This is a genomic window from Aeromicrobium jepli (assembly GCF_047246605.1).
GTDB lineage: Bacteria > Actinomycetota > Actinomycetes > Propionibacteriales > Nocardioidaceae > Aeromicrobium.
Window position 1 is genome coordinate 1 of sequence record NZ_JBFOKO010000012.1, and the last position, 55542, is coordinate 55542.

General features: G+C 72.6%; 59 protein-coding genes (1 of these 59 only partly in view). 40 read left to right on the top strand and 19 right to left on the bottom strand.

The window, feature by feature from the left end; all coding sequences use genetic code 11:
- Nucleotides 1–91 precede the first annotated feature (91 nt).
- From AB3M81_RS16930 to AB3M81_RS16940, 3 genes are all read right to left on the bottom strand, one after another.
- Complete coding sequence (locus tag AB3M81_RS16930; protein WP_412905104.1) at nt 92–1351, bottom strand: HNH endonuclease signature motif containing protein; 1260 nt, start codon at nt 1349–1351, stop codon at nt 92–94.
- A gap of 97 nt (nt 1352–1448) precedes the next feature.
- A complete protein-coding gene (locus AB3M81_RS16935; RefSeq protein ID WP_412905105.1) occupies nt 1449–1892 on the bottom strand; it encodes a hypothetical protein in 444 nt (147 codons plus the stop codon).
- Nucleotides 1889–3592, bottom strand: coding sequence for an alpha/beta hydrolase (locus tag AB3M81_RS16940; protein WP_412905106.1), 1704 nt, complete (start codon nt 3590–3592; stop codon nt 1889–1891). Before AB3M81_RS16940 ends, AB3M81_RS16935 begins: the two co-directional genes overlap by 4 nt.
- Nucleotides 3593–3705: 113 nt before the next feature.
- Between AB3M81_RS16940 and AB3M81_RS16945 the strand changes: the two genes are divergently transcribed.
- From AB3M81_RS16945 to AB3M81_RS16965, 5 genes are read left to right on the top strand one after another with little or no spacing between them, the layout of a single operon-like run.
- On the top strand, nt 3706–4914 hold the full coding sequence (locus AB3M81_RS16945; RefSeq protein WP_412905107.1) for a cysteine desulfurase family protein: 1209 nt from the start codon (nt 3706–3708) through the stop codon (nt 4912–4914).
- Nucleotides 4911–6026 carry a tRNA 2-thiouridine(34) synthase MnmA gene (gene mnmA, locus AB3M81_RS16950; protein ID WP_412905108.1) on the top strand — a complete coding sequence of 372 codons (1116 nt, stop codon included), beginning with the start codon at nt 4911–4913 and terminating at the stop codon, nt 6024–6026. The genes AB3M81_RS16945 and mnmA overlap by 4 nt, the downstream gene beginning before the upstream one ends.
- Before the next feature lie 4 nt (nt 6027–6030).
- Nucleotides 6031–7113, top strand: coding sequence for an NAD(P)-binding domain-containing protein (locus AB3M81_RS16955; RefSeq protein WP_412905109.1), 1083 nt, complete (start codon nt 6031–6033; stop codon nt 7111–7113).
- Nucleotides 7114–7151: 38 nt separating this feature from the next.
- Nucleotides 7152–7688, top strand: coding sequence for a hypothetical protein (locus AB3M81_RS16960; protein ID WP_412905110.1), 537 nt, complete (start codon nt 7152–7154; stop codon nt 7686–7688).
- Entirely contained in the window at nt 7682–8038 is a 357-nt protein-coding gene (locus AB3M81_RS16965; protein WP_412905111.1) for a hypothetical protein, read from the top strand. Before AB3M81_RS16960 ends, AB3M81_RS16965 begins: the two co-directional genes overlap by 7 nt.
- Here AB3M81_RS16965 and AB3M81_RS16970 read toward each other — a convergent pair whose 3' ends face one another.
- Nucleotides 8039–8566: a GNAT family N-acetyltransferase gene (locus AB3M81_RS16970; RefSeq protein ID WP_412905112.1), complete on the bottom strand. Its 528-nt coding sequence runs from the start codon at nt 8564–8566 to the stop codon at nt 8039–8041.
- 42 nt (nt 8567–8608) lie between these two features.
- Here AB3M81_RS16970 and AB3M81_RS16975 point away from each other — a divergent pair, with 42 nt between their 5' ends.
- Nucleotides 8609–9541 (top strand): uroporphyrinogen decarboxylase/cobalamine-independent methonine synthase family protein, encoded by a 933-nt coding sequence (locus AB3M81_RS16975; protein ID WP_412905113.1) that lies wholly within the window; start codon nt 8609–8611, stop codon nt 9539–9541.
- A 66-nt stretch (nt 9542–9607) separates the two neighbouring features.
- On the opposite strand, the gene AB3M81_RS16980 is transcribed toward AB3M81_RS16975, so the two are convergent.
- Nucleotides 9608–10609: a DNA topoisomerase IB gene (locus AB3M81_RS16980; RefSeq protein ID WP_412905114.1), complete on the bottom strand. Its 1002-nt coding sequence runs from the start codon at nt 10607–10609 to the stop codon at nt 9608–9610.
- 92 nt (nt 10610–10701) lie between these two features.
- Here AB3M81_RS16980 and ligA point away from each other — a divergent pair, with 92 nt between their 5' ends.
- Complete coding sequence (gene ligA / locus AB3M81_RS16985; RefSeq protein WP_412905115.1) at nt 10702–12975, top strand: NAD-dependent DNA ligase LigA; 2274 nt, start codon at nt 10702–10704, stop codon at nt 12973–12975.
- Here the strand turns inward: ligA and AB3M81_RS16990 are convergent, their stop codons facing one another.
- On the bottom strand, nt 12976–13680 hold the full coding sequence (locus tag AB3M81_RS16990; protein ID WP_412905116.1) for a cutinase family protein: 705 nt from the start codon (nt 13678–13680) through the stop codon (nt 12976–12978).
- 66 nt (nt 13681–13746) lie between these two features.
- On the opposite strand from AB3M81_RS16990, the gene gatC reads away from it, so the two are divergent.
- The 5 genes from gatC (at nt 13747) to AB3M81_RS17015 (ending at nt 17958) form a co-directional block, all read left to right on the top strand.
- Complete coding sequence (gatC, locus tag AB3M81_RS16995; RefSeq protein WP_412905117.1) at nt 13747–14049, top strand: Asp-tRNA(Asn)/Glu-tRNA(Gln) amidotransferase subunit GatC; 303 nt, start codon at nt 13747–13749, stop codon at nt 14047–14049.
- Nucleotides 14046–15551 (top strand): Asp-tRNA(Asn)/Glu-tRNA(Gln) amidotransferase subunit GatA, encoded by a 1506-nt coding sequence (gene gatA, locus AB3M81_RS17000; RefSeq protein WP_412905118.1) that lies wholly within the window; start codon nt 14046–14048, stop codon nt 15549–15551. The genes gatC and gatA overlap by 4 nt, the downstream gene beginning before the upstream one ends.
- Nucleotides 15548–17050, top strand: coding sequence for an Asp-tRNA(Asn)/Glu-tRNA(Gln) amidotransferase subunit GatB (gatB, locus tag AB3M81_RS17005; protein ID WP_412905119.1), 1503 nt, complete (start codon nt 15548–15550; stop codon nt 17048–17050). The genes gatA and gatB overlap by 4 nt, the downstream gene beginning before the upstream one ends.
- An 85-nt stretch (nt 17051–17135) precedes the next feature.
- Entirely contained in the window at nt 17136–17429 is a 294-nt protein-coding gene (locus tag AB3M81_RS17010) for a DUF1540 domain-containing protein (protein WP_412905120.1), read from the top strand.
- A 46-nt stretch (nt 17430–17475) separates the two neighbouring features.
- Nucleotides 17476–17958, top strand: coding sequence for a pyridoxamine 5'-phosphate oxidase family protein (locus AB3M81_RS17015; protein WP_412905121.1), 483 nt, complete (start codon nt 17476–17478; stop codon nt 17956–17958).
- A gap of 7 nt (nt 17959–17965) precedes the next feature.
- Here the strand turns inward: AB3M81_RS17015 and AB3M81_RS17020 are convergent, their stop codons facing one another.
- Genes AB3M81_RS17020 through AB3M81_RS17035 form a run of 4 tightly spaced genes read right to left on the bottom strand, consistent with a single transcriptional unit; the run spans nt 17966 to nt 21278 of the window.
- Entirely contained in the window at nt 17966–18613 is a 648-nt protein-coding gene (locus AB3M81_RS17020) for a hypothetical protein (RefSeq protein ID WP_412905122.1), read from the bottom strand.
- Between the two features lie 46 nt (nt 18614–18659).
- Nucleotides 18660–20240, bottom strand: a complete 1581-nt coding sequence (locus tag AB3M81_RS17025; RefSeq protein WP_412905123.1) for a Na+/H+ antiporter — start codon at nt 20238–20240, stop codon at nt 18660–18662.
- Between the two features lie 49 nt (nt 20241–20289).
- The gene (locus AB3M81_RS17030) at nt 20290–20658 is read right to left on the bottom strand and encodes a hypothetical protein (protein WP_412905124.1); all 369 of its coding nucleotides are present in this window, start codon (nt 20656–20658) and stop codon (nt 20290–20292) included.
- 59 nt (nt 20659–20717) lie between these two features.
- Nucleotides 20718–21278, bottom strand: coding sequence for a hypothetical protein (locus AB3M81_RS17035; RefSeq protein ID WP_412905125.1), 561 nt, complete (start codon nt 21276–21278; stop codon nt 20718–20720).
- 139 nt (nt 21279–21417) lie between these two features.
- Between AB3M81_RS17035 and AB3M81_RS17040 the strand changes: the two genes are divergently transcribed.
- From AB3M81_RS17040 to ilvC, 9 genes are all read left to right on the top strand, one after another.
- Nucleotides 21418–22413, top strand: a complete 996-nt coding sequence (locus tag AB3M81_RS17040; protein ID WP_412905126.1) for a patatin-like phospholipase family protein — start codon at nt 21418–21420, stop codon at nt 22411–22413.
- Nucleotides 22414–22465: 52 nt separating this feature from the next.
- A complete protein-coding gene (locus AB3M81_RS17045) occupies nt 22466–23086 on the top strand; it encodes a SatD family protein (protein ID WP_412905164.1) in 621 nt (206 codons plus the stop codon).
- A complete protein-coding gene (locus AB3M81_RS17050; RefSeq protein WP_412905127.1) occupies nt 23086–23769 on the top strand; it encodes a hypothetical protein in 684 nt (227 codons plus the stop codon). The genes AB3M81_RS17045 and AB3M81_RS17050 overlap by 1 nt, the downstream gene beginning before the upstream one ends.
- A gap of 42 nt (nt 23770–23811) precedes the next feature.
- Entirely contained in the window at nt 23812–25506 is a 1695-nt protein-coding gene (ilvD, locus tag AB3M81_RS17055) for a dihydroxy-acid dehydratase (protein WP_412905128.1), read from the top strand.
- A gap of 171 nt (nt 25507–25677) precedes the next feature.
- Nucleotides 25678–27105 carry an SDR family NAD(P)-dependent oxidoreductase gene (locus AB3M81_RS17060; RefSeq protein ID WP_412905129.1) on the top strand — a complete coding sequence of 476 codons (1428 nt, stop codon included), beginning with the start codon at nt 25678–25680 and terminating at the stop codon, nt 27103–27105.
- A 294-nt stretch (nt 27106–27399) separates the two neighbouring features.
- Nucleotides 27400–27840: a GNAT family N-acetyltransferase gene (locus tag AB3M81_RS17065; protein ID WP_412905130.1), complete on the top strand. Its 441-nt coding sequence runs from the start codon at nt 27400–27402 to the stop codon at nt 27838–27840.
- A gap of 246 nt (nt 27841–28086) precedes the next feature.
- Nucleotides 28087–29862 (top strand): acetolactate synthase large subunit, encoded by a 1776-nt coding sequence (locus tag AB3M81_RS17070; RefSeq protein WP_412905131.1) that lies wholly within the window; start codon nt 28087–28089, stop codon nt 29860–29862.
- Nucleotides 29862–30392 (top strand): acetolactate synthase small subunit, encoded by a 531-nt coding sequence (ilvN, locus tag AB3M81_RS17075; protein WP_412905132.1) that lies wholly within the window; start codon nt 29862–29864, stop codon nt 30390–30392. The genes AB3M81_RS17070 and ilvN overlap by 1 nt, the downstream gene beginning before the upstream one ends.
- A gap of 72 nt (nt 30393–30464) precedes the next feature.
- Nucleotides 30465–31490, top strand: a complete 1026-nt coding sequence (gene ilvC, locus AB3M81_RS17080; RefSeq protein WP_412905133.1) for a ketol-acid reductoisomerase — start codon at nt 30465–30467, stop codon at nt 31488–31490.
- Nucleotides 31491–31554: 64 nt separating this feature from the next.
- On the opposite strand, the gene AB3M81_RS17085 is transcribed toward ilvC, so the two are convergent.
- From AB3M81_RS17085 to yczR, 3 genes are all read right to left on the bottom strand, one after another.
- Complete coding sequence (locus tag AB3M81_RS17085) at nt 31555–32487, bottom strand: universal stress protein (RefSeq protein ID WP_412905134.1); 933 nt, start codon at nt 32485–32487, stop codon at nt 31555–31557.
- Nucleotides 32484–33971, bottom strand: coding sequence for an APC family permease (locus AB3M81_RS17090; RefSeq protein WP_412905135.1), 1488 nt, complete (start codon nt 33969–33971; stop codon nt 32484–32486). Before AB3M81_RS17090 ends, AB3M81_RS17085 begins: the two co-directional genes overlap by 4 nt.
- 110 nt (nt 33972–34081) lie before the next feature.
- Complete coding sequence (gene yczR / locus AB3M81_RS17095) at nt 34082–35527, bottom strand: MocR-like transcription factor YczR (protein WP_412905136.1); 1446 nt, start codon at nt 35525–35527, stop codon at nt 34082–34084.
- Nucleotides 35528–35588: 61 nt separating this feature from the next.
- Here yczR and AB3M81_RS17100 point away from each other — a divergent pair, with 61 nt between their 5' ends.
- Together AB3M81_RS17100 and yczE are read left to right on the top strand one after the other, a co-directional pair.
- The gene (locus tag AB3M81_RS17100; RefSeq protein WP_412905137.1) at nt 35589–35717 is read left to right on the top strand and encodes a hypothetical protein; all 129 of its coding nucleotides are present in this window, start codon (nt 35589–35591) and stop codon (nt 35715–35717) included.
- Nucleotides 35714–36313 carry a membrane protein YczE gene (gene yczE, locus AB3M81_RS17105; RefSeq protein ID WP_412905138.1) on the top strand — a complete coding sequence of 200 codons (600 nt, stop codon included), beginning with the start codon at nt 35714–35716 and terminating at the stop codon, nt 36311–36313. The genes AB3M81_RS17100 and yczE overlap by 4 nt, the downstream gene beginning before the upstream one ends.
- 13 nt (nt 36314–36326) lie before the next feature.
- Here the strand turns inward: yczE and AB3M81_RS17110 are convergent, their stop codons facing one another.
- Nucleotides 36327–36761, bottom strand: coding sequence for an aromatic ring-opening dioxygenase LigA (locus AB3M81_RS17110; protein WP_412905139.1), 435 nt, complete (start codon nt 36759–36761; stop codon nt 36327–36329).
- A gap of 55 nt (nt 36762–36816) precedes the next feature.
- Complete coding sequence (locus AB3M81_RS17115) at nt 36817–37380, bottom strand: O-methyltransferase (protein WP_412905140.1); 564 nt, start codon at nt 37378–37380, stop codon at nt 36817–36819.
- 486 nt (nt 37381–37866) lie between these two features.
- On the opposite strand from AB3M81_RS17115, the gene AB3M81_RS17120 reads away from it, so the two are divergent.
- The 6 genes from AB3M81_RS17120 (at nt 37867) to AB3M81_RS17145 (ending at nt 43879) form a co-directional block, all read left to right on the top strand.
- Nucleotides 37867–38925, top strand: coding sequence for a 3-isopropylmalate dehydrogenase (locus AB3M81_RS17120; RefSeq protein ID WP_412905141.1), 1059 nt, complete (start codon nt 37867–37869; stop codon nt 38923–38925).
- Nucleotides 38926–38966: 41 nt separating this feature from the next.
- Nucleotides 38967–40061, top strand: coding sequence for a branched-chain amino acid aminotransferase (locus AB3M81_RS17125; RefSeq protein WP_412905142.1), 1095 nt, complete (start codon nt 38967–38969; stop codon nt 40059–40061).
- A gap of 120 nt (nt 40062–40181) precedes the next feature.
- On the top strand, nt 40182–40544 hold the full coding sequence (locus AB3M81_RS17130) for a YraN family protein (protein WP_412905143.1): 363 nt from the start codon (nt 40182–40184) through the stop codon (nt 40542–40544).
- Nucleotides 40544–42118, top strand: coding sequence for a YifB family Mg chelatase-like AAA ATPase (locus AB3M81_RS17135; RefSeq protein ID WP_412905144.1), 1575 nt, complete (start codon nt 40544–40546; stop codon nt 42116–42118). Before AB3M81_RS17130 ends, AB3M81_RS17135 begins: the two co-directional genes overlap by 1 nt.
- The gene (gene dprA / locus AB3M81_RS17140; RefSeq protein WP_412905145.1) at nt 42115–43230 is read left to right on the top strand and encodes a DNA-processing protein DprA; all 1116 of its coding nucleotides are present in this window, start codon (nt 42115–42117) and stop codon (nt 43228–43230) included. Before AB3M81_RS17135 ends, dprA begins: the two co-directional genes overlap by 4 nt.
- 4 nt (nt 43231–43234) lie before the next feature.
- Nucleotides 43235–43879 (top strand): class I SAM-dependent methyltransferase, encoded by a 645-nt coding sequence (locus tag AB3M81_RS17145; protein WP_412905146.1) that lies wholly within the window; start codon nt 43235–43237, stop codon nt 43877–43879.
- A 4-nt stretch (nt 43880–43883) separates the two neighbouring features.
- Here AB3M81_RS17145 and AB3M81_RS17150 read toward each other — a convergent pair whose 3' ends face one another.
- From AB3M81_RS17150 to AB3M81_RS17160, 3 genes are read right to left on the bottom strand one after another with little or no spacing between them, the layout of a single operon-like run.
- Complete coding sequence (locus AB3M81_RS17150) at nt 43884–44387, bottom strand: MogA/MoaB family molybdenum cofactor biosynthesis protein (protein WP_412905147.1); 504 nt, start codon at nt 44385–44387, stop codon at nt 43884–43886.
- Nucleotides 44380–44880 (bottom strand): cyclic pyranopterin monophosphate synthase MoaC, encoded by a 501-nt coding sequence (gene moaC, locus AB3M81_RS17155; RefSeq protein ID WP_412905148.1) that lies wholly within the window; start codon nt 44878–44880, stop codon nt 44380–44382. Before moaC ends, AB3M81_RS17150 begins: the two co-directional genes overlap by 8 nt.
- Nucleotides 44865–46100, bottom strand: coding sequence for a molybdopterin molybdotransferase MoeA (locus tag AB3M81_RS17160; RefSeq protein WP_412905149.1), 1236 nt, complete (start codon nt 46098–46100; stop codon nt 44865–44867). The genes moaC and AB3M81_RS17160 overlap by 16 nt, the downstream gene beginning before the upstream one ends.
- A gap of 45 nt (nt 46101–46145) precedes the next feature.
- Here AB3M81_RS17160 and AB3M81_RS17165 point away from each other — a divergent pair, with 45 nt between their 5' ends.
- From AB3M81_RS17165 to AB3M81_RS17185, 5 genes are read left to right on the top strand one after another with little or no spacing between them, the layout of a single operon-like run.
- Nucleotides 46146–46550, top strand: a complete 405-nt coding sequence (locus AB3M81_RS17165) for a TOBE domain-containing protein (RefSeq protein ID WP_412905150.1) — start codon at nt 46146–46148, stop codon at nt 46548–46550.
- Complete coding sequence (gene modA / locus AB3M81_RS17170) at nt 46547–47290, top strand: molybdate ABC transporter substrate-binding protein (protein ID WP_412905151.1); 744 nt, start codon at nt 46547–46549, stop codon at nt 47288–47290. The genes AB3M81_RS17165 and modA overlap by 4 nt, the downstream gene beginning before the upstream one ends.
- A complete protein-coding gene (locus AB3M81_RS17175) occupies nt 47287–48072 on the top strand; it encodes an ABC transporter permease (RefSeq protein WP_412905152.1) in 786 nt (261 codons plus the stop codon). Before modA ends, AB3M81_RS17175 begins: the two co-directional genes overlap by 4 nt.
- Nucleotides 48069–49103 (top strand): ABC transporter ATP-binding protein, encoded by a 1035-nt coding sequence (locus AB3M81_RS17180; protein ID WP_412905153.1) that lies wholly within the window; start codon nt 48069–48071, stop codon nt 49101–49103. The genes AB3M81_RS17175 and AB3M81_RS17180 overlap by 4 nt, the downstream gene beginning before the upstream one ends.
- A gap of 46 nt (nt 49104–49149) precedes the next feature.
- Nucleotides 49150–50070: a tyrosine recombinase XerC gene (locus tag AB3M81_RS17185; RefSeq protein WP_412905154.1), complete on the top strand. Its 921-nt coding sequence runs from the start codon at nt 49150–49152 to the stop codon at nt 50068–50070.
- Here AB3M81_RS17185 and AB3M81_RS17190 read toward each other — a convergent pair.
- A complete protein-coding gene (locus AB3M81_RS17190) occupies nt 50067–50939 on the bottom strand; it encodes a peptidoglycan DD-metalloendopeptidase family protein (RefSeq protein WP_412905155.1) in 873 nt (290 codons plus the stop codon). The genes AB3M81_RS17185 and AB3M81_RS17190 overlap by 4 nt on opposite strands.
- 294 nt (nt 50940–51233) lie before the next feature.
- Between AB3M81_RS17190 and rpsB the strand changes: the two genes are divergently transcribed.
- The 6 genes from rpsB to AB3M81_RS17220 form a co-directional block, all read left to right on the top strand.
- Nucleotides 51234–52127 carry a 30S ribosomal protein S2 gene (gene rpsB / locus AB3M81_RS17195; protein WP_412905156.1) on the top strand — a complete coding sequence of 298 codons (894 nt, stop codon included), beginning with the start codon at nt 51234–51236 and terminating at the stop codon, nt 52125–52127.
- 69 nt (nt 52128–52196) lie between these two features.
- Nucleotides 52197–53012 carry a translation elongation factor Ts gene (gene tsf / locus AB3M81_RS17200; RefSeq protein WP_412905157.1) on the top strand — a complete coding sequence of 272 codons (816 nt, stop codon included), beginning with the start codon at nt 52197–52199 and terminating at the stop codon, nt 53010–53012.
- Nucleotides 53013–53138: 126 nt separating this feature from the next.
- Nucleotides 53139–53843, top strand: coding sequence for a UMP kinase (gene pyrH / locus AB3M81_RS17205; protein ID WP_412905158.1), 705 nt, complete (start codon nt 53139–53141; stop codon nt 53841–53843).
- Between the two features lie 72 nt (nt 53844–53915).
- On the top strand, nt 53916–54437 hold the full coding sequence (gene frr / locus AB3M81_RS17210; RefSeq protein ID WP_412905165.1) for a ribosome recycling factor: 522 nt from the start codon (nt 53916–53918) through the stop codon (nt 54435–54437).
- Nucleotides 54427–55254, top strand: coding sequence for a phosphatidate cytidylyltransferase (locus AB3M81_RS17215; RefSeq protein WP_412905159.1), 828 nt, complete (start codon nt 54427–54429; stop codon nt 55252–55254). Before frr ends, AB3M81_RS17215 begins: the two co-directional genes overlap by 11 nt.
- 4 nt (nt 55255–55258) lie before the next feature.
- On the top strand, nt 55259–55542 hold the beginning of the coding sequence (locus AB3M81_RS17220) for a circularly permuted type 2 ATP-grasp protein (protein ID WP_412905160.1). The gene runs 2179 nt beyond the window's last position; only the first 284 of its 2463 coding nucleotides appear in the window; its start codon is at nt 55259–55261; its stop codon lies off the right edge, out of view.

Consider the following 55542-nt stretch of genomic DNA (forward strand, 5'->3'; position numbering starts at 1 on the left):
CGACCCCACACCGGCATCGGCGGCCTCACGCCCTCAGACCGCGTTCACAACCTCACGGGGAACTACAGCTAGCGAGACCGGTGTATCGAGATCACGCCGAGATGGGCAGGGGCCGATACCGCCGGTTCTGGACCCATTCGCCGCGGATCTTGAACTCGGGCACGGCCTCGGTGAACCGGATGGGTATGCCGACGTTGTGCACGTAGCGGTGATGGTGAGCGCACAAGAGCACGCCCGTCTCGGTGTTGGTCGGTCCGCCCTCTGACCACGGAATCGCGTGGTGGGCTTCGCACCATCCCGGTGGCCGGTCGCACCCGGGATACGCGCACCCTTGGTCGCGTTGGGCGAGGGCCAGGCGCTGGGCTTCGGTGTGGAGTCGCTGTGCTCGACCGATGTCGAGTGGTTGGGACTTGCCGTTCGTCACCGTCGGCAGGATCGCCGCGTCGCACGCCAGCTTGCGCAGCTCGCCCGCGCTGACCGGGGTGCCGAACTCGGTCGCACCCGCCCGGTCGGTCTCCCCGCGCAGCGTTGCCTCGTCCACCGTGACAACGAGCGTCGCGGCGACGCCGCCATGGTTCCCGTAGGCCTCGCGCGGCAGGTGCCGCACGACCTCGGCGAACGCCTCACCGGCCTTCTCGACGGACGTGAACGACCCGTGCGGCTCGCTTCGCTTGCGCGGCGCGGTCTTGGACTCGATCACCGCACGCAGCACGTCTGCGGTCAGCTGATCGGTCTTGCCGCCGAACGGCACCAGCCCGGTCTCCTCGTCGGGACGTCCGATCCAGAACTCCGAGAGTCGCCGTTGCGCGTTCTCGTCCCGCGTCAGGCGGTCGTTCTCGATCCGATCAGCACGGTCCACGTCCACTACCTCGATCGCGCGACGAGACTTGCGGCGGAGCTGCTCGGCCGACATCACCTGAGCCGCCTCGGTCAGGTCCGCCTCCACGCGGTCGCGCTGGTCGCGGGTCAGGTCGGCCGGCAGGTCGGCGAGGGCGCTGGTCACGATCGCGGCTTTCTGGGTCGACATGCCCGGCTTCGCCAACGCGTCCTTCACCCGAGGCGCGGCCTCGATGCGTTCGGCGAGGCGCACCTGCTGCGCGGCCTCGCGACGCGTCACGCCCGCCTCGCGGGCGACGAACCCGGTCATGTCGACCGCATCGGTGGTCTTGTGGGCCTGCTGCCGGTTCGCCTCGGCCAGCAGTGCCATCTTCAACGCGGCGGCCTCACGCTCGAGCGCCTGCACGGCGGCCGTCTCGCTCGCGAGATCTGCGGGGGAGAGGAGCGTGAGGTCACGAGCGCGCGCGTCAGCCAGGAACCGCTGTCCTGACTGGAGCCCACCGATGACGTTCACGAATCCCCCGATTCACCCGAACTGGTGCTCCCATCATATCCAATAGAGTGGGCCCCGAAGAAAGGCCCAATGAAATGTTCTCGTGATGTGAGACGTCTCAGCGGACGCAGCCGCCGGAGCCGCTGACGACCGCCCTGCCCGTCCGCTCGCTGATCTCCGCGCCCATGGTGAACGTGTCCTTCGCAAAGCGGACGCTCACGATCCGTCGCTCGCGATCACCGGGGGCGCGCTCGACCTCCCAGCCCTCGGCCGCGAAGTGGTCGGCGACCTCGCCCTGCAGCCGCTCGACCGACCCGTCGTCCGCCGTGAGGTGCACGACGTAGATGAGGTCGAGCCCTTCGTCGGTGCTCGGGTCGCACGACGCGAGCTCGTCCTGGACCACCTGGGGCGCGCTGCCCACCCGGCTCGCCAGGTCGTCGATGTGGGCACGCGCCTGCGCGGCACGCGCCTCCGCACGCTCCTGCACGGTCATGTCGTCCTCCTTGCCACAGCCTGCGACCAGCACACCGCAGGCGACGATCATCGCGATCAGCCGCCTCATTCGATGTCGATCCTCTCGCCGTCGTCGTTCCAGCCGTCCTGATAGGTGGCCACGCCGTGGCCCGTGTACACGTGCTCGTAGTGCGGCGAGCGGTACGTCTCGATCTCGCCGCCGCGGAACACCGCCAGCATGTTGTCCCACGCGTCGCTGCGCTGCTGGAAGACGCCCGAGTGGGAGGCGATCCCCGTGTTCGGCGTGCCGTCGACCTTGTCGCCCGTGTGCAGCCGGACGGTGCCGGCGAAGTCGTCCGGGTCGGCGCCGTGGCCGATGTCGCCCACCTGCACGCCCTGCGTGAGGCTGATGAAGTCGTCGGGCGCCGTCATGGAGTAGCGGTCGACGCCGGACTGCGACGACGGCAGGTCGCCCGCGTCGTGGACGTCGTGGCCCATGCCGGCGGACTCGATGTGCAGCACGCGGTCGGCCACCAGACCGCTCAGCTCCGACCGTCCGACCACGGCCCCACCGTACGAGTGACCGGCGACGGTGACCCGTGCGCCCGCCCCGTCGGAGCGTGAGATCTCCAGGTCGAGGTCCCTGGAGAAGTCCGCCAGCCGAGGTCCGAGGTCGAGGCTGTAGCTCGGATCGGGGGCGTCCGTGGCGATGCTGTCGGGCAGGTCGCCGCCCATCCAGCTGATCATCGTCAGTCCGCCGGAGGAGTCGCCGTTCTGGAAGCCGCGGGAGCGGGGCGCGAGGTCCTTGTCGTAGTTGGCCAGGTCGGCCGTGGTGCCGGGCACGAGGACGCCCACATTGTCGGTGCCGGCATCGATCGAGCCGTGCAGCTCGGCGATCGCCCCGTCGCCGGCGGGATCGAAGTACACGATGCTCCGGCCGTCGGACAGGATCGACTCGTAGAGGCAGATCCGCCTCTCGAGGTCCTCGATCGGTCCCTCGAGGTCGTCGTTGTTGCGGCCGAGGAAGTCCCAGTCGCCCTGGTTCTCCTCGTGCTGGTCGCGCAGCCCGGCCAGCTCGCGCCGCTCGTCCGCGAGCGCCGCGACGACATTCACGGTGTTGGCGTGCGCGCGGTTCGCGAAGGGGACGCCGGCCAGGTTGCCGACGATCGACGGATAGGTCATCGCGAGGATCGCGGCGTGCTCGGGGGAGAGACCCTCGAACAGGTCGCGGGCGTCGAGCCGCCGCTGCTCGTACACGGCGGCCACGCCGCCGGGAGCCGTCACGAACGCGCCGGTCAGCGAGCGCAGGGTGCCCGCGGGCCCGTCGCCCAGCGGGACGGTCGCCTGGAGGGCCGCGGCGACCGCGGGGTGGTCGATGACGAAGTCGCGCAGCTCCGCGGCGGTCATCACCGAGCCCTCGGGCACGTCGCGTCCGACCGAGCCCAGCGTCTGCAGCAGCGACGCCAGCTCGCGCCCGGTCAGGCCCGTGGCCTCGACGAATCCGGGGCCGAAGCGCTGGTCGCCGGCCTCGCGCACGAGGTCCGACGGCGACCACGCGTCCCGCGGGACGGTGACGGCCGCGTGCCCGTCGCCGTCATCGTCGAGCAGGATCGCCAGCGCCGCGAGGTCGTCCAGCATCGGCACCTGCTCGCGCAGCCATGTGGCCTTCGCGGGCAGCGGCGCGAGGCTCGGCAGCAGGATCGGGCTCGCGGCATCGGCGCGGCGGGCGCCGCTCTCGACCGCCTCGGCCAGGCGCTCGGCCTCGCTCCGGGCCGCGAGCAGCGCCGCGGCCTGCAGCTCGACCCGCATGCGTCCCCCCTCGACGATGTCCGGCCAATGTACGAAAGGCCCGTCAGGGCGGCAACCCTCGCGGTGGACGGGCCCGGCGGCGGGTTCGTGGCTCCCCACTACGCTGGAAGGCGATGTCCACGACCCCCGCTCGCGTCTACCTCGACCACGCGGCCACCACCACCATGTGGCCCGAGGCCGTCGAGGTCATGCACGACGAGATGCGGCGGACGGGCAACCCGTCGAGCCTGCACGAGTCGGGCCGCCGCGCCCGCCGCGTCGTCGAGGAGTCGCGCGAGCTCATCGCCGAGCGGCTCGGGGCACGCCCCAGCGAGGTCGTCTTCTGCTCCGGCGGCACCGAGGCCAACAACCTCGCCATCAAGGGCCTGTACTGGTCGCGCCGGTCGGCCGACCCGCACCGCGACCGGGTCCTGTTCAGCTCCATCGAGCACCATGCGCTGCTCGATCCCGTGACGTGGCTGGCCGCCCACGAGGGCGCACGCATCGACGTCACTCCCGTCGATCGTCAGGGCCGTGTGCGGCTGGACGCCCTGCGCGAGTCCATCGCGGCGAACCCCGACGACGTCACGGCCATCACCACGATGTGGGCCAACAACGAGATGGGCACGATCCAGCCCGTCCACGAGGTCGTCGCGCTCGCGCACGAGCACGGCATCCCGGTCCACTCCGACGCCGTACAGGCCGCGGGCTACCTGCCGCTCGACTTCGCCGCCAGCGGCCTCGACGCGATGACGGTCACGGCGCACAAGCTCGGCGGTCCCGTCGGCGTCGGCGCGCTCGTCATCCGTCGCGAGGTGGACGTCACGCCCCTGCTGCACGGCGGGGGACAGGAGCGCGACGTGCGGTCCGGCACGGTCGGCGTCGCGATGATCGCCGGCTTCGCCACGGCCCTCGACCTCACGGTCCAGCGCCAGGCCCAGGCCGTCGAGCGGATCGAGCGGCTGCGGACGCGCCTCGTCGACGGGGTCACCCGCCTGATCCCCGACGCCGTCGTCAACGGCGACCCCCGGCCCGGGCCGGAGCACCGCCTGCCCAACATCGCGCACGTGACGTTCCCCGGCTGCGAGGGCGACGCCCTGCTCATGCTGCTCGACGCGCAGGGGGTCGAGGTCTCCACCGGCTCGGCCTGCCAGGCCGGGGTGCCGCAGCCCAGCCACGTCCTGCTCGCGATGGGCTTCGACGAGGCCGCCGCGCGCGGGTCGCTGCGCTTCAGTCTTGGCCACTCCTCGACCGAGGCCGACGTCGACCGCCTGCTCGAGGTCCTGCCCGCCGTCCACGAGCGCGCCCGCGCCGCCGGCCTGGTGCGGAGCCGGTCGGCATGAGGCTCATCGCCGCCATGTCCGGCGGGGTCGACTCGGCCGTCGCCGCCGCCCGCGCCGTCGACGCCGGTCACGACGTCACGGGCGTCCACCTCGCGCTCAGCCGGAACCCGCGCTCGTACCGCACGGGTGCGCGCGGCTGCTGCTCGATCGAGGACGCCGGCGACGCCCGCCGCGCGGCGGACGCGATCGGCATCCCGTTCTTCGTGTGGGACATGAGCGACGAGTTCGCCGACGAGGTCGTGGACGACTTCATCGCCGAGTACACCGCGGGCCGCACCCCCAACCCCTGCCTGCGCTGCAACGAGAAGATCAAGTTCGCGGCGGTCCTCGAGCGGGCGGTGGCGCTCGGCTTCGACGGCGTCGTGACGGGCCACTACGCCCGCCTCGTGACCCGTGAGGGCCCGACGGGCGAGGTCGTCGAGCTGCACCGCGCCGTCGACCACGGCAAGGACCAGTCCTACGTGCTCGGCGTGCTCACTCAGGACCAGCTGCGCCGCTCGGTGTTCCCGCTCGGCGACGACCCGAAGTCGCTCGTCCGCGAGGAGGCGGAGCGCCGCGGGCTCCAGGTCGCCCACAAGCCCGACAGCCACGACATCTGCTTCATCGCCGACGGCGACAACGCCGGCTGGCTGGCCGACAAGCTCGGTCCGCAGCCCGGCCCGATCGTCGACGAGACCGGCGCCACCGTCGGCACTCACGACGGCGCCTACGCGTTCACCATCGGCCAGCGCCGTGGCCTGCGGCTCGGCGTACCGGCGCCCGACGGCAAGCCGCGCTTCGTGCTCGACATCGAGCCCGTGAGCCGGACCGTCACCGTCGGCCCGCGCGAGCACCTGGCGATCACGACGATCGAGGGCATCAAGCCGCTGTGGTGCGACGAGCCGCCCGCGGGCGAGCTGGCCTGCACCGTCCAGCTGCGCGCCCACGGCGACGAGCACCGCGCCACGCTCAGGGTCGAGGGCGACACCGTCCGCGTCGTGCTGCTCGACCCCGCCGTCGGCATCGCGCCCGGCCAGGCCTGCGTCGTCTACGACGGCACGCGGGTCGTCGGCTCGGCCACGATCGCCCGGACGGCCCGCGCCCCGGAGTCCGCGACCCCCGCCGCGCGGTGAGCCCGTGGACGAGCTGCGCCCCGACGTCCTCGACTGCGTCGTGATCGGCGCGGGTCAGGCGGGCCTGTCCACCTCGTTCCACCTGCAGCGGCGCGGCGTGCGCCACGTCGTGCTCGACTCCAACGATCGTGCCGGCGGCGCGTGGCAGCACCGCTGGGACGCGCTCACGATGAACGACGTGCACCGCGTCGCCGACCTGCCGGGCCAGCCGCTGCCGGACGCCGTGGGCGCCGAACGGGCCAACACGTTCGTGCCGGCGTACTTCGCCGACTACGAGGAGCGACACGAGCTGCCCGTCATGCGTCCCGTCGACGTGCGCTCCGTCCGCGACGAGGACGACCTGCTGCGGGTGGAGGCCGCCGACGGGCGCACCTGGCGGGCACGCACCCTCGTGAACGCGACGGGCACGTGGCGCCGGCCGTTCATCCCGCACTACCCGGGCATCCGCACGTTCGCCGGCGAGCAGCTGCACACCATCGACTACCCGGGGCCCGAGGCGTTCCGCGGGCGCCGCGTGCTCGTGGTCGGGGGAGGGGCGTCGGCCGTACAGTTCCTGGGCGCGCTGCGTCCCGTCACGGACACCCTGTGGGTGACGCGGCGCGAGCCGGTGTGGCGTGCCGGCGGCTTCGGCGAGGTCGAGGGCCGCGAGGCGGTCGCGCTCGTCGAGGAGCGGGTCCGCCGGGGCCTGCCGCCACGCAGCGTCGTCAGCGTCACGGGACTCATGCTGCGGCCCCAAGAGCAGGAGGCGGCCCGGCTCGGGGCGTACCACCGGCGGCCGATGTTCCAGCGGATCGAGCCCGACGGCGTCCGCTGGGCCGACGGCACGTTCGAGCGCGTCGACGTGATCCTGTGGGCCACGGGGTTCCGTCCCGACATCGACCACCTCGCGCCGCTGCGCCTGCGCTCGCCGTACGGCGGCATCCAGCTCGGGGACACCCCGGCGACCGCGACGACCTCGGTCGTGGACCCGCGCGTGCAGCTGGTGGGCTACGGGCCGTCGGCCTCCACGATCGGCGCGAATCGCGCGGGGCGGGTCGCCGCCCGGGCCGTGGCGCGACGCCTCCGTGAGGACCTCGTCATGGCCTGAGTGACGAGCGGGGGATCGCCCTTCTTACACTGTTCCCCGTGTTCGGACCCCTGATACGGCGCTCCACCGGCGCCTCGGCGTCGGTGCTGCTGGTCATGCTGGGGTCCTGTGCGGGCGGCGGTGACGGTGCGGCGACCGACGCCGCGGTCGTCGACCTCGCCGACTCCGGCGCCGGCCCCGAGCGACTCGTCGAGCAGCGCTGGGACGCCTACTGGGACGCCCGCGTGGCCTCCGAGAACTCCGGCCGCCTGGGCGAGGCGTTCACCGAGGTCGCCAGCGGCAAGGCGCTCGAGGCGCAGACGCGGCGCCTGCGCAACTACGCCCACCACGACCTCGTCCGGGTCGGTCAGCCCGAGTTCCGCGACGTCCGCGTCAGGGTCAGCGAGGACTCCGCGACCGTCCTGGCCTGCATGAACGCCGACGACTGGACCGCGATCGCCGAGGACCGCCCGTGGTCCGCCCGCAAGTACGGATGGGAGCTGACCGGAAGCGTGATGAAGCAGGTCGACGGCACGTGGCTCGTGGTCGACGAGATGTCGACCGAGGACGTCGCGGACATGGGAGCGACGTGCTGAGGCTGATCGGGGCCGCCGTCCTCGCGACGGCGTGCCTGGCCGCCGCGCCGTCGGCCACCGCCGACCATCGCGGCGCCGGATCGGCCCTCGACTACGAGCTGCACGCCGAGCACGCGCACGTCGACGCCGCCGACACGTGCTCCGCGCGCGGCTACTACGACGATCGCTGCGTCGGCGAGAGCGCGTGCTGGGTCAACGACCCGGCCGCGGTCCAGGATGTCGCGGAGCTGGCCGACCAGCCCCGCCGTCGCGGGGACCACGTGGTGTTCATCTCCTGCGTGACGGCGTCGGGCGACCAGTGGTCGCGCTGGTACTGGAGCTCGCAGGAGCCCAGCGCCGCCGAGCGCTGATCAGCCCAGCACGCGCTCCAGCACGAGGTCGTCCTCGGTGCGCCCGCCCACGACGAACCGGCGCTCGCCCACGACCTCGAATCCGTGCTTGGCGTAGAAGCGCTGGGCGCGCGCGTTGCGCCCGTTGACGCCGAGCCAGACGCTCTCCGCCCCGCCCTCGGCGGCGCGCTCGAGCACCGAGGTCATGAGGCGGCCGGCGACGTCCGTGCCGTGGACCGCCGGGTCGGTGTAGCACTTGCTCAGCTCGACGGTGGGGCGCCGGCGCACGAGGGCGGCGATGCCCGCGTCGTACGGCTCGGCGGCGAACGTCAGCGTGTAGCCGATCGGGCCCTCGCCGTCGTCGACCAGCAGCACCTCGGCGGTCGGATCGGCCAGGTACTGCTCGAACCGCTCGGCTGACAGGTGCTGCGCGATGAACGCGGCCATGTCGGCCTCGGGCATGTCCGGCGGGCAGGCCAGCGGGAACGTGCGGGCGGCGAGGTCGGCCAGGGCGGCCACGTCGGGGGCGGTGGCGGTGCGGACGGTCACGCGGATGATTCTCACAGGCGGGCGTGAGGGAGAATCGGCGCCATGCGCGCGACGGGGATCGGATCCATGCCGGGCGACGACCTCTCGGCGGTCTCGCGGTTCGTGATCGACACCTTCGGCGACGAGGGGATCGTCTTCGTGCCCGAGCTGCCCGACCGGGGCGCGCCCTCGGGGATGATCGGCCGCACGGCGGGACTGCTCCCGCTGCCGATCGACCTGCAGCCCGCCGGCTGGCGGCTCGCGCCGGGGGAGGGGATGGACCAGCGGCGCGCCCGCGCGGCCCTGCGCGCGGACCTCGACGTCCTGGAAGAGCTGCTGGCGGGGCAGGCCGTGCGCCTCAAGCAGCAGGTGGTCGGTCCGCTGACCCTGGCGGCCACGATCGAGCGGCCGCGTGGCGACAAGGTGCTCGCGGACCACGGGGCCCGGCGCGAGCTGGCCGAGGCGCTCGCCGAGGCCGTGTCCGAGCACGTGGCCGAGCTGGTCCGGCGGTTCCCCGGCGAGCTCGTGGTCCAGGTCGACGAGCCCGCGATCACCGCCGTCCTCGGCGGACGTGTCCCGACCGCGAGCGGCTTCGGCAAGCACCGCAGCGTGGACACGCCGCTCGCCGACGCGCTGCTCGCGCCGGTCGTGCGCGTGATCCGTGACGGGGGCGCGACGCCGGTCGTGCACAGCTGCGCGCCGGACGTGCCGGTGTCGCTGCTCGCCGGCGCCGGGTTCGCGGCGATCGCGTTCGACCTCGCGCTGGCCGAGCCCTCCGACGCGTGGGCGCAGGCGTTCGAGTCCGGGACGGACCTGTGGTTCGGCGCGACGGACGCGGCCCGCGTCGAGGAGTTCATGGGCCGGCTCGGCTTCGCGCCGGAGTCCTTCGCGGACCGCGGTGCGATCACGCCCGCGTGCGGCCTCGCCGGGCGCTCGCCGCGTGACGCGCGGACGGCGCTCGAGCGCGCCGCGAACGCCGCCGCCTCACTCACGTGAGCCCGACGCGCCTCGTCACACCCGCCCACCGACCGGCAGGGCGAGGAACGAGTCCGCGTGTCGGGGTCACTCCGCCTTGCGCAGCAGCTTGAGCGTCTCGCGCTCGATCGCGTGGCGGCGCTCGATCACGTCCACGACGTCCTCGAAGGACTGCCGCGGGATCACGGTGCCGCTCTCGTAGAGGCTCACCAGGCGCGGATCGACGTACGAGCTGCGGACCACGGTGGGCGTGTTGCCGAGCGCGAGCGCGACCTCGGTCATCGTGTTGCGCACCGCCCGCGCCCGCGATGCCTTCGTGTCGCCCGGCTCGTCCGACAGCGCCAGCAGCTCGGCCGCGAGGACGGTCGCCGCCCACGTCCGCAGGTCCTTGGCGCTGATCTCCAGGCCGGTCTGCTCCCGCAGGTAGTTGTTGACGTCGGAGGAGTCCAGTGGCGTGACGGACCGGCGGGACAGGTACTCCAGCAGGCGCGGTCCGCCGCTGCGCCGGCGCCGCATGCGGTTGAGCGCCTCCACGACCTCCATGTCGTCGAGGTCGACGCGGTGCTGCACGCCGGACTTGCCCACGAACGAGAACACGAGGATGTCGCCCTTCGCGCGGACGTGGCGCCGCTCGAGCGTCGTCAGCCCGAAGCTGCCCTGCCGGGCGTACACGTCGTTGCCGACGCGGAACGCGCCGGAGTCGAGCATGCGGACGGCCACGGCGGCGGCGTGCTCGCGGCTGCCCTTCGTGTCCGCGATGTGCTCGGCCACGAGGGCCCTCAGGTCGGGCAGCGACTCGGCGATCTGGCTGACCCGGTCGAACTTCTGCAGGTTCCGCTGGCGCACCCAGTCGAGGTGGTAGAGGTACTGGGTCCGGCCGGCCTCGTCGACGCCCGTGGCCTGGAGGTGACCGTTGGGCCAGGGGCAGATCCAGACGTCCTTCCACGCGGGCGGGATCACGAGCGCCTCGATGCGCTCGCGCTCCTCGCCGGTGATCACCCGACCGTCCTCGTCTAGGTACGTCCAGCCGCGTCCGGCCCTCCGGCGGGTCCACCCCCGGGAGCGGGTCGTGACGCGGCGCAGTCTCATGATCGGCAACCCTAGGCACCTGCGCGGCGGCGGCAACTCGACGGCTCGGCGGTCGTCGTGTCGGTGTCGGTGGGCGGCACTAGGCTCGCGCCATGGCGGAAGAACGCGACTCCGGACTGCCCCAGGACGACCCCGGCCTCGAGGCCGCGCGCGAGGAGGCGGCCGGCCTCACCGAGCGGATCGAGCAGGCCCGCGACGCGTACTACGGGCGGGACACGTCACTCGTCGACGACGCCACGTACGACGGCTGGATGCACCGCCTCGAGGAGCTCGAGCGGCTCCATCCCGAGCTGCAGGGGCAGGACTCGCCGACCCTCAACGTGGGCGGCGTCGTGTCCTCGGCGCTCGCCCCGATCCAGCACGCCGAGCGCATGCTCAGCCTCGACAACGTCTTCTCGCCCGAGGAGCTCGCGGCCTGGTGCGCCAAGACGCGCAAGGCCGCCGGGCGCGACGTCCGCTGGCTGACCGAGGCCAAGATCGACGGCCTCGCGATCAACCTGCGCTACGAGAACGGCGAGCTCACGTCGGCGGCCACGCGCGGTGACGGCCGCGTCGGCGAGGACGTCACGGTCAACGCGCTCAAGGTCGAGGGCATCCCGCAGCGGCTCGCGGGAGAGGGGCACCCGCCGATCGTCGAGGTCCGCGGTGAGGTCTTCATCGGCATCGCGGAGTTCGAGCGGCTCAACGCCTTCCAGGCGCAGCTGCGCGAGCGCGCCACGGCCGAGTCGGTCGCGCGCGGCGTCGACGAGGAGCGGGCGGCCGCCAGCGCCGCTCGCCGCTTCCCGGCCTTCGCCAACCCGCGCAACGCCGCCAGCGGCGGCCTGCGCCAGCAGCTCGACAAGAAGTCCGGTCTCGAGCACGAGGCCGGCCTCGAGCGCATCGCCGTCCTGGCGCTCTACGTGCACGGCATCGGCGCCTGGGAGAACCCGCCCGTCGCCGCGCAGAGCGAGGTCTACGACCTGCTGCGCGAGTGGGGCCTGCCCACCAGCCCCAACACCCGCGTCTTCGACAGCGTCGACGACGTCCTCGACCGCGTCGCCGAGCTGGGCGGCCAGCGCCACTCGCTCCAGCACGAGATCGACGGCCTCGTCGTCAAGGTCGACGAGCTGGCGCTGCACCCCGAGCTGGGCGAGACCAGCCGTGCCCCGCGCTGGGCGATCGCCTACAAGTACCCGCCCGAGGAGGTGCAGACCACGCTGCTCGACATCGTGGTCTCCGTCGGCCGCACCGGCCGGGCCACGCCGTACGCGCAGATGGAGCCGGTCCGCGTGGCCGGCAGCGTCGTCCGGCAGGCCACGCTGCACAACCAGGACGTCGTCAAGGCCAAGGGCGTGCTGATCGGCGACACCGTCGTGCTGCGCAAGGCCGGCGACGTGATCCCCGAGGTGCTGGGCCCGGTCGTCGAGCGCCGCGACGGCAGCGAGCGGGCCTTCGTCATGCCCGAGGGCTGCCCCGAGTGCGGCACGCCGCTGCGCCCCATGAAGGAGGGCGACATCGACCTGCGCTGCCCCAATGCGCGGGCGTGCCCGGCGCAGGTGCGCGGGCGGGTCGAGCACATCGGCTCGCGCGGCGCCCTCGACATCGAGGCGCTCGGCGAGGTCACGGCGGCGGCGCTCACGCAGGGCGACGGCGCGCCGCTCGAGACCGAGGCGGGCCTGTTCGACCTCACGATCGAGCAGCTCGTGCCGATCGCCGTCACGGTGCGGGACGCCGAGACCGGCGAGGAGAAGGTCGACGAGAAGACCGGTGAGCCCGTGCGCCGCACCCCGTTCCGGGTCAAGGGCGGCGAGCCGTCCAAGCAGGCGCAGGTGCTCCTCGACGAGCTCGAGAAGGCCAAGACCAAGGACCTGTGGCGCCAGCTGGTCTCGCTCAACATCCGCCACGTCGGGCCGGTCGCCGCGCGGGCGCTGGCCCAGTGGTTCGGCTCGATCGAGGCGATCCGCGCGGCCACCCGCGACGAGCTCGCGGCGGTCGAGGGCGTCGGCGGGATCATCGCCGACTCGGTCATCGCATGGTTCGAGGTCGACTGGCACGTCGAGATCGTCGAGCGCTGGCAGGCCGCCGGCGTCCGCTTCGCGATCCCCGACCACCCCGGCCCGGGCGCCGCGTCGCTCGGCGGGGGAGTCCTCGACGGGCTCACGGTCGTCGTCACGGGCGGTCTCGAGGACTTCACGCGGGACTCGGTCAAGGAGGCGATCATCGCCGCCGGCGGCAAGGCCTCCGGCTCGGTCAGCAAGAAGACCGACTACGTCGTCGTGGGCGAGAACGCGGGCTCGAAGGCCACCAAGGCCGAGGAGCTCGGTCTGACGATCCTCAACGAGGCGCAGTTCAAGAAGCTGCTCGAGGGCGGCCCCGCCGCGCTGTAGTCAGCGGGTCAGGAAGGACGCCGCGGCGCCCGCGATGGCGCGCACGGCGTCCGGGTCCTCGTACGCATGCCGGTGGACGGAGTCGTCCGAGCCCCCGGCGCACACGGGGTCGCCGGTTCGGCACGCCTCGACGGTCCGGGTGCCGAGGTGTCCCAGCTCGGGTCCCGGACCGAGGCGGCCTCCGCCGGAGGGGATGCCGCCGGGCAGCATCACCGGCAGGAAGCGCCCGCCCGGATCACGCAGCGGGCTGCCGACGAGCACGAGCACGTCGACGTGCCGGGCCAGCGCGGGTCGCGCCGCGAGCTCCTCGCGCGCGATCTGCGAGCCCTGGCTGAACCCGACCACCGCGATCCGGGTGTCCGGACAGTCCTCGACGATCGACCGGATCCGGACACGCAGCCGGGAGCGTCCGTCCTCGACGTCCGCGACGTACTGGTCCCAGCTGCCGAGCCGGCTCGCGTGCCGGATCGCGGTCGTGCGGACGGAGCCGAGCGACGAGAGCTCGTCCGCGAGCTCGTCGGCGATCAGGCGGACCTCGGTCCCGAGTCCGTCGTTGGCGTCCAGCGACTGGCCCTGCCCTCGCAGCCCCACGATCTCGACCGCCGGGCATCCGGACGACGGCGCGGGAGCGTCCTCACCGGTGCCGTCCCGGCACCCCGCGAGCAGGGCGGAGCCGGCCACGAGAGCCGCGATCGTCCTGCGCATGCGCGTCATCCTCGCCCATCGCGACCGGCGCGGGCCGTGTCCGACCCGCCGACTAGGATGAAATCCATGTCGTCACCCGAGATCTCCCGCGACGACGTCGCCCACCTGGCGAGCCTGGCCCGCATCGACCTGTCCGACGCCGAGCTCGATCGCCTGGGTGCCGAGCTGCCCGCGATCCTCGACTACGTCCAGGTCGTCCAGCAGGCCGCCGGCGACGACGTCCCCGCCATGAGCCACCCCGTGCCGGTCACCAACGTGTTCCGCCCCGACGAGGTGACGCCGAGCCTGACGCCCGACGAGGCGCTCGCCGGTGCCCCTGCCAGCGAGGAGCAGCGCTTCCTCGTGCCCAAGATCCTGGGAGAAGAATGAGCGACCTGACCCGTTCGACCGCGGCCGACCTCGCCGCGGCGCTCGCCGACGGCTCGACCACCTCGGTCGAGGTCACGCAGCAGCACCTCGACCGCATCGAGGCCGTCGACGGCCGCATCCACGCGTACCTGCACGTGGACGCCGAGGGTGCGCTCGCCACGGCCGCTGACGTCGACCGCCGCCGCGAGGCGGGCGAGTCGCTGCACGCGCTGGCCGGCGTGCCGATCGCCGTGAAGGACGTCCTGACCACCACGGGCCTGCCCACCACGTGCGGCTCGAGGATGCTTGAGGGCTGGGTCCCGCCGTACGACGCCACCGTCGTCAGCAAGCTCAAGGCGGCCGGCCTGCCCATCCTGGGCAAGACCAACATGGACGAGTTCGCGATGGGCTCGTCCACCGAGCACTCGGCGTACGGCCCCACGCGCAACCCGTGGGACACGGACCGCATCCCCGGCGGGTCCGGTGGCGGCTCCGCTGCCGCGGTCGCCGCGTTCGAGGCCCCGCTCGCGGTCGGCACCGACACGGGCGGCTCGATCCGCCAGCCCGGCGCCGTCACCGGAACCGTCGGCGTGAAGCCCACGTACGGCGGCGTCTCGCGCTACGGTCTCGTCGCGATGGCCAGCAGCCTCGACCAGGCCGGTCCGGTCACCCGCACCGTCCTCGACGCGGCGCTGCTGCACGAGGTCATGGCCGGTCACGACCCGCGCGACTCCACCAGCCTCGACGTGCCGGTCCCGCCGGTCGTCGAGGCCGCGCGCCGCGGCGACGTCGACGGCCTGCGCATCGGCGTCGTGCGGGAGCTGCACGGCGAGGGCTTCCAGCCCGGCGTGCGCCAACGCTTCGACGAGTCCCTCGAGATGCTCGCCAAGGCCGGTGCCGAGATCGTCGAGATCTCGTGCCCCAGCTTCGAGCACGGACTCGCCGCGTACTACCTCGTCATGCCGAGCGAGGTCTCCAGCAACCTGGCCAAGTTCGACGCCATGCGGTACGGCCTGCGAGTCTCGCCCGAGGGCGTCGCCGATCCCAGCGCCGAGCAGGTCATGGCGGCCTCGCGCGACGCCGGCTTCGGCGACGAGGTCAAGCGCCGCATCATCCTGGGCACGTACGCGCTGTCCAGCGGCTACTACGACGCCTACTACGGCTCGGCCCAGAAGGTCCGCACGCTCATCGCGCGCGACTTCGAGGCCGCGTTCGAGCAGGTCGACGTGCTCGCCTCGCCGACGTCGCCCACCGTGGCGTGGCCGCTGGGGGAGAAGCTCGACGACCCGCTGGCCATGTACGCGCAGGACATCGCCACGATCCCGGCGAACCTCGCCGGCGTGCCCGGCATCTCGCTGCCGATCGGCCTGTCCGACGGCCTGCCCGTGGGTCTGCAGTTCCTCGCCCCGGCCATGGCCGACGACCGTCTGTACAACGCCGCCGCCGCCGTCGAGCGGCTCGTCGCCGAGCGCGACGGCCGCCCCTTCGCCGCACAGGCACCCGAGCTGGAGGTCGCCCGATGAGCACCACCGCCACGAAGCTCGTCCCGTTCGAGGACGCCCTCACCCGGTACCAGCCCGTCATGGGCCTGGAGATCCACGTCGAGCTCAACACCGCGACGAAGATGTTCTGCGGCTGCCCCACCACGTTCGGCGCCGAGCCGAACACGCAGGTGTGCCCGGTGTGCCTGGGCCTGCCCGGCGCGCTGCCGGTCGTCAACGCCAAGGCCGTCGAGTCCGCGATCCGCATGGGCCTCGCGCTCAACTGCGAGATCGCCGAGTGGTGCCGGTTCGCGCGGAAGAACTACTTCTACCCGGACATGCCGAAGAACTTCCAGACGTCGCAGTACGACGAGCCGATCGCGTTCAACGGCTGGATCGATGTCGACGTCGAGGGCGAGACGTACCGGATCGAGATCGAGCGCGCGCACATGGAGGAGGACACCGGCAAGTCGCTGCACGTGGGCGGCAGCACGGGCCGCATCCACGGCGCCGAGCACTCGCTGCTCGACTACAACCGCGCAGGCATCCCGCTGATCGAGATCGTCACCCGCACGATCGAGGTCCCCGGCGACAAGGCGCCGGCGGTGGCCCGCGCGTTCGTCAACCAGGTCCGCGACCTCATGGTCGCGCTGGGCGTGTCCGACGCCCGCATGGACCAGGGCTCGATGCGTGCCGACGTCAACCTGTCGCTCAAGCCGCACGGCGCTGACAAGTTCGGCATCCGCTCCGAGACCAAGAACGTCAACTCGTTCCGCTCGGTCGAGCGCGCGGTGCGCTACGAGATCAGCCGCCACGCCGGCATCCTCGACGCGGGCGGCACGGTGCTGCAGGAGACGCGCCACTTCCACGAGTCCGACGGCACCACGTCCTCGGGCCGGCCCAAGTCGGACGCCGACGACTACCGCTACTTCCCCGAGCCGGACCTGGCCCCCGTCGCCCCGTCCCGCGAGTGGGTCGAGGAGCTGCGCGGCACGCTGCCCGAGCCCCCGGCCGAGCGCCGCAAGCGCCTCCAGGCGGAGTGGGGCTTCAGCGACCTCGACATGCGCGACACGGTCGGCGCGGGAGCGCTGGACCTCGTCGTCCAGACGGTCGGGGCGGGTGCCACGCCGCAGGCCGCGAAGAAGTGGTGGCTCGGCGAGCTCGCCCGCACGGCCAACGAGCAGGGCACCGACCTGACCTCGCTGGCGATCACGCCCGCGCAGGTCGCGCAGATCCAGGGCCTGATCGACGCCAAGCGCATCAACGACAAGCTGGCCCGCCAGGTGTTCGAGGGCGTGCTGGCCGGCGAGGGCGACCCCGAGGCGGTCGTGGCCGCCCGCGGGCTCGAGGTCGTGTCCGACGACGGCGCCCTCGGCGACGCGGTCGATCGCGCGATCGCGAACGACCCCGACGCGGCGCAGAAGATCCGCGACGGCAAGGTCGCCGCGGCCGGCGCGCTGATCGGCTTCGTCATGAAGGAGATGCGCGGCCAGGCCGACGCCGGCCGCGTGCGCGAGCTCATCCTCGAGAAGCTCTCCTGACCGACCGATTGCCCCCGTACTGAGTCTTCCCTCAGTGCGGGGGCATCGTCGTACCGTCGGAGCAGGACCACCGATGGAGGCCATCATGGCGATCACGCAACTGCCACCCGTCCACGACTGTGCGGTCGAAGGCTGCTCCTACAACGCCGATCACGAGTGCCACGCCGGCGCGATCAACATCATGGGCGGCGCGGAGGCGGGCTGCGCGACGTTCATCGACATCAGCGTCTCCGGTGGCCTGCCGACGGCGACGGCGATGGTCGGCGCGTGCCACCGCACGGACTGCACGCACAACGACCACCTCGAGTGCCACGCGGACTCGATCCGCGTCGGCCCGGGCGCCGACCCGGCGGACTGCCTGACGTACGAGGTCGCCTGACCCTCTCCGGGAGGCGAGTGTCCCCGCTCGGTGCGAGGGTCGAAGCATGACTCACCACGACGAGCAGCTCCAGACCGTCGCCACGATCATGCGTGAGACGCGCATCGCGGTGCTCACCTACGTCTCGCAGGAGGGCGCCCTGGTGTCCACGCCGATGGGCACCCAGGACTTCGACGAGCCGGGCACGCTCTGGTTCCTCACCCAGCGCAGCAGCGAGAAGGTGCAGGCGCTGGTGGCCGACCCGCGGGTCAACGTCGCGTATTCCAGTGACTCGGGCTGGCTCTCGGTCGCCGGCACCGCCCAAGTGGTCGACGACCGGCTCAAGGTCAAGGACCTGTGGGACGCGTCGTCCGGCGCGTTCATGTCCGGCGGTCCAGAGGACCCCGACAACGTGGCGCTGCGCATCGACGCGACCACGGCCGAGTACTGGGAGTCCCCGAACAAGGCCAAGGGCGCCTTCCAGTTCGTGAAGGGCCTCGTCACCGACGCGCAGCCGGACCTCGGCGACAGCGGCACCGTCCGGCTCTGAGTCGGGCTCAGTCGGCGTTGCCGAGGACCGTGGTCTCCGTGGGCGGGACGCCGCGCAGCGCACGGTCCTTGGCCAGCCCCGAGAGCAGGGCCGCCGCCCACTCCGGGCCGCGCGCGGGGGTGCGCTCCGCGAGGCGGGGTACGCCGGGATCGACGGCGAGGGCGGTGCGCGCGTCGAGGATCTCGTGCGCGTGCGGCAGGTGCATCGTGTAGCGGATCACGTACGTCAGCAGCACCGGGAAGTCGCGCGTCCGGGCGACCAGCTCGTCCGCGGTCGCGCGTCCCGATACGACGTCCTCGACCGCTGCCTCGAGCTCCCCGGGACCCCACTCGGCCTGCCTGCGCGCGTTCCACACGAGCGTGCCGAGCGCCCAGCCGAGCTCCTCGTAGAGGCGGTGGTCGCGCGAGCGCTCCTCACGGGTGCGTGCGCGGGCATCCTCCACGATCTCGGCGTCCGCCCGCCTGACGACCGGGTCGCGACGGTGCTGCACGAGGTCGTCGAAGTCCACCTGCGCGCTCACGTCGGCCCAGCGCTGCTCCAAGTAGTCGCGCTCCGCCTCCCTGCGATGGGGCACCTTCGCGAGCAGCACGAAGCTCTCGACGATCTGGTCGTCGATGAGCTCGCGCCGGAAGTCCGACAGGCGGCGGTTGAACACGGCACTCCTCGGGTCGGTCCGGGTGGTCGGGGCGAAGTCGGGGTCGTCACTCGGTGGTGGGCCCGGCGCGGGAGAAGCGGATCTCCTCGATGTCGAGCCGTGCCTGGACCTGGCGCAGCACGATGTCGTCGATGCGGCGCTCGTCGCGCAACTGCAGGATCGCCTCGCGCCGTCGGGCGATGAGCGCGAGCGAGAGGCTCGTGTACTCGCCGTCGTGCTGGACGAACGGGTCGCCGTCGGAGCCGTTCGCGGCCAGCAGCTTGCGCTGCTTGTCGAGCTCGCGCCGGACGCGATCGGTCACCCGGTCGCTGACGCCGAGCTCGCTCGCGGTCTCGTCGATGGCCTCGATGGCGGCATCGAGGGAGACCTCCTCGGCCAGCTGGATCTCCTCGGCGACGGACTCGTCGGCCGGCAGTCGCGCGAACCGGACCACGGCCGGCAGCACGAGCGCCTGCAGGAGCGTCAGGACGATCACCCCGGAGGCGATCACGATGATGAGGTCGCGGTCCGGGAATGGCGCGCCGGACTCGACCTCGTGCGGGACGGCGAGCACCGCGGCGAGCGAGATCGCGCCACGGAAGCCGGCCGTCGCGTTCACGGTGCGCTGGCGGGCGCTGACCCGGCGCTCGCGTTGGACGGGGCGGCGGTCGATCGCGCGGATGACGTAGGGCGTGGTGTAGGTCCACAGCCACCGGACGCCGATCACGACGGCGGTCACCACGAGGATGTCGGCGAGCGCCTCGAGCAGCGTGGTGCTGGAGAGCGCGCGGAACGCCGAGTGCGCCGAGATGCCGATCAGGACGAACAGCGCACTGCTCAGGACGGTCGTGGAGAGCGACCAGAACGGCGTGACGAGGTGCCGGGTGGCGGCGTTGGTGATGCGCGGTGCGACCTGGCTGATGAACAGGCCGCACGAGACGACGGCGAGCACGCCGGACGCCTCGACGGCCTCGGCGGCGAGGAACGCGGCGAACGGCGTCACCAGCATCGCGATGCCCTCGAGCATCGGGTCGTCCATGCGGCGCCGGACCTGCCAGCTGAGCAGGCCGACCAGCCCGCCGGCCAGGATGCCGCCGCCGTACGAGAGCACGACGAGCCACGTGACGTGCCAGCCGGTGAGCTGCTCCTCGCCGACCGTCACCCCGACCGCGAGGCCGTAGAGCACCAGCGCCGTGCCGTCGTTGATGAGGCTCTCGGCCCGCAGCGTGGTGACCGTGCGGCGGGGGAGGTTGCGTGCCAGGACGCCCACCGCGGTGGCGTCCGTGGGCGCGAGCGCCGCGCCGAGCACCCAGGCCGGGCCCCACTGCATCCCGAGCTCGTGAGCGGTCACGGCGACGGCACCGGCGGTCACGAACACCAGCACGGTGCTGGTCAGGACGACCACGCGCAGGTTGTTGTGGATCTCCCGCAGGGAGGTCGTCAGGCTCTCCCAGTAGAGGATCGCCGGCAGGAAGACGAGCAGCACGACCTCAGGAGGCAGGCCGGTGCTCCCGAGGTGCGGGATGAAGCCGATGAGCACGCCGGAGAGGACCAGCAGGATCGCCGGGGCGATCGGGTAGCGGCTGGCGAGCGCACCGCACACCACCAGCGCGAGTCCCAGCAGGACGACCATCTCGAGTCCGAGCACGGGTCAATCTTGGCGCAGGACCTGAGGGGACCGCGCTTGGTTCCAGCCTTCAGGCCTCCAGCGCCACCAGCAACGAGCACCCGGCCAGCACGGCGCAGGCGGGGGTCATGACGGCGCGCTCCGGCCGGCTGCGCGAGATGGCGTTCACGACGATGCCCAGTGTGAAGTAGCCGACGAGCACCCAGGCGATCACGCCGAGCGCGCCGCCCCGCCCCGTGGCTCGCACGATGAGTACCGTCGCCATGACGGCATACAGCACGACCGAGACGGCGCTGCCGATGCGCAGACCACGGGGGAGCACGTCATGCTGACCGCCCCACACGAACCGGCCGACAGGACGCCCCGCCGCCGCCGCGATCTGCACGGCGGAGATGGCGAGCAGGACGAGTGTGGCGAGGACGGCGGCGGCGACGGTCACGAGAGAAGTGTCCCCGTACCTGGCGGGTCAGGAGGCAGATCGCGATGTTCTCATCGATGTCACGTCGTCTGCCGGCCTCGGTAGACGGAGCCGTCGTGGACCGCCCACGCCGTTCCGTCGGCGGTGACGACGTAGTGCTGGGTCGCGGAGACGAACCGGCGTGCCTCGCGCGGTGACAGGGGCAAGCCGGTCACGGCTCTGACGGCGACGAGAGCTGCGTCCCGGCCGGGGCGCGTCTCGCGAGCGCGTCGCCAGATCTTCACGGATGCCACGGCCCACGCGGTTGCTGCGAGAACGGTGGCGGCGAGCGCCACGACCTGCCCCTTGGATGACCAGCCGCCGTCGAGCCCGAGCGAGGTCGCCATGAGCATCAGGACTCCGACGCTGCAGCAGGACGCGCTGGCGTTCCACCAGGCCCACAGCTCCGGCTCGGCGCGCGCCGGCATCGGCGCGATGGCGTCACCGGTCGGGTCGAGCGCGAAAGACCTGTCATCGCTGCGGATGTGGAGCGTTCCCTCGGCATCGACCTCGAAGAAGGTGCCGCGCTCGAAGTCGAAGTGGATGCCCCCGGCAGCTCCCGCCGCAGCGCCCGCGCCGAAGAACATGACCCCAGTGTCCATCGACCGGACGCTTCCGTCCCGGATTCCGTCACTCGGCCGCGTGGGAGTGTCCGACCGGTACGCGGCGGGATGACGCTGCCCGAACCTGCACGCCCAGCGGTCCCCGGCCGCCTCGAGCCGCACGCCCTAGAGTCGAAGCGTGGATGACAAGCGCACGGTCGACCTCGTCCTGGAGGGCGGGGGAGTCAAGGGCATCGCCCTCGTCGGCGCGGCCACGGCACTGGTCGAGAACGGCTACACGTTCGCGCGGATCGGCGGGTCCTCGGCCGGTGCGATGGTCGGGGCGATCATGGCGGCGATGCAGCACGCGAACGAGCCGTTCAGCCGGGTCGACGACATCATGCGCACGATCGACTACATGTCGTTCCTCGACCGGCGTCCGGGGGCGAGGTTCCTGAAGTGGTCGACGCGGGCCGCCGACCTGTGGGGCGTGCTGTTCCACCTCGGCGCCCATCCGGGCAAGCAGCTCGACCAGTGGGTGCGTGGCGTCCTGAAGGACCTCGGCGTCAGCACGTTCGGCGACCTCGTGTTCCCCGACCCGGGCAGCTCGCTGCCGGACGGCGACTCCTACCGGCTCGTCGTCACCGCGACCGACCTGTCGCGCCAGCGGGCGATGTTCCTGCCGTGGGACCTGCGCGCGCACGGGCGGGACCCCGACGAGTACCCGGTCGCGCGGGCGGTGCGGGCCTCGGCCGCGATCCCGTTCCTGTTCGAGCCGGTGAAGGTGAACTCGCAGTTCGGCAAGCTCACGCTCGCCGACGGCTCGATGCTGCGCAGCTACCCGATCGAGATCTTCGACCGCACCGACGGCCTTCCCAGCCGATGGCCCACGCTCGGGGTCCGGCTCAGCTCGCCCGCGGGGGAGCGGGCCAAGGCCACGCCGGTCACCTCGCCCATCTCCCTCATGGAGAATCTGATCAAGACCACGGTGGACTCGACCCAGGTCCGGCACGTCAGCGACCCGAGCTCGCTCGACCGCAGCATCTTCGCCAAGCCCAAGGGCGTCCGCTGGACCGACTTCGACCTCACGCCCGATCAGCGCACGAGCCTGTTCGAGGCAGGACACCGCGCCGCGACGAAGTGGATTGCCAAGAATCCGTCCGGGCCGGTCGGCTCGCACCAGACCATCAAGTGAAGGTCATCGCTTCACTTCGTCGAAATAAAGTCATATACTTCATTTCGTGGACATGAAGCCCTCGGCTGAACCTCGCGAGTGCGTCGCCGTGATCGGCGACCTCGTCGCCTCCCGGCAGGCGCCCTCGCGCGCCGCCGCCCAGGACGCGCTCGTCGAGGCGCTCAGGACCGCCGCGGAGCTCGCGCCCGCCCTGCAGTCCCCGGCTCCCACGATCGGCGACGAGTTCCAGTCCACCCACGAGTCGCTCGCCGACGCGCTGCTGTCGGCCCTCGTCGTCAGGCTGTCCCTGCCCGAGGGGATGGACGCGCGCGTGGGCATCGGGCGCGGGGTCGTCGAAGTCGTCGGTCGCTCCGAGTACGGTCTCACGCAGGACGGACCGGCCTGGTGGAACGCGCGCGACGCGATCGGCGAGGCCGAGCGGCGCGCGGCGCGCCAGACGGGTCTGCGGACCTGGGTCCACGAAGGGGGAACCGTGAACGCGTACGTGATGGCCCGCGACCATCTGGTCAGCGGATTCGACGGCCGTCAGCGGCGCCTCGTCCTCGGCCTGCTGCGAGGCCGCACCCAGCGCGAGCTCGCCGCCGCCGAGGGCATCTCCGCCTCCGCCGTCTCCCAGTCGCTGCGCCGCAGCGGAGCCCTGACCGTCGTCGACGGACTCGAGCTGGTGCGCTGATGGCCCTGCTCGCCCTCGTCCTGCTCGCCATCTGCCTCGCCGAGCACCTGCGCCACATCGACACGATCTGGGTCGTCGTGGCCGAGGTCCTCGCCATCGTCGGCGTCGTCGTGCTCGCCGCGCACGGCCTCGGCTACGGACCCGGCGCCGGCTGGCTGCCGGCGATCGTCGGCCTGTGGTGGGCCAGCGCCCGCACCCTGCCCTCGTGGCGCGTGCCCGGCATGGTCGTCTGCGGCGTCGCCGGCGCCCTCGCGTTGATCGCCTCCCCGCTCATCGAGCGCGAGCGCCCGCCGCTGCTCGACTGGTACGAGGACCTGGGCATCCCCGGCCTGTTCGACGTCGGCCTCGACGAGTTCGTCCTCGCGATCGTCACCGCCGTCGCGCTCGTCGGCCCCGCCAACGCGATCGTCCGCGAGGTCCTCGACCGCGTCGCCCGCGGGCTGCTCGCCGAGGAGCGCCGGCTCAAGGGTGGCCGCGTCATCGGACCGCTCGAGCGCGTCATGGTGTTCGCCTTCGCGATCGGCGGCAACTACGGGGGAGTGGCCGCGATCCTCGCCGCCAAGGGCATCCTGCGATTCCCCGAGATCTCCAAGGACGAGGGCGACGGCTCGCGCGCCGAGTACGTCCTGGTCGGCAGCTTCGTCAGCTGGTTCCTCGCGCTGGCGCTCGTCCCGCTGTTCTGACCGGGCGACGATCCGTCCTTGTGCCGGTCGTACGATTCCCTCATGGCCGAGACCCCCGACACCGACAAGATCGACATCAAGCCGCGCAGCCGCGACGTCACGGACGGTCTGGAGAAGACCGCCGCCCGTGGCATGCTCCGTGCCGTCGGCATGGGTGACGACGACTGGGAGAAGCCCCAGATCGGTGTCGCGTCCAGCTGGAACGAGATCACCCCCTGCAACCTCTCGCTCGACCGCCTCGCCAAGGCCGTCAAGGAGGGCGTGCACGCCGGTGGCGGCTACCCGCTCGAGTTCGGCACCATCAGCGTCTCCGACGGCATCAGCATGGGCCACGAGGGCATGCACTTCTCGCTCGTCAGCCGCGAGGTCATCGCCGACTCCGTCGAGACCGTCATGATGGCCGAGCGCCTCGACGGCTCCGTCCTGCTGGCCGGCTGCGACAAGTCCCTGCCGGGCATGCTCATGGCGGCCGCGCGCCTGGACCTGTCCAGCGTCTTCCTCTACGCCGGCTCGATCATGCCCGGCAACGTCGACGGCAAGGACGTCACGATCATCGACGCCTTCGAGGCCGTCGGCGCCTGCATGCGAGGCCTCATCACTCGTGAGGAGGTCGACCGCATCGAGCGCGCGATCTGCCCCGGCGAGGGCGCCTGCGGCGGCATGTACACCGCCAACACGATGGCGTCGGCCGCCGAGGCGCTCGGCATGAGCCTGCCCGGCTCGGCCGCCCCGCCGGCCCCCGACCGCCGCCGCGACGACTTCGCCAAGAAGTCCGGCGAGGCCGTCGTCGAGCTGCTCCGCAAGGGCATCACGGCGCGCGACATCATGACGCTCGAGGCCTTCGAGAACGCCATCACCGTCGTCATGGCGCTCGGCGGCTCCACCAACGCGGTCCTGCACCTGCTGGCCATCGCCCGCGAGGCCGGCGTCCCGCTGACCCTCGACGACTTCACCCGCGTCGGCGACAAGGTGCCGCACCTGGGCGACCTCAAGCCCTTCGGCCGCTACGTCATGAACGACGTCGACAAGGTCGGCGGCATCCCCGTCATCATGAAGGCGCTGCTCGACGCGGGCCTCATGCACGGCGACGTCATGACCGTGACCGGCAAGACGATGGCCGAGAACCTCGAGCACATCGACCTGGGCCTGGACGGCGACGTCATCCGCCCCCTCGACAAGCCGATCCACAAGACCGGCGGCCTGACGATCCTGCACGGCTCTCTCGCTCCGGAGGGCGCTGTCGTCAAGAGCGCCGGCTTCGACGAGTCCGTCTTCACCGGCACCGCCCGCGTCTTCGACGGCGAGCGCGCCGCCATGGACGCCCTCGAGGACGGAACGATCGGCGCCGGCGACGTCGTCGTCATCCGCTACGAGGGCCCGAAGGGCGGCCCCGGCATGCGCGAGATGCTCGCCATCACCGGCGCCATCAAGGGCGCCGGCCTGGGCAAGGACGTCCTGCTGCTGACCGACGGCCGCTTCTCCGGCGGCACCACCGGCCTGTGCGTCGGCCACGTCGCCCCCGAGGCCGTCGACGGCGGCCCCATCGCGTTCGTCCGCGACGGCGACCCGATCACGCTCGACGTGGCCAACAAGCGCCTCGACGTCGAGATCGACGAGGACGAGCTGGCCCGCCGCCAGGAGGGCTGGGAGCCCAACCCGCCCAAGTACACGACCGGTGTCCTCGCGAAGTACCGCAAGCTCGTCAGCTCGGCCGCGCACGGCGCCGTCACGGGCTGATTCGCCGTCGACCGGGCGTGGTCTCGATACACCCCGCTCGTTCCTCGCGGGGCACTCGACCACCGGATCCACCCGGTGATCGAGTGCGGCGAGCGCAGCGAGACGGTGTGTCGAGATCACGTCCGACTGGTGGCACGACGGCCTCGTGGGACGGCCACGTAGAATCGCTCGGTGCCGAACTTCACCGACGACGAGCTCGCGATCGCCCTCAAGGTGCTCGGCGAGGCGCAGCACCTCGGCGATGAGGACGAGGCGTACGTGGCCCTGCGCCGCGCCTGCGGCAAGTTCTACAAGGACGTCAAGAAGCAGCGCCGCAAGGCCAAGCGCGACGCCGTCAACGAGGCCGACCGTCAGGTCGTCGCCCTCACCGCCACCGGCTCGCCGCGCCGCATCGACGACGAGACCGCCGGCATCCCGCTCGTCTCGAACGCCAAGGGCGCCACGGCGGGCGTGCTGACCGTCCCGCGCGGCTGCTACATCTGCAAGGACAAGTACACGGTGGTCGACGCGTTCTACCACCAGCTGTGCCCGGCGTGCGCCGCCAAGAGCCACGCGAAGCGCGATGCCCGCACCGACCTCACCGGCAAGCGCGCCCTGCTGACCGGCGGCCGGGCCAAGATCGGCATGTACATCGCGCTGCGCCTGCTGCGCGACGGCGCCCACCTGACCATCACCACGCGCTTCCCGCGCGACGCCGTCCGCCGCTTCACGGCGCAGCCGGACAGCGCCGACTGGATCGACCGGCTCAAGATCGTCGGCATCGACCTGCGCGACCCGGCCCAGGTCATCGGCCTCGCCGACGAGGTCGCCGCCGCCGGCCCGCTCGACATCCTCATCAACAACGCCGCCCAGACGGTCAAGCGCCAGCCCGGCGCGTACCAGGCGATCGCCGACGCCGAGGCCCAGCCGCTGCCCGAGGGCTTCACGCCCGAGCTGGTCACGTTCGGCCACACGAGCGACGCCCACCCCGCCGCGCTCGTCGGATCGGTCGCCTCGCACCCCGCGCTCGCCGGCGACGCCGTCACCGCCGAGGAGCTCACCTCGCTCGCGCTGGAGGCCGGCTCGGCCGACCTCGAGCGGATCGACGCGGGGGGACTGCTGCCCGACCTCGTCGACACCAACAGCTGGGTCCAGCACGTCGGCCAGGTCGACGCGCTCGAGCTGCTCGAGGTCCAGCTGTGCAACAGCGTCGCCCCGTTCATCCTCGTGAGCCGCCTGCGTCCCGCCATGGCCGCCTCGGCGGCGCGCCGCAAGTACGTCGTCAACGTCTCGGCGATGGAGGGCCAGTTCTCGCGCGGGTACAAGGGTCCCGGCCACCCGCACACCAACATGGCGAAGGCCGCGCTCAACATGCTCACCCGCACGAGCGCACGCGAGATGTTCGAGAGCGACGGCATCCTGATGACCGCCGTCGACACCGGCTGGATCACCGACGAGCGCCCGCACGTCACCAAGAAGCGCCTCGCCGAGGAGGGCTTCAAGGCTCCGCTCGACCTCGTCGACGGCGCCGCCCGCGTCTACGACCCGATCGTCCAGGGCGAGGCCGGCGTCGACCTGCACGGCGTCTTCCTGAAGGACTTCGAGCCCTTCCCGTGGTAGGCGGGCGCGCTCGTTCCTCGCGCTCACTCCCGGCGATTCGCTGAGCGAATCTCCGGGCCCGCCTGGCTCGCTTCGCTCGCCCTCTGGTTTGCGCCTGCGACGCACTCGACCAGGAGAGTGCGGTGCCGATGATCAAGTGGGGGCGAGCTTGCGAGACGCTGTATCGAGATCACCGTCCGAGACGGGGGAGTGGATGACCGACTTCACGCACGTGACGACCGAGCGGCTCGACCTGCGCGCGGTCGCGGCGACCGACCTGGCCGAGCAGTACGCGCTGCACGCCGACCCTCGCCTGTGGCGGCACCTGCCCTCCGGGGTCTACACCGACGTGAGCCGCATGGCGCACGACCTCGAGCGCTACGCCCCGACTGGGAGGCGGGGCTGGGCTACTGGACGCTCCGCCGCCGTGAGGACGACGCGTTCGTCGGCATCGGCGGAGTGCGGCTCGTGGACGACCGCGTGTGGAACGTCTACTACCGGATCGCCGTCGAGCACCAGGGACACGGCTACGCCACCGAGGTCGTCCGGGCAGCGCTCGACGCCGCGGCCGAGGTCGGGCCCGACGTCCCGGTCGTCGCGTACCTGCTGGACCACAACGCCGCCTCGCGCCGCACGGCCGAGCGCTGCGGACTGCGCGAGGTCTGGCGCGGCCCGGACAAGGAGGTTCCCGGCGGCACGCGCCTCGTGTTCGCGGACCGGGACCTGCCCGAGAGCGCCCTCGCCGTGACGACCTGACCGTCCGGATACTGGACACGGAATCTCACAACTTGACCACTCGCGTCCGGCGAAGCACACTGGTGTCATGCACACGCTGCTTCTCGTAATTCGCTGACGCGCCGGCCCACGCCGCGCGTCCCGCCCTCGTCGCCTCATGGCCGGGGGTTTTTTCATGCGATGAATCCACCACGACAGGCAGGGAATACGATGGGGAACCGAGCACCGGCCACGACGGCGAGGCCGGCCGACAAGACGGGTACGGAGATGACCGAGACGGCACCGGAGACGATGACCGGGGCGCAGAGCCTCGTCCGATCGCTGGAACAGGCCGGGGTAGAGGTCATCTTCGGCATCCCGGGCGGCGCGATCCTGCCGGCCTACGACCCGCTGTTCGACTCGTCGATCCGCCACGTGCTCGTCCGTCACGAGCAGGGCGCGGGCCACGCCGCCCAGGGCTACGCGATGGTGACCGGCAAGGTCGGCGTCTGCATGGCCACCTCGGGTCCCGGCGCCACCAACCTGGTCACCGCGATCGCCGACGCCTACCTCGACTCGGTGCCGATCGTGGCCGTCACGGGCCAGGTCTCCAGCACGGTCATCGGCTCGGACGCCTTCCAGGAGGCGGACATCCGCGGCATCACGATGCCCATCACCAAGCACAGCTTCCTCGTGACCGACCCGGCCGAGATCCCGCGGGTCGTCGCCGAGGCGTTCCACATCGCCTCGACGGGCCGCCCCGGTCCGGTCCTGGTCGACATCGCCAAGGACGCGCTGCAGGCTGCCACGACGTTCCAGTGGCCGCACGAGCTCGCGCTGCCCGGCTACCGGCCGACCACGCGCCCGCACAACAAGCAGGTGCGCGAGGCCGCCCGCCTCATCGCCGAGGCCGAGCGCCCGATCCTCTACGTCGGCGGCGGCGTCATCAAGGCCGACGCCGCGGCCGAGCTGAAGATGCTCGCCGAGCTGACGCAGATCCCCGTCGTCACGACGCTCATGGCGCGCGGCGCGTTCCCCGACTCGCACGAGCTGCACCTGGGCATGCCCGGCATGCACGGCACCGTCGCGGCGGTCGCCGGCCTGCAGAAGTCGGACCTGCTGATCACGCTCGGCGCGCGCTTCGACGACCGCGTCACGGGCGACCTGCCCACCTTCGCGCCCGGCGCCAAGGTGATCCACGCCGACATCGACCCGGCCGAGATCAGCAAGAACCGCACCGCCGACGTGCCGATCGTGGGCGACGCCCGCGAGGTCATCGCCGACCTGATCCGCGCGCTGCGCAAGCAGTCCGACGAGGACGGGCTCGAGGGCGACTACACCGCGTGGCGTCAGTACATCCTCGGCGTCAAGGACAAGTTCCCCGTCGCGTACGACAAGCCCGAGTCCGGCCTGGCGCCGCAGACCGTGATCGAGCGGCTCAGCGCCATCGCCGGTCCCGAGGCCGTCTACGCCTCGGGCGTCGGCCAGCACCAGATGTGGGCCACGCACTTCGTCGACTTCGAGCGCCCGCGCCAGTGGCTCAACTCCGGCGGCGCCGGCACGATGGGCTACGCCGTTCCCGCGGCGATGGGCGCCAAGGTCGGCGAGCCCGACCGCGTCGTGTGGGCCATCGACGGCGACGGCTGCTTCCAGATGACCAACCAGGAGCTCGCCACGTGCGCGCTCGAGGGCATCCCGGTCAAGGTCGCCGTCATCAACAACTCGTCCCTGGGCATGGTGCGCCAGTGGCAGACCCTGTTCTACGAGGGCCGCTACTCCAACACCGACCTGCACACGGGCCCCGAGTCCATCGGCGCTCGCCGCATCCCCGACTTCGTCAAGCTCGCCGAGGCCTACGGCTGCGTCGGCCTGCGCTGCGAGAGCGAGGACGAGCTCGACGACGTCATCGCCAAGGCCATGAGCATCAACGACGTCCCGGTCGTCATCGACTTCGTCGTCGAGCGCGACGCGATGGTCTGGCCGATGGTCGCCGCCGGCACCAGCAACGACGACATCAAGATCGCCCGCGATCTGGCCCCCGACTGGGAAGAGGAAGACCTCTGATGCCTCAGCACACCCTCAGCGTCCTGGTCGAGAACACCCCGGGCGTCCTGGCCCGCGTCTCGAGCCTGTTCATGCGGCGCGGCTTCAACATCGACTCGCTCGCCGTCGGTCCCACCGAGATCCCCGAGATCTCGCGCATGACGATCGTCGTCAACGTCGAGGAGCTCCCGCTGGAGCAGGTGACCAAGCAGCTCAACAAGCTGGTCAACGTGCTCAAGATCGTCGAGCTCGACTCCGGCAGCGCGGTCGAGCGCGAGCTCATGCTGATCAAGGTCAAGGCCGACGGCGCGACCCGCGGCCAGGTGCTCGAGACCGTGCAGCTGTTCCGCGCCAAGGTCGTCGACGTCGCGCAGGACTCGGTCACGATCGAGGCCACCGGCGACGCCGGCAAGCTCACCGCGATGCTCAACGTGCTCGAGCCCTTCGGCATCCGCGAGATCGCCCAGTCCGGTCGCGTCGCGATCGGTCGTGGCTCGCGCTCCATCACCGATCGCACGCTGCGCACCGTCCCCGGCACCGCCGCGGGCTGACCCGAACCCTCACGTATCGCGCCGGCGCACGCCTGCGCCCCCCGAACCACCAACCAAGGAGAACCGAGAATCGTGGCTGAACTCTTCTACGACGACGACGCCGACCTGTCCCTGATCCAGGGCAAGAACGTGGCCGTGATCGGCTACGGCAGCCAGGGCCACGCCCACGCGCTCAACCTGCGCGACTCGGGCGTCGACGTCCGCATCGGTCTGGCCGAGGGCAGCAAGAGCGTGGCGAAGGCCGAGGCCGAGGGCCTGCGCGTCCTGCCCGTCGCCGAGGCCGTCGAGGAGGCCGACGTCATCGTCATCCTCACGCCCGACCAGGTCCAGCGCCACGTCTACGCCGAGTCGATCGCCCCGAACCTCGCTGCCGGCGACACCCTCGTGTTCGGCCACGGCTTCAACATCCGCTTCGGCTACATCAAGCCGGCCGAGGGCATTGACGTCATCATGGTCGCCCCGAAGGCCCCGGGCCACACGGTGCGCCGCGAGTACGTCGCGGGCCGCGGCATCCCGGACATCATCGCGGTCGAGCAGGACGCCTCGGGCCAGGCCTGGGACCTCGCGCTCTCGTACGCGAAGGGCATCGGCGGCACGCGCGCCGGCGTCATCAAGACCACCTTCACCGAGGAGACCGAGACGGACCTCTTCGGCGAGCAGGCCGTCCTGTGCGGCGGCATGTCGCACCTGGTCCAGGCGGGCTTCGAGGTGCTCACCGAGGCCGGCTACCAGCCCGAGATCGCCTACTTCGAGGTCCTGCACGAGCTCAAGCTCATCGTCGACCTCATGTGGGAGGGCGGCATCGCCAAGCAGCGCTGGAGCATCTCGGACACCGCCGAGTACGGCGACTACGTCTCCGGCCCGCGCGTGATCGACGCGGGCGTGAAGCAGCGCATGCAGGAGGTCCTCGCGGACATCCAGAGCGGTGCGTTCGCCGAGCGCTTCATCTCCGACCAGGACAACGGCGGCAAGGAGTTCCTCGAGCTGCGCGAGAAGGAGGCCGGTCACCCGATCGAGGCCACCGGCAAGACGCTGCGCGCCCACTTCTCGTGGAAGCAGGCCGACGACGACTACACCGAGGGCAGCGCCGCTCGCTGACGCGACGCACCCACGCCGAGCGCGGCGTCCCACCGACCCCTCCGGGTCGCGCGGGGCGCCGCGTTCAGCGTTTGCGGGGCCGCCTCGCCCGGGGTGCGCGCGGGGACTTCAGCGGAGCGGGGCGGGGGAGCAGCACCACCGGGACGGGGCTGTGGTTGACGATGCGCGTGGCCGTCGAGCCCACGAAGACGCGTGCGACCGGGCCGTGCTGGCTGGAGCCGACCGCGAGCAGGTCCCCGCCGCGCCAGCCGTAGGAGTCCAGCGCGAGCGACCAGCGCTCGCCGGTGCTGATCTGCACCGTGCTCACCTCGGTGTCGGGGGAGAGCTCGCCGATGCGCTTCGCGAGCCGCACCTGGTGCTCGTGGACCAACTCGGCCCACGCCTGCCGCACGCCCTGGTCGGCGAACGTCGCCATCGCGCTGCGCGACCCGCTGCGGACGGCGAACGTGACGATCTCGACGGGGACGCCCAGCCAGGACGCGAGGTCGGCGACGGGCTGGGCCAGCGCCTCGTCCGACGAGGTCGGGTCGACGGCCACGACGAGCCGCTCGATGCCGTTCGGGTGCGCCGTGTAGCCACGCGGCGCGATCGCGACCGGCGTCTCCGAGCTGTGCGCGAGGCGGTCGTTCGTGCTGCCGAACGCGATGCGGCCGAGCGCCCCGTGCGAGGCGGAGCCGGCGACGACGAGCTTCGCCCGGTTCTCGCGGACCTCCTCGAGCAGCGACTGCGGCACGGACCGCGCCGTCCGCGCGCGGGTCACGACGCGGTGCTCGTTGCCGAGGTGCTCGCGCGCCTCGGCGAGCGCCTCGCCCGCCTGCGTGCGGACCTGGCGGCGCCACTCGTCGTCCACGCCCGCGAAGTCGCGCAGCGAGTCCCAGCTGTCCTGCACGACGCTCACGAGCACGATGTCCTCGCCTGTCGTGTGCGCGATCTCCGAGGCGAGGTCGAGCGCGGACGTGCTGCGCGTGTCGCTGCCGAAGCCGACGACGATGCTCACGCCGCCTCCTTCGCCGCGGCCGTGTTGAGCCGCGAGTGCTTGTAGCCGTAGGCGAAGTAGACGATGAAGCCGAGCAGCAGCCACACGATGAACCGCAGCCACGTGTCGACCGCGAGGCTGGCCATGAGGCCCAGGCACGCGCCGACCGTCAGGATCGGCAGCAGCGGGACCAGGGGAGCGCGGAACGGGCGGTTCATGTCCGGCGAGGTGCGGCGCAGGACGATCACGGCGATCGCGACGACGACGAACGCGAACAGGGTGCCGATGCTGACCATCTCGGCCAGGACCGAGATCGGGACGAAGCCGGCGAGCAGGGCCACGGCGGTGATCGTCAGGGCGGTCATCAGCACGGGCGTGCCCCACGTCGGGTGGATGCGGCGGAAGATCGGCGGCAGCAGGCCGTCACGGGCGAGCGCGAAGCCGATGCGGCCCATGGCGACGAGGTCCACGAGGATGACCGAGGTCAGGCCCGCCACGGCCGCGATGCCGATGAGGATGCCGGCCCACTCGACGCCGACCTGGTCGAAGACGTCGGCGACCGCGTCGCCCTCGGAGAGCTTCGAGTAGTGGACCATGCCGGTCATGACGAGGCACACGCCGACGTAGAGGATCGTGCAGATCGCGAGCGTGCCGAGCAGGCCCATCGGCATGTCGCGCTTGGGGTTCTTGGTCTCCTCGCCGAGGTTGGCGACCGCCTCGAAGCCGGAGTAGGCGAAGAACACCACGGCGGCCGCGACGAACACGCCCGCGATGCCGTACGTGGCCGGCTCGATGCCGGTGAGCGCCTGCCACAGCGGCGCGTGCAGGCCGCTGGCGACGGCGCCCTCCTCGGGCGCCTTGGACTCGGGGATGAACGGCACCCAGTTGGAGGTCTTGACGTAGAACGCGCCCACCGCGATCACGAAGATGCACACGACGACCTTGATGACGACGAGGCCGTTCGTGACCCACGCGGACTCGCGGATGCCGCGCATCGCGACCCAGCCCAGCACCAGGGTGATCGCGATGGCGCCGACGTTGACGACGGAGCCCTCCTCGGCGAACCACTTCTCGGGCAGGTCGAACACGCCGGCGACGTAGCCGGACCAGCCGCGCGCCACGACGGCCGCGCCGAGCGCGAACTCCAGGATCAGGTCCCACGCGATGATCCAGGCGAAGATCTCGCCGATCGTCGTGTAGCTGTAGGTGTACGAGCTGCCGGCCGTGGGCACGGCCGAGGCGAGCTCGGCGTAGCACAGGGCCGCGAGCAGGGCGACGACGCCGGCGATGAGGAACGAGATCGTGACGGCGGGACCCGCGTTGTCGCGCGCCTGCAGGCCCGTGAGGGTGAAGATGCCCGTGCCGATCACGATGCCGATGCCGAACCCGATCAGGTCGATCGCCGAGAGGTTCTTGCGCAGGCCGGTGGCGTGCTCGGCGTCGGGGCCCTCGTCGTCGTTCTGGTGGATGACGTCCTCGACGTCCTTCTTGCGCAGCAGGTCCATGACGCTCCTCGCCCGTCGTGGCCAGGACCCCGGACGGGCGGCCTGTATGGCACTTTGCGGTGTGTCGGGACCGCCCGCAACACGAGACGCGGCCGCGTGACCGGCGTCGTTCAGGCGATGAGGTCGACCGTGTCCGGGTCGTGGGCGCCCTGCGGCTGGCCCGAGACGACGCGCTGCCACGCCCGCGCGAGCCGGCCCACCGCGTCGTCGACCTGCTCCGGCGGAAGGACGAACGGCAGCCGCAGGTGGCGCTCGCCGAGCGCGGGCAGCGTCGGGAAGAACCGCGGTCCGGGGGTGAGCGTCAGCCCTTCGTCCTGGGCCGCGACGGTCAGGGACGAGCTCGCGGCGACGGGCAGCGTTGCCCACAGCGAGAGGCCGCCCTCGGGGCGGTTGAGCCGCCAGTCGGGCAGGTGCCGGCCGACCGCCTCGGCGAGGGCGTCGCGGCGGGCCCGCAGGTCCTCGCGTCGTCCCGCGGGGACGATCTCGCCGTGCTCGAGCGCGGTGGCCACCACGAGCTGGTCCAGTGCGGCCGTGCCGAGGTCGCGCACCATCCGCTCCTGCACGAGCTTGGACACGAGCGAGCGGGGCGCCCGGATCCAGCCGATGCGCAGCCCGCCCCACAGCGACTTCGCCGCCGAGCCGACGACGATCGCGTTGGGGTCGTGGTGGGCGTAGGGCTCGGGCATCTCGAGATCGCCGATCGCGAGGTCCCGCAGGGTCTCGTCCACGATCGTGGTGACGCCGGAGGCGGCGAGGGTCCGGGCGACGGCCCGGCGGGCGGGGGAGCCCATGAGCGACCCGGTCGGGTTGTGGAAGTCGGGGACGAGCATCGCGAGCTGCGCCGACGGCGCCACGCGGGCGAGGTCGTCCACCGGCCACGGATCGTCGCCGACGGGCAGCGGCAGCAGGCGCGCGCCCGCGCGGCTCAGCATGTCGAACGCGTGCGGGTAGCCGCAGCCCTCGACGACGACCCGGTCGCCCGGCCGCACCAGCACCGCGACGAGGAGCGACAGGGCGCTCTGGGCACCGGTGGTCACGACGATCTGGTCGGGGTCGGTGGGCACGCCCTGGGCGGTGAAGCGTGCGGCGAGGCGCTCGCGCAGGATCGGCAGCCCGTCGGGCAGGTAGCCGTCGGTCGCGAGCACGGCGGGCAGGCTGCGCATGGCCCGCTCGACGAGCGAGGCGAAGCCGTCGGGGGCCTCGGCCGCGGCGGCCGTGAGCGCCACGCCGTCGGGACGGGAGGGACGCCCCAGCATGCTGGTCGAGCCGGCGGCACCGAGCGGGACGTGGACGACGGTCCCCGAGCCGTGCCGCGTCCGGGCGAGTCCGGTCGAGCGGAGCGCCTCGTAGGCCCGGGTCGTGGTGGTGCGGCTCAGTCCGGTGGCCTCCGCCAGCGCGCGCTCGCTCGGCAGGCGCGTGCCCGTGGGGATGCGGCCGTCCATCACGGCCGAGCGGATCCGGTCGGCGAGCCGACGGTACGCGGGGCCCGTCCCGTCCTCCGACGCGTCGAGCATCGAGGCCAGTCGCCGCGCCGAGAGGGTCGTGGTGCGCTCCATGAGGGCCACTGTCCCATGAGTGGCTATGGATTCCAAGGCCACTTCGGCGCATCGTGGCATCATGCTCTGGTGGATCCTTCTCGTCGCCCTCGCCGTGTGGGGCGTGATCGCGACCGTCCGCGCCGTGCGCGTCGACGGACTGCGCCGTCAGCCGACCGCTCGGATCGTCCGGTCGGGGGAGCGCGCATGATGCGGCGACTCGTCCAGCTGATGCTGGGTCTGTGGCTCTACGGCGCCACGATGGCGATGCTGGTCCGCTCCGGGCTCGGCCTGGACCCGTGGGACGTCTTCCACGAGGGACTGACCCATCACGTGCCGCTCACGTTCGGCCAGGTCGTGATCCTGGTCGGCGCCCTGGTCCTGCTCCTGTGGATCCCGCTGCGACAGCGGCCGGGCATCGGCACGGTCCTCAACGTGATCGTCATCGGCCTCGCGGCCGACGCGACGCTCGCCGTCCTGCCCGACGCCGAGCATCCGGCCGTGGCCGTCCTGCTGCTCGCCGGCGGCGTCGTCGGCAACGGCCTGGCCGGCGCGATGTACGTGGGCGCCGGGCTCGGGCCCGGTCCGCGCGACGGCCTCTGGACGGGGATCGTCGCGCGCACGGACCTGAGCGTGAGGGCCGTGCGGACGGCGCTCGAGGTCACCGTCGTGGTCGCCGGCTTCGCCCTCGGCGGCACGATCGGTGTCGGCACGGTCGTCTACGCGCTGGCGATCGGCCCCATCGTGCAGTTCTTCCTGCCGTGGTTCGAGATGCGCCCGCGCGTCACCGCGCCGGCGGCCGCCTGAGGGCCGGCGCCGGTCAGGGCGCCAGGCGCCGCAGTGCCCAGCCCAGCAGGATCCACAGCAGGCCCATGCCCGCCGCGAACAGGGCCACGCCGTAGGCGACCACGGAGGTGAACAGCGAGGCACGCAGGAACGACGCGTTCATCGCGACCTCGCGCAGCGGGTCGTCCTGCTCGAGCTCGGCGTAGGTCTTGCCGCCGGTGGCCTCGAGGGCGTGCTTGTCGATGACCTGGGCCTGGGAGTAGGCGTCCAGTGGTCCGTTCACCTGCTTGCCGGCGAACCAGTCCGCGTCCTCGGACACGGTGATGTTCTGGGCCACGAGCTGGTCGGTGACGACGTACCAGGTGACGGCGCCGGCGGCGATGAGCACCAGGCCGGCGATGATCGACAGCAGTCCCACGAGTCGGACGCCGCCGCGGCCCCTGCGGGCGGGGTGAGTCGGTTCGGACATGGACTGATCCTTCCGTTGACCTCGTCTGGTGCTTCGAGGCTAGAACGGGAGAGGGTCAGCGTCGGGTGGCGATGATGAGGCTCGCGTCGGGGTCGATCAGCATCTCGACGGCGGCGAACCGCTCGTCCGTGAGCCACTGCTCGCGAATCGTGTCGACGTGGCCGTCGACGATGGGCGGCCAGAACGGCGAGGGGACGAAGTCGTCGAGCACCGCGATGCCGCCCGGCTCGAGCAGGTCGGCCAGGACGTCGATGCTGGCCATGACGTCGCGGACGTCGACGAACAGCAGCGAGAACGGGGCGTACTTCTCCAGCACGGTCCAGTCGCCGCACGTGACCTCGACGTTCTCGGCGTCGCTGAAGATCTGCTGCACGTCCTCGGCCAGGCCCGGGTCGAGCTCGGCGGTGACGATGTGGGCGCCCTTCGGCGCACCGCTGGAGAGCCATGCCGATCCCACACCGCAGCCCGTGCCCAGCTCGGCGAGCGTGCCGGTGCGCGAGGCGGCCAGGGCGGCGAGCAGGCGACCGGTCTCGCTGCGGGTCGACGTGATGAACCCGCGGCGCCGGGACAGGTCCAGCGCGCGGGCGACCAGCTCGGGTACCTCGACCGGTGCGCTCATCTGGTCAGTGTGTCACGACGGTCCGGAGGGCGTGCCGTGGCTCATGGGATGAGACATGCCGGCAACGCTCCCGGCCGTGACCCCGCCCCCGTGTATGCTCGCGGACATGCGGAAGCAGCTCGTATTCCTCGCTTGCCGCGGCAGGACCTCCTAGGGCCACACCTGCCGCGGAGTTTCGGCGTTGGCTCGACGACTCTGCAGCAGATGTACCGGACCAGGACCTGGTTCCTCCTCTGAATCGCTGAACGACTCACCCGTCGCAGCGCGTGGCCCGCAGTGTCGCCGGATCGCCGGATCCCGCTCTCCACCACACACCGCCATGCTTCAGAGGAGCACTCCCATGTACGAACCGACCCTCACCATCGAATGGGGCCCCGCCCACCTGCGCGACGACGCCGGATCCTTCGACGAGGTCCCCGAGGACAACTGACCAGAGTGCGAGACCCGCGTTTCAGCATCTGAGACCAGCGTCCTAGGATGGACCACATGACCAGCACCTACTCGCTCGCGGTCGTTGCCGGCGACGGCATCGGCCCCGAGGTCACCGACCAGGCCCTGAAGGTTCTCGACATCGTCGCCGCCGACACGGGGATCACGTTCGACCGGACGGCCTACGACCTGGGCGCGCGCCGCTGGCACGCGACGGGCGAGACCCTGCCCGACTCCGTGCTCGAGGAGATCCGCGGGCACGACGCGATCCTGCTCGGCGCGGTGGGCGACCCCTCGGTCCCCTCGGGCGTGCTCGAGCGCGGCCTGCTGCTGCGGCTGAGGTTCGAGCTGGACCACTATGTGAACCTGCGCCCGTCGAAGCTCTTCCCGGGCGTCCCGACGCCGCTCGCGGACCCCGGCGACATCGACTTCGTCGTCGTCCGCGAGGGCACCGAGGGCCCGTACGTCGGCAACGGCGGCGCGATCCGCGTCGGCACGCCGCAGGAGGTCGCCACCGAGGTCAGCCTCAACACGGCCTTCGGCGTCGAGCGCGTCGTCCGCGACGCGTTCGCCCGTGCCCAGGCGCGCCCGCGCCGCAAGCTCACGCTCGTGCACAAGAACAACGTGCTGGTCCACGCCGGGCACCTGTGGAGCCGCACGGTCGAGGCCGTCGCCGCGGAGTTCCCGGACGTCACGGTGGACTACCTGCACGTCGACGCCGCGACGATCTTCCTGACGACCGACCCGGGTCGCTTCGACGTCATCGTCACCGACAACCTGTTCGGCGACATCCTGACCGACCTGGCCGCGGCCGTGACCGGTGGCATCGGCCTGGCCGCGAGCGGCAACGTCAACCCCGATCGCACGGCGCCCAGCATGTTCGAGCCGGTCCACGGCTCGGCGCCCGACATCGCGGGCCAGTCGAAGGCCGACCCGACGGCGGCGATCCTGTCCGCCGGCCTGCTGCTCGACCACCTCGGCCACGCAGCCGAGGCGGCGCGCATCACCGAGGCCGTCGAGGCCGACATCGCTGCCCGCTCGGGTCAGCCGCGTTCCACGCAGGAGGTGGGGGAGGCCATCGCGTCGCGCGTGGCCGGGGCGGTATCGGTCGGCTGACGACCACCACCCCTCCCATCGAAAGGACTATCGTGTCCGGCATGACCACCCCTGCGTTCTCCCCGCGACTGGAGCGCAATCCGAACGCGCGCAGTGACGCCGAGCGGGAGTCGATCCTCGTCGACCCCGGCTTCGGCAACTACTTCACCGATCACATGTTCCTCACCGAGTGGACGCCCGAGGCCGGCTGGCACGACCCCCGGGTCGTGCCGTACGGCCCCCTGTCCCTGGACCCGGCGACCGCGGTGCTGCACTACGCGCAGGAGATCTTCGAGGGCCTCAAGGCCTACGCCCACGCCGACGGCTCGGTGTGGCTGTTCCGCCCCGACGCCAACGCCGTCCGCCTCCAGCGCTCGGCTCACCGTCTGGCGCTGCCCGAGCTGCCGGTCGAGTGGTTCATCGGCTCGGTCCGGGCCCTCATCGAGGCGGACCGCGACTGGGTCCCCACGGGTGAGGAGCGCAGCCTCTACCTGCGTCCTTTCATGTTCGCGTCCGAGGTCTTCCTCGGCGTGCGGCCCAGCCAGCACGTCACGTACTCGGTGATCGCGTCGCCCGCCGGCGCGTACTTCGCCGAGGGCGTCAAGCCGGTCGACATCTGGCTGTCCGAGACGTTCTCGCGTGCGGGCTCGGGCGGCACGGGGGCGGCCAAGTGCGGTGGCAACTACGCCGCCAGCCTGCTGCCGCAGCAGGAGGCCGCCGCTCACGGCTGCGCGCAGGTCGCGTTCCTGGACTCGGTCGAGCACCGCTGGATCGAGGAGCTCGGCGGCATGAACCTGTACTTCGTGCAGTCCGACGGGTCGATCGTGACGCCCGAGCTGAGCGGCTCGATCCTCGAGGGGATCACGCGCGACTCGATCCTGCAGATCGCGCGCGACCTCGGCCACGAGGTGGTCGAGCGCCGCGTGAGCATCGACGAGTGGCGCGACGGCGTCGCCGACGGCTCGATCACCGAGGTCTTCGCGTGCGGCACCGCCGCGGTCGTGACCCCGGTGGGCAAGCTCAAGTGGGACGGCGGCGAGGTCGTCAGCGCCGAGGGCGAGTCCGGCAAGGTCACCGCCGACATCCGCGCCGCGCTGGTCGACATCCAGTACGGCCGCGCCGAGGACCGCCACGGCTGGATGACCAAGGTCCTCTGACACCTGATCCGACGCCGCCGGGCCCGTGGTTCCTCCACAGGCCCGGCGGCGTCGTCGCGTGCGTCCACAGGTCCGCGCGAGCGCCTTCCTCCACGGCCTCCGCGACGCGAGGCTCGGGGCATGACCTACGCGCGGAACCAAGCACTCGGCGACTACGGCGAGCGGATCGCCGCCGATCACCTGCGATCGCTCGGCATGGCGATCCTGGCCCGCAACTGGACGTGCCGCTTCGGTGAGATCGACATCGTCGCGCGCGACGGCGACACGCTCGTCGTGTGCGAGGTCAAGACCCGCACCAGCACGCGCCACGGCACGGCGCTGGAGGCGGTCTCGGGGCTGAAGGTCCAGCGGCTGCGGCGCGCGCTCGCCGCGTGGCTCGAGGTCAACGCCGTGTCCCCGGCCGGGGTGCGCATCGACGTGGTCACGGTGCACGTCCCTCGCGCCGGCGGCCCGCGCGTCGAGCGCATCGCGGGGGTGGCGTGATGGCGGCGGTGCACTCGATCGCCCTCGACGGGCTGGCTGGCCGGCCCGTCGAGGTCGAGGTCGACATCGCGTCGGGCCTGTCGGCGACGGTCGTGGTCGGCCTGGCGGACACGACGGTGAGCGAGGCGCGCAACCGCGTTCGGTCGGCGGTGGTGAACTCGGGCACCTCGTGGCCCGACACACGGGTCACGATCAGCCTGGCGCCGTCCAGCCTGCCCAAGAGCGGGTCGCACTACGACCTCGCGATGGGACTGGGGGTGTTCGCGGCGAAGGCCGTGGTGCCGCCCGAGACGCTCGGGACGTCGGTCTTCCTGGGGGAGCTCGCGCTCGACGGGCGGTTGCGCGCGGTCCGAGGGGTGCTGCCCGCCACGCTGGCCGCCGCCGAGGCAGGCTTCGAGCGGGTCTTCGTCCCGGAGTCGAACGTGCCCGAGGCGGCGCTCGTGCCGGCGGTCGACGTCGTCGGGGTGCGCTCGCTGCGCCAGCTCGTCGCGATGCTGCGCGGCGAGGAGGAGCCGGACGACCCGCCCGTGCCGCCGCTCGGCGACGGCGCGGACGGTGGCTGGGCCGGGCTGGGCCCGACGGATCTCGATCTCGCCGACGTCGTCGGACAGGAGGACGCGTGCCTAGCGACGCTCATCGCCGCGAGCGGAGGGCACCACCTGCTGCTCACCGGTCCGCCCGGCGTGGGCAAGACGATGCTCGCCCAACGCCTGCCGGCGCTGCTGCCCGACCTCGAGCCGGCCGACTCGCTCGAGGTCAGCGCGCTGCACTCGCTCGCGGGCGTCCTGCCTGCGGACGTGCCGATGCTCGTGCGTCCGCCGTTCCTCGAGCCGCACCACACGGCGAGCGCCGTCGCGGTCGTGGGCGGCGGCAGCCGCACCGTCCGGCCGGGTGCGATGTCGCTCGCGCACCACGGCGTGCTGTTCCTCGACGAGGCGCCCGAGTTCGCCGTGAACGTCCTCGAGGCGCTGCGCCAGCCACTCGAGAGCGGGCAGGTCGTGGTCTCCCGCGCGGCGCAGACGGCGACGTTCCCGGCGCGGTTCCAGCTGGTGCTGGCCGCGAACCCGTGCCCCTGCGGCCACGCCGGCTCGGTCATGCAGCGGTGCGAGTGCTCGGCTCCGATGCGGCGCCGCTACGCCGATCGGCTGTCCGGCCCCATCCGTGACCGGATCGACATCCACCGGACGCTGGTCGAGCCGTCCCGCCGGGAGCTGGGCGAGTCGCTCGGAGCGGCCCCGTCGATGGCCGACCTGGCCGGACGCGTCGCCGAGGCGCGGCTGCGCCAGCGGCAGCGCTACGCGGGCACCCCCTGGCGCGTGAACGCGGCGGTGCCCGGCGTCGAGCTGCGCAAGGCCTGGCCCGCCTGCGACGAGGGCACGCGGCTGCTCGAGCGGCAGGTGCGCGGCCACAAGATCACGCCGCGGTCGGCCGATCGCGTGCTCCGGCTCGCGTGGAGCGTCGCCGACCTGTGCGGACACGAGCGTCCCACGGTCGACGACGTCCAGACGGCGCTCGACCTGCGTCGCGGCAGCCCGCTCGGCGGCGAGGTCGTCCGGCTGATGGAGGCCGCGTGACGGCGCGGCAGGCACGGGCCCGGCTGCTGCTGTCGCTCACCGTCGAGGCGGGTGACCCGCGGCTCGTCGAGTGGCGCGAGCGCGCGGATCCGGACGAGCTGTGGCGGGCGGTCCGCGCCGGCGCGGGGGACATCCCCGACCGCTGGCACGAGGCGGCGACGGACGCCGAGCGACGACTGGACGGTGTGCTCCGCCGCGCTGACGAGGTCGGTGCCCGGTGGGTCGTCCCCGGGTCGGCGGCGTGGCCCGTGGCCCTGGACGACCTCGACCACCTCGAGGGCATCGGCCAGGTGGCGGGCGCCCCGCTCGGCCTGTGGGTGCGCGGGGGAGGGGACCTGTCGGTGATCGCCGCCGCGCCGGTCGCGGTCGTCGGGGCGCGCACGTGCACGACGTACGGGGCCGAGTGCGCGAGCGACATCGCCGCGGACTGCGCCGACCAGGGTCATGCGGTCGTCAGCGGGGCGGCGTTCGGCATCGACGCGTGCGCGCACCGCGGCGCGCTCCTCGCCGGCGGACCGACGGTCGCGGTGATGGCGTGCGGGGTGGACGTCGACTATCCCGGGACGCACGCGGCGCTGTTGCGGCGCATCGCGGAGGAGGGCCTCGTCGTGAGCGAGTTCCCGCCGGGCGCCGAGCCCAAGAAGCACCGGTTCCTGGTGCGCAACCGGCTCATCGCGGCGCTCAGTGTGGGCGTCGTCGTGGTCGAGGCGGCGCAGCGCAGCGGCTCGCTCAACACGCTGAACTGGGCCGACCAGCTGGGCCGCACGACGATGGTCGTGCCCGGTCCGGTGACGTCGCAGGCCTCGGGCGGGACCCATCGGGCGGTCCGTGACGGCAAGGCACTGCTCGTGACCTCGGGTCGCGACGTGCTGGCCGACACCTTCGGGCTGGTCGGCGACGACGTCCCCGCCGTCGGCGCCGCCGCGCGGCGGGTCTGGGTGCGGCTCGGCGCCGAGCCCGAGCCGCTCGAGCGGATCGCCTCGGTCCTGCGGCTGGGCACCGTCCCGGTCCATCGGGCGCTGCGCGAGCTGGAACGCCACGGAGTCGTGGCCGGGGACGAGCGCGGCTGGTGGCGATCGGCGGGCCCGGGTGGGCAGGCGGCGGTAGGTTGACGGCGTGAGCGACGCGACGAGTGAGGTCTTCGAGTACTGGGAGTCGAAGTACGGCGGCCGCGACGGCGTCTGGTCGGGCCGGGTGAACGCCGCCCTGGCGCAGGCGGCCGAGGACCTGAAGCCCGGCCGGGCGCTGGATCTCGGGTGTGGCGAGGGCGGGGACGCCCTGTGGCTCGCCGAGCGCGACTGGACCGTGGTGGGCGTCGACGTGTCGCCGACGGCCCTGGCGCGCGCGGAGGTCGCGGCGGAGCGCGCGGGCCTCAGCGGCAGGGTGACGTGGGTCGCCGCGGACCTCGCGACATGGTCGTCCGACCAGCAGTTCGACCTCGTCACCGCCTCGTTCCTCCAGTCGCCGGTCGAGCTCGACCGCGCCCGCATCCTGCGCGCGGCCGCCGGGCGCGTGGCGCCGGACGGGCACCTGCTGATCGTCGCGCACGCCGCTCCGCCGCCGTGGGCGCACAGCCACGCCGAGGAGCACCGGACCACGATGTCGTTCCCGACGCCCGAGGACGACCTCGCGATGCTGGACCTGGCACCGGACGAGTGGCGGACGGTCACCGCCGAGCTGCAGGACCGCCGCGCCTATGCGCCGGACGGCGCCGAGGTCGTGCTGCGCGACAGCGTCGTCGTGGTTCAGCGGGTCGTCTGAGCCCTCAGGTGTGCAGGGGGCGCTCGGCCGGCTGGCCGTGGCCCAGCTGCTCGAGGGCGTGATCGACGAAGCCCTCCAGGACCTCCAGTCCCTCGCGGACGCCGCCCGTCGAGCCGGGCAGGTTCACCAGGAGCGTCCGGCCGCTGATGCCGGCGATGCCGCGCGAGAGGTCCGCCATCGGCGTGGTGGTGCGCCCCTTCGCGCGGATCGCCTCGGCGATGCCCGGCGCCGGGCGGTCGACGATCGCGGCGGTCTGCTCGGGCGTGTGGTCGTCGTCCGTGAAGCCGGTGCCGCCGGTGGTGACGACGAGCGCGCAGCCCTCGTCCACGAGCCGGCGCAGGGTCGCGCCCACGTCGGGGCCGTCGGCCACGACGTGTGGGCCCGAGACCTCGAAGCCGTGACGGCGGCCCCAGTCCGCGATCCGTGGACCCGTCAGGTCCTCGCGGCGACCCTGAGCGGCGCGGGTGGAGGACACCACCACCCCGAGCCGGCGCGGCGCGTCACTCATCGCGGCTCCAGTCGTGGGTGCCACCGGTCTTCTCCTCGACACGCACCGACTCGATGACGGCGCGGGCGTCGACGGCCTTGACCATGTCGAACAGCGTGAGGGCGGCGACGCTCACGGCGGTCAGCGCCTCCATCTCGACGCCCGTCGGGGCCGTGGTGGCCACGGTCGCCTCGATCGCGACGGCGTCGCCCTCGGCGCGGAAGTCGACGGTGATCGAGCTCAGCGGCAGCGGATGGCACAGCGGGACCAGCGCCGGCGTCTGCTTCGCGGCCAGGATGCCGGCGACGCGAGCCGTGGCCAGCGCCTCGCCCTTCGGCAGGTCGCCCGCCATGATCCGCTCGACCACGTCGGGTCGCGTGCGCAGAAGGCCGGACGCCGTCGCGCGGCGCTTCGTCGGCGCCTTGGCGCTGACGTCGACCATGTGGGCGCTGCCGTCGGAGCGGTAGTGCGACAGGTCGGGGTCGCCGGCCGGGCCGGTCATGCGATTCTCCACCACTCCACGCTATCGCCGGGGGACAGCGCCGTGACGTCCTCGGGCACGAAGACCAGCAGGTCGGCGCGCGCGTACGCGGCCACGAGGTGCGAGCCGGCCTCGCCGACGAGGCGCACGCGTCCGTCCTCGTCGAGGCGCCCACGCCGCACCTGCAGCCGGCCCTCGGGGGAGCTCAACGGCTCGGCAAGCACCGACGTGCCGGACGGCCGCCACCCGACGCGGCCCGCCGCCGTGGCCAGCGGGGGACGGACGAACAGCTCGAACGAGACCAGCACGCTGACCGGGTTGCCCGGCAGGCAGACGACCGGGACCTCGCGGTCGCCGGCGACGACCGACGCGAGCCCCTGCGGACCACCGGGCTGGACGTCGACATGGCCGAACCAGGCGCCCGGAGTCTCGGACAGCACCTGCCGCACCACCTCGCGCGTGCCGGCGCTCACGCCGCCGGTGGTCACGACGAGGTCGTGGTCGCCCGCGAGCCGGTCGAGCAGCCGGCGCAGGGCCGGCGGCTCGTCGGGGACGACATGAGCCGTCGCCGCGAGCCCGAGCCCGAGCCCGAGCTCGTGGGCGTGCGCGAGCAGCGCGCGGGAGTTCGAGTCGGGAACGTCCCCGCTGACGACCTCAGTGCCGGTCCCGACGACGGCGATGCGCAGTGGGGGAGCGACGCTGACGGTCCCGACACCAGCGGCGGCCAGCGCGCCGACCGCCGCCGCGTGCAGCGGGGCGCCGGCGGCCAGCACGGGCTCGCCCGCACGGATGTCCGACCCGCGCCGCCGGACGAAGGTGCCAGGGGCGACCGGCTCGGCGAACTCGACCAGGCCGCCGCCCTCGACCGGCCCGAAGTCGCCGGGACGGGTCCGCTCGACGGGCACGACCGCGTCGGCGCCCGGCGGGATCGGCGCGCCGGTCATGATCGGCGCCACCGTGCCCGGCGCGAGCGGCGCCGGCGCGCCGCCCCCGGCCACGACATGGGCGACGGTGGGCAGCGCCACCGGGGTGGACCCGGCGGCGGCGAGGTCGGCCGAGTGCACCGCGAAGCCGTCCATCTGGCTGTTGTCGAAGCCCGGCACGTCGAGGGCCGACGGGGCGGGCTCGGCGAGGCGTCCCGCGAGGTCGGGCGCGACGACCCGGCGCGCGGGCGCGTCCTGCGCGCGGCGGTCCGCGGCCCGGCGCACCGCCTCGGCGACGGCGCGTGCGTGCTCGTCGACGGATCTGCCCATCCGTTCTCCTGTTCCGGACGCAGATGCGTCGATAGAGTGGCGTTCATGGCTCATGTGCGTGTCTCCGACGCCGCGGAATTCCTCGGCGTCAGTACCGACACGGTACGACGACTCATCGGCACGGGTCGGCTGACGGCGGACCGTGACGCCGCGGGCCGTACGGTGGTCGACGGTCGCAGCCTGGCCGACCACGTCCGCGCGGAGGGACGCTCGGCGGCCGATCCGACCGGCGTCGCGCGCTCCGCCCGGAACCGGTTCGTCGGGATCGTCACCGAGGTCGTCAGCGACACGGTGATGTCGCAGGTCGAGCTGCAGGCCGGTCCGCACCGCGTCGTCTCGCTCGTCAGCACCGAGTCCGTCCGCGAGCTCGGCCTGGAGCCGGGCGTCGTCGCGGTCGCGGTGGTCAAGGCGACCAACGTCGTGCTCGAGACCGCCGGGCCGGGCGCGTGAGACGACTCCTCGTCCTGGTCCTGCTGGCGTCCGCACTGGGCGGCTGCTCGTCCTCGTCGGCCGGCGAGCGACGGGTCACGGTGCTCGCGGCCGCCTCGCTCACGGAGGCGTTCACCGAGCTGGCCACGGCGTTCGAGCGCGAGCACGAGGACGTCGACGTCGTGCTCTCCTTCGGCGGCTCCTCGGACCTGGCGGCGCAGGTCGTGGAGGGCGCGCCGGCCGACGTCTTCGCCGCCGCCGACGAGCGCACGATGCGGACCGTCACCGAGGCGGGGGCGACGGCCGCCGAGCCGGTCGTGTTCGCCACGAACACGCTGCAGGTCGTCACGCCGAGCGACGACCCAGCGGGCGTGCGGTCCCTCAGAGACCTCGGGCGACCGGACGTCAAGGTCGTGCTGTGCGCGCCGCAGGTGCCGTGCGGCGCGGCCACCGCGCGGCTCCTTGCCGCGGGGGACGTCGACGTCGCGCCCGTCAGCGAGGAGCGGTCGGTGACCGACGTGCTCGGCAAGGTCGCCAGCGGCGAGGCCGACGCCGGCGTCGTCTACGTGACCGACGTGCTCGCCGCCGGCGAGTCCGTCCGCGGCGTCGAGGTGGCCGAGGCCTCCTCCGTGGTGAACCGCTACCCGATCGCGCCGCTCGACGGTGCCGACGACAGGGCGCTGGCCCAGCAGTTCGCCGCGTTCGTGACGAGCGCCACGGGGCGCCGCGTCCTGACGGCGGCCGGGTTCGGTGCGCCGTGAGCAGCCGCGCCGACGTGCCGCGCTGGCTGCTGCTCCCGGCGCTCGTGGGGCTCGGGCTCGTGGGCCTGCCCGTCCTCGGTCTCGTGCTGCGGGTGGACTGGGCCGCGTTCCCCGGGCTCGTCACGACCGAGGCCTCGCGCGACGCCCTCGGACTGAGCCTTCGGACGGCCGCCGCCAGCACGGCGCTGTGCCTCGTGCTGGGCGTCCCGCTGGCGCTCGTCCTGGCCCGGGCGAGCGGCCGGTGGGTGCCCCTCGTGCGGGCGGTGGTGCTCGTGCCCCTCGTGCTGCCCCCGGTCGTCGGCGGCATCGCGCTGCTCGCGACCTTCGGGCGGCGGGGCCTGCTGGGCGAGCGGCTGGAGGCGTTCGGCGTCGAGATCGCGTTCACGACGGTGGCCGTCGTGCTGGCGCAGGCGTTCGTGTCACTGCCGTTCCTCGTGGTGAGCCTCGAGGGCGCCCTGCGCGCAGCCGATGCGGGGTACGCCGAGATCGCCGCGACGCTGGGCGCCGCCCCGAGTCGTGTGCTGGGCCGGGTGACGCTGCCGCTCGTCGCGCCGGGCCTGGTGGCCGGGACGGTCCTGAGCTTCGCGCGGGCCCTGGGCGAGTTCGGCGCGACGGTCACGTTCGCCGGCAGCCTGCAGGGCGTGACGCGCGCCCTGCCGACCGAGATCTACCTGCAGCGCGAGGTCGATCCGGACGCCGCCGTCGCGCTCGCGTTCCTGCTGATCCTCGTGGCGGTCGCCGTGATCGCCCTCGTCCAGCGGCCGGGGCGGTCGCCGTGGTGACCCTCGACGCGCACGTCGTCGAGGCCACGCGCGACGTCGACGTCCGCCTCGTCCTGGAGTCCGGCGAGACGCTCGCACTGCTGGGCCCGAACGGCGCGGGCAAGTCGACCGTGCTGTCGGTCGTGGCCGGTCTGCTGCGGCCGCAGGACGGACGCGTCCTGGCGGGGGAGCGCGCCTGGTTCGCCGGGCGCACGTGGCTGCCGCCGCACCGTCGCTCGGTGGGCCTGCTCGCGCAGGAGCCCCGGCTCTTCCCGCACCTGACCGTCCGGGAGAACGTCGCCTTCGGCCCGCGCAGCCGCGGCACCGACGATCCCGGTCGCGTGGCGTCGGCCTGGATGGAGCGGGCGGGTGTCGACGCGCTGGCCGACCGGCGGCCGCGTGAGCTCTCCGGAGGGCAGGCCCAGCGCGTGGCGATCGCGCGAGCCCTGGCCACCGAGCCCGAGGTCGTCCTGCTCGACGAGCCGTTGGCCGCGCTCGACGCCGAGGCCGTCCCCGAGGTGCGCCGGCTCCTGCGCGAGGTGTTGGCCGACCGCACGGCCGTCGTGGTCACGCACGAGCCGCTCGACGCGCTCACGCTGGCGGACCGCGTGGCCGTCCTCGAGGCGGGCCGGATCGTGCAGGAGGGCACCGCCGCGGACGTCCTGGCGCGCCCGCGCAGCGCCTTCGGTGCGGCGCTGTCCGGCGTGAACCTGCTGACCGGGACGGTGGTCGCGCCGGACAGGCTGCGGACGCCGGACGGACGCGAGGTCACCGGGCTGGCCACGCTCCCGCTCGAGACCGGCTCACGGGCGACGGCGACGTTCAGTCCCGCCGCCGTCGCGCTGCACCGGACCCGCCCGTCCGGCAGCCCCCGCAACGTACTTCCGGGGGAGGTGGAGGCGGTCGAGCTCCGCGCCGGCACCTGTCGCGTCGTGGTGAGCGGCTGGCTCGCTGACGTCACGACCGACTCCGTCACCGAGCTCGGCCTCGAGCCGGGTGCGGCCGTGTGGCTCAGCCTCAAGGCGACCGAGGTCCGGCTCGAGCCGGCCTGACCCGTGCCTCCCGGGATCGGCCGCCGCCGGGTGCGAGAGTGGTCGCATGGGTGACGTGGGCGAGTCCTGGGCGCGGGTCCTGGCGGACTACGAGCGTCACCTGCGCGACGAGCGCGACCTGTCCGAGCACACGGTGCGCGCCTACCTGACGGACCTGGCGAGCCTTGCCGAGCACGCCTCGCTGCTGCACGTCGACGATCCGGCCGCGCTCACGATCCGCACGCTGCGCAGCTGGCTCGCGAACCTGCAGACCCGCGGCCGTGCCCGCACGACGATGGCCCGCCGCTCGACGGCGGCCCGCCGCTTCACCGCCTGGCTCGAGCGGACGGGCCGCGCCGACGCGGACGCCGGGGCGCTGCTCGCCGCGCCGAAGGCACACCGGACGCTCCCGCCCGCGCTCAACCAGACCGACATGCGCGCGGTCGTGGACGCCATCGTCGAGTCCATCGACGACGACGGACCCGTCGGCCTGCGGGACCTGGCGATCATCGAGCTGCTCTGGGCGACGGGTGTGCGCGTGGGCGAGCTCGTGGGCGCCGACGTCGACGACCTCGACGCGCACCGTCGCGTGATGCGCGTGCTGGGCAAGGGCTCGAAGGAGCGGATGGTCCCGTACGGCGTCCCCGCCGCGGAGGCGGTGGCGCGGTGGCTCGATCGCGGCCGCCCCGCGCTCGCGGTCGCCGACAGCGGCCCGGCGCTGTTCCTCGGCGCCCGCGGCGGCCGGATCGACGCCCGGGTGGTCCGCCGCATCGTGCACGAGCGGATCGCCGCGGTGCCCGACGCACCCGACGTCGGCCCGCACGGGCTGCGGCACACCGCGGCCACCCACCTGCTCGAGGGCGGCGCCGACCTGCGCTCGGTGCAGGAGCTGCTGGGCCACGCCTCGCTCGGCACGACGCAGATCTACACGCACGTCAGCGCCGACCGGCTGCGTGCCGCGTTCGCCCAGGCGCACCCGCGGGCCTAGCCGAGCGGGTCCACGGGACGCCCGCCGGCGAGGCGCATGAAGTGCAGGTGGCAGCCGGTCGACATCCCCGTGGAGCCCACGCGTCCCACGGTCGTGCCCGCCGCGACGTGCTGGCCGCGGCCGACGGTGACGGACGAGAGGTGCGAGTAGGACGTCGCGCCGGACCCGTGCCGCACCTCGACCTGCAGCCCGTAGGGCCCGCGAGGCCCCGCGTGCGTGACGACGCCGCCGGCCACGGTGGGCACCGCCGTGCCACAGGCGGCGCCGATGTCCACCCCGTCGTGCAGCCTCCGCTCGCCGGTCACCGGGTGCACGCGCATCCCGAACGCGGACGTGACCGGCCCGTCGAGCGGCAGGTCGCCGCTCGCGACCTCGGGCGGCTCGGGAACGGGCCCGTCCGGGTCGATGAGCCGGTAGGCGCCCTCGGTCGCGAGCAGCTGCGCGGGGTCCAGGTACGTGTCTCCGCGCAGGCGCCCGAGGTTGAGGCACGTCGAGCCGCCGCACGACGGGTGGCCGCCGAGCAGGCGACCGATCGGCTGGCCCGCCGTCACGGCGTCGCCGACCCGCACCGTCGCCCTCACGGGCTGGTAGGTGGACCGCTCGGTGCCGTGGGTGATCGTGATGGTCGCGATGCCCGCGACCGTCCCGGCGAACGTCACGCGCCCCGCGGCGACCGCGCGCACGGTCTGCCCGACGCGGCCGGGCAGGTCGATGCCGCGGTGGCCCGGCCCGTAGTCCGAGTCCGGCGGGTCGAATGCGCGGTCGATGCGGTGGTCGCCGAGCGGCCACTGCCAGGGTGCGGCGTGCGCCGGGGCGGTCAGCAGCGACAGCGAGAGCACCACGAGGACGAGGCGGAGGGCGCGGTTCATGCCTCGACCCAACCGCCGGGGGAGGGGGCGCGGAACCCCGTGATCGCAGGCTGTGGACGGGGCTCGAGGACGGCGCCGGGCTGTGGACGAGCCGATTACCGCGCACGGGGGCGCGTGCCCTAGAATGGGACGGATCCGTCCTTCGGGGCGGAAATTCGCGTGTCCTCTCCCGTGACGTGAGCAACCGAACGGGGCGCGTACCGAGTCCCCAGGCACCTGGGGTGGCTCGCGTGGGACACCAGGGCATCGCCGATCCCGGCGGTGCGTCAACTTGGTTCGAAAGGAAGTACGGCCATGGCCGTCGTCACCATGCGTCAGCTGCTCGAGAGCGGCGTCCACTTCGGGCACCAGACCCGTCGCTGGAACCCCAAGATGAAGCGCTTCATCATGACCGAGCGCAACGGCATCTACATCATCGACCTGCAGCAGTCGCTGTCCTACATCGACTCGGCGTACGAGTTCGTCAAGGGCACCGTCGCCCGCGGCGGCACCGTCCTGTTCGTCGGCACCAAGCGCCAGGCGCAGGAGCCGATCGAGGAGCAGGCCAAGCGCGTCGGCATGCCCTACGTCAACCAGCGCTGGCTGGGCGGCATGCTCACCAACTACTCCACGATGTCCGCTCGCCTTCAGCGCATGAAGGAGCTCGAGGAAATCGACTTCGACGACGTCGCGGGCTCCAACCGCACGAAGAAGGAGCTCCTCCAGATGCGTCGCGAGTACATCAAGCTCAACCGCACGCTCGGTGGCATCCGCGACATGGGCCGCGTCCCGAACGCGGTCTGGATCGTCGACACCAAGAAGGAGCACCTCGCGGTCGACGAGGCCAAGAAGCTCAACATCCCGATCGTCGCGATCCTCGACACCAACTGCGATCCCGACGACGTCGACTACCCGATCCCGGGCAACGACGACGCCATCCGCTCCGTGGGCGTGCTGACGCGCGTCATCGCCGACGCCGTGGCCGAGGGCCTCGTGTCGCGTGGCGGCGCCAAGACGGGCGAGGAGGCCCCGGGCTCCGAGCTCGGCGCCGAGGAGCCGCTGGCCGACTGGGAGAAGGAGCTGCTCTCCACGGGCGACGCCGCCCCCGCCGCCGCCGAGGGCACCGCTGCCGAGACCACCGAGGCGCCCGCCGCCGAGGCACCGGCCACCGATGCCGCCCCCGCCGCCGAGGCTCCCTCCGAGTCCTGAGCGTCACCAGTCCACCTGCCGCCGCGGCGTGACCCGCCGCGGCGGCAAGACCAGAACCGAGGTTGAAACATGGCAATCACTGCTGCCGATGTGAAGAAGCTCCGCGACGCGACCGGCGCGGGCATGATGGACGCCAAGAAGGCCCTCACCGAGGCTGAGGGCGACTTCGACAAGGCCGTCGAGATCCTGCGGATCTCGGGCGCGGCCAAGGCCGCCAAGCGTGGCGCCGAGCGCGAGGCCTCCTCGGGCCTCGTCGCCAACGCCGGCTCGGCCATCGTCGAGCTCAACTCCGAGACGGACTTCGTCGCCAAGAACGACCAGTTCATCGAGCTGGCCGAGCGCCTCGCCGTGGCCGCCGACGCCGCGAAGCCGGCCGACGCCGCCGAGTTCGCGAACGTGACCCTCGACGACGGCAAGACCGTCGCCGAGGCGATCAGCGCCCTGGCCGCCGTCATCGGCGAGAAGCTCGAGCTGGGCCGCGTCAGCGCCCTCTCGGGCAACGTCGCCACCTACATGCACCGTCGCGCCAGCGACCTGCCCCCGGCCGTCGGCGTGCTCGTCGAGTACGAGGGCGACAACGAGGACGTCGCCCGCGGCATCGCGATGCAGGTCGCGGCCATGCGCCCGCGCTGGCTCTCGCGCGAGGACGTCCCCGCGGACGTCGTCGCCAAGGAGCGCGAGATCGCCGAGGCCACGGCCAAGGAGGAGGGCAAGCCCGAGCAGGCCCTGCCGAAGATCGTCGAGGGCCGCGTCAACGGCTTCTTCAAGGAGAACGTCCTGCTCGAGCAGGCCAGCGTCACCGACAACAAGAAGACCGTCAAGGCCGTCGCCGACGAGGCCGGCATCACGGTCAAGAAGTTCAGCCACATCGAGGTCGGCGCCTGAGTCGCACCCCGATCTGACGAGGGCCCCGCGGAGCGATCCGCGGGGCCCTCGTGCGTCCGGTCACACCAGCCACGCCACGCACACCTGAGGGCGGCGGGAGCCGGTCCATCCGATAGCCTCGTGTCCATGGCGCGCCGTGTTCTTCTCAAGCTCTCGGGTGAGGTTTTCGGCGGCGGGGCCATCGGCATCGACCCCGACGTGGTCAACGACGCCGCCGCGCAGGTGGCCTCGGCCGTCCGTGACGGCGTGCAGGTCGCGATCGTCGTGGGCGGCGGCAACTTCTTCCGCGGCGCCGAGCTCAGCCAGCGTGGCATGGAGCGCGCCCGCGCCGACTACATCGGCATGCTGGGCACCGTCATGAACGCCCTCGCGCTGCAGGACTTCATCGAGAAGCAGGGCGTCGAGACGCGCGTGCAGTCCGCGATCGCGATGGCCCAGGTCGCCGAGCCCTACATCCCGCGCCGCGCCATCCGCCACATGGAGAAGGGCCGCGTGGTCATCTTCGGCGCCGGCGCCGGCATGCCCTACTTCTCCACCGACACGGTCTCGGCGCAGCGCGCCCTGGAGATCAAGGCCGACGTCGTCCTGATGAGCAAGAACGGGGTCGACGGCGTCTACGACTCCGATCCCCGCAGCAACCCCGAGGCCCAGCGCTTCGACAGCCTCACCTTCAACGAGGCGCTCCAGCGCAACCTGCAGGTGGTCGACGCGGCCGCCTTCGCCCTGTGCATGGAGAACGACCTGCCCATGATGGTGTTCAACATGAACGACGAGGGCGCGGTGACGCGTGCCCTGCGTGGTGAGATGATCGGAACACTCGTCCACGCCTGAGGCGCGGACGCCCCCAACGATGCAACGGAGCATGACGTGATCGACGAGACCCTGCGCGATGCCGAGACCCGCATGAAGAAGGCGGTCGAGCACACGCGCGAAGAGTTCGCCGCCATCCGCACGGGCCGCGCCCACCCGGCGATGTTCGCCCAGATCACCGCCGACTACTACGGCACGCCCACGCCGCTGCAGCAGCTGGCCGGCTTCCAGGTCCCCGAGGCCCGGACCGTCATCATCGCTCCCTACGACCTCGGCGCGAAGTCGGCCATCGAGAAGGCCATCCGCGACTCCGACCTCGGCGTCAACCCGTCCGACGACGGCAAGGTGCTGCGCGTGACGCTGCCCGAGCTGACCGAGGAGCGCCGCAAGGAGTACATCAAGCTCGCCAAGTCCAAGGCCGAGGACGGCCGCATCGCCGTGCGCGGCGTCCGGCGCAGCGCCAAGCAGGCGCTCGACAAGGCCGAGAAGGACTCCGAGATCAGCAAGGACGACAACACCGGCGCCGAGAAGCGCCTCGACGCGCTCACCAAGAAGCATGTCGACGAGATCGACGAGGCGCTGAAGAGCAAAGAGGCGGAGCTCCTTGACGTCTGACGCGCCGAAGAAGGTCGGTCGCGCGGGCCGTGACCTGCGCGCCGCCATCACGGTCGGTGTCAGCCTCGTCGTCCTGGTCCTGGTCTCGCTGTTCTGGATCAAGGACCTCTTCGTCGCCGTCGCGGCGCTCGCCCTCGTCGTCGCCGCCCTCGAGATCGCCAGGGCGCTGCGGACCGCCGGCATCTCCGTCCCGCTTCCGCCCGTCCTGGTCGGCGGCGTCGCCATGCTCGTCGTGGGCTTCTACGACGACATGGACACGGCCGCGGCGATCATGGCGATCACCGTCATCGCCACGATGGCGTGGCGGCTGCGCAGCGGCAGCGCGGGCTTCGTCCGCGACGCGACCGCGGGCGTCTTCCTGCTGTCGTACCTGTTCCTCATGGGCACGTTCGTCATGCGCATGCTCGCGGCCGAGGACGGCACGTGGCGCGTCGTGGCGTTCATCCTCGTCACGATCGCCTCGGACATCGGCGGCTACGCCGCGGGCGTCCTGTTCGGCAAGCACCCGATGGCGCCCACGATCTCGCCCAAGAAGTCCTGGGAGGGCTTCGCCGGCTCGATGGTCGCCAGCGTCGCCGCGGGCATCGCGATCGTCGTGCTCGCCCTCGAGGGCCCGTGGTGGGCCGGCCTCGTGCTGGGCGTCGCGGGCGTGTGCCTGGCCACCCTGGGCGACCTGTGCGAGTCGCTCATCAAGCGCGACATCGGCATCAAGGACATGGGCGACCTGCTCCCGGGCCACGGCGGCCTGATGGACCGGCTCGACTCGCTCATCGCGGTCGCGCCCGTGGCGTACCTGGTGATGTACCTGCTCGTGTGATGCCATGACCGTCCTGCGCGACTACGCGGCATCCGTCACCCAGGCGGTCCTCGGCCAGTCCGTCACCCCGTTCGACGAGGTCGCGACGCCCGACGGCGCGCTGCGCCCGGCGTGGAAGAGGATCGCGGCCGACGCGGTCGACGTCACGCTGCCGCAGCTCGACCGCGCGGGTCGCGAGATCGCACGGCTGATGTCCGACGAGGGCGTCGTCTACACCCCGCCGGGCGACGAGCAGCGGCCGTGGCGGCTCGACCCCGTGCCGCTCGTCATCGCCGCCGACGAGTGGGC

Coding starts and splice junctions, on each gene's coding strand:
- AB3M81_RS16990 (WP_412905116.1), bottom strand. CDS start 13,680: ATGCGCAGGACGATCGCGGCTCTCGTGGCCGGCTCCGCCCTGCTCGCG.
- gatC (WP_412905117.1), top strand. CDS start 13,747: ATGTCGTCACCCGAGATCTCCCGCGACGACGTCGCCCACCTGGCGAGC.
- AB3M81_RS17090 (WP_412905135.1), bottom strand. CDS start 33,971: ATGGACCTGCTGCGCAAGAAGGACGTCGAGGACGTCATCCACCAGAAC.
- AB3M81_RS17070 (WP_412905131.1), top strand. CDS start 28,087: ATGACCGAGACGGCACCGGAGACGATGACCGGGGCGCAGAGCCTCGTC.
- mnmA (WP_412905108.1), top strand. CDS start 4,911: ATGAGGCTCATCGCCGCCATGTCCGGCGGGGTCGACTCGGCCGTCGCC.
- AB3M81_RS17035 (WP_412905125.1), bottom strand. CDS start 21,278: ATGGACACTGGGGTCATGTTCTTCGGCGCGGGCGCTGCGGCGGGAGCT.
- AB3M81_RS17135 (WP_412905144.1), top strand. CDS start 40,544: ATGGCGGCGGTGCACTCGATCGCCCTCGACGGGCTGGCTGGCCGGCCC.
- AB3M81_RS16945 (WP_412905107.1), top strand. CDS start 3,706: ATGTCCACGACCCCCGCTCGCGTCTACCTCGACCACGCGGCCACCACC.
- AB3M81_RS17015 (WP_412905121.1), top strand. CDS start 17,476: ATGACTCACCACGACGAGCAGCTCCAGACCGTCGCCACGATCATGCGT.
- AB3M81_RS17120 (WP_412905141.1), top strand. CDS start 37,867: ATGACCAGCACCTACTCGCTCGCGGTCGTTGCCGGCGACGGCATCGGC.
- AB3M81_RS17130 (WP_412905143.1), top strand. CDS start 40,182: ATGACCTACGCGCGGAACCAAGCACTCGGCGACTACGGCGAGCGGATC.
- AB3M81_RS17110 (WP_412905139.1), bottom strand. CDS start 36,761: ATGTCCGAACCGACTCACCCCGCCCGCAGGGGCCGCGGCGGCGTCCGA.
- AB3M81_RS16980 (WP_412905114.1), bottom strand. CDS start 10,609: ATGAGACTGCGCCGCGTCACGACCCGCTCCCGGGGGTGGACCCGCCGG.
- AB3M81_RS17125 (WP_412905142.1), top strand. CDS start 38,967: ATGACCACCCCTGCGTTCTCCCCGCGACTGGAGCGCAATCCGAACGCG.
- rpsB (WP_412905156.1), top strand. CDS start 51,234: ATGGCCGTCGTCACCATGCGTCAGCTGCTCGAGAGCGGCGTCCACTTC.
- AB3M81_RS17050 (WP_412905127.1), top strand. CDS start 23,086: ATGGCCCTGCTCGCCCTCGTCCTGCTCGCCATCTGCCTCGCCGAGCAC.
- AB3M81_RS17010 (WP_412905120.1), top strand. CDS start 17,136: ATGGCGATCACGCAACTGCCACCCGTCCACGACTGTGCGGTCGAAGGC.
- ilvD (WP_412905128.1), top strand. CDS start 23,812: ATGGCCGAGACCCCCGACACCGACAAGATCGACATCAAGCCGCGCAGC.
- AB3M81_RS17045 (WP_412905164.1), top strand. CDS start 22,466: ATGAAGCCCTCGGCTGAACCTCGCGAGTGCGTCGCCGTGATCGGCGAC.
- AB3M81_RS17115 (WP_412905140.1), bottom strand. CDS start 37,380: ATGAGCGCACCGGTCGAGGTACCCGAGCTGGTCGCCCGCGCGCTGGAC.
- ilvN (WP_412905132.1), top strand. CDS start 29,862: ATGCCTCAGCACACCCTCAGCGTCCTGGTCGAGAACACCCCGGGCGTC.
- AB3M81_RS16940 (WP_412905106.1), bottom strand. CDS start 3,592: ATGCGGGTCGAGCTGCAGGCCGCGGCGCTGCTCGCGGCCCGGAGCGAG.
- AB3M81_RS16935 (WP_412905105.1), bottom strand. CDS start 1,892: ATGAGGCGGCTGATCGCGATGATCGTCGCCTGCGGTGTGCTGGTCGCA.
- pyrH (WP_412905158.1), top strand. CDS start 53,139: ATGGCGCGCCGTGTTCTTCTCAAGCTCTCGGGTGAGGTTTTCGGCGGC.
- AB3M81_RS16975 (WP_412905113.1), top strand. CDS start 8,609: ATGCGCGCGACGGGGATCGGATCCATGCCGGGCGACGACCTCTCGGCG.
- AB3M81_RS17185 (WP_412905154.1), top strand. CDS start 49,150: ATGGGTGACGTGGGCGAGTCCTGGGCGCGGGTCCTGGCGGACTACGAG.
- yczE (WP_412905138.1), top strand. CDS start 35,714: ATGATGCGGCGACTCGTCCAGCTGATGCTGGGTCTGTGGCTCTACGGC.
- AB3M81_RS17160 (WP_412905149.1), bottom strand. CDS start 46,100: ATGGGCAGATCCGTCGACGAGCACGCACGCGCCGTCGCCGAGGCGGTG.
- AB3M81_RS17100 (WP_412905137.1), top strand. CDS start 35,589: ATGCTCTGGTGGATCCTTCTCGTCGCCCTCGCCGTGTGGGGCGTGATC.
- ligA (WP_412905115.1), top strand. CDS start 10,702: ATGGCGGAAGAACGCGACTCCGGACTGCCCCAGGACGACCCCGGCCTC.
- frr (WP_412905165.1), top strand. CDS start 53,916: ATGAAGAAGGCGGTCGAGCACACGCGCGAAGAGTTCGCCGCCATCCGC.
- gatA (WP_412905118.1), top strand. CDS start 14,046: ATGAGCGACCTGACCCGTTCGACCGCGGCCGACCTCGCCGCGGCGCTC.
- AB3M81_RS17165 (WP_412905150.1), top strand. CDS start 46,146: ATGGCTCATGTGCGTGTCTCCGACGCCGCGGAATTCCTCGGCGTCAGT.
- yczR (WP_412905136.1), bottom strand. CDS start 35,527: ATGGAGCGCACCACGACCCTCTCGGCGCGGCGACTGGCCTCGATGCTC.
- AB3M81_RS17190 (WP_412905155.1), bottom strand. CDS start 50,939: ATGAACCGCGCCCTCCGCCTCGTCCTCGTGGTGCTCTCGCTGTCGCTG.
- AB3M81_RS17150 (WP_412905147.1), bottom strand. CDS start 44,387: ATGAGTGACGCGCCGCGCCGGCTCGGGGTGGTGGTGTCCTCCACCCGC.
- tsf (WP_412905157.1), top strand. CDS start 52,197: ATGGCAATCACTGCTGCCGATGTGAAGAAGCTCCGCGACGCGACCGGC.
- gatB (WP_412905119.1), top strand. CDS start 15,548: ATGAGCACCACCGCCACGAAGCTCGTCCCGTTCGAGGACGCCCTCACC.